Annotated in this window: 50 protein-coding genes and 1 tRNA gene (2 of these 51 only partly in view); 19 read left to right on the forward strand and 32 right to left on the reverse strand. The window is 51.5% G+C overall.

What is annotated here, in order from left to right:
* On the forward strand, window positions 1-212 hold the final stretch of the coding sequence (locus ACYVBJ_RS08210; protein ID WP_460981806.1) for a sulfite oxidase-like oxidoreductase. The gene continues 481 nt to the left of window position 1, outside the view; the window shows 212 of its 693 coding nt (coding positions 482-693); its start codon lies beyond the left edge, outside the window; its stop codon occupies window positions 210-212.
* A 69-nt stretch (window positions 213-281) separates the two neighbouring features.
* Here ACYVBJ_RS08210 and ACYVBJ_RS08215 read toward each other — a convergent pair whose 3' ends face one another.
* From ACYVBJ_RS08215 to ACYVBJ_RS08230, 4 genes are all read right to left on the reverse strand, one after another.
* Complete coding sequence (locus tag ACYVBJ_RS08215; RefSeq protein WP_460981807.1) at window positions 282-839, reverse strand: D-sedoheptulose-7-phosphate isomerase; 558 nt, start codon at window positions 837-839, stop codon at window positions 282-284.
* A gap of 39 nt (window positions 840-878) precedes the next feature.
* A complete protein-coding gene (locus tag ACYVBJ_RS08220) occupies window positions 879-1,811 on the reverse strand; it encodes an ROK family protein (protein WP_460981808.1) in 933 nt (310 codons plus the stop codon).
* Between the two features lie 46 nt (window positions 1,812-1,857).
* On the reverse strand, window positions 1,858-3,462 hold the full coding sequence (locus tag ACYVBJ_RS08225; protein ID WP_460981809.1) for a hypothetical protein: 1,605 nt from the start codon (window positions 3,460-3,462) through the stop codon (window positions 1,858-1,860).
* A gap of 90 nt (window positions 3,463-3,552) precedes the next feature.
* A complete protein-coding gene (locus ACYVBJ_RS08230; RefSeq protein WP_460981810.1) occupies window positions 3,553-4,425 on the reverse strand; it encodes a carbon-nitrogen hydrolase in 873 nt (290 codons plus the stop codon).
* A 171-nt stretch (window positions 4,426-4,596) separates the two neighbouring features.
* Here ACYVBJ_RS08230 and ACYVBJ_RS08235 point away from each other — a divergent pair, with 171 nt between their 5' ends.
* The 5 genes from ACYVBJ_RS08235 to ACYVBJ_RS08255 all read left to right on the forward strand — a co-directional run bounded on the left by ACYVBJ_RS08235 (window position 4,597) and on the right by ACYVBJ_RS08255 (window position 9,453).
* Window positions 4,597-5,691 carry a Gfo/Idh/MocA family protein gene (locus ACYVBJ_RS08235; protein ID WP_460981811.1) on the forward strand — a complete coding sequence of 365 codons (1,095 nt, stop codon included), beginning with the start codon at window positions 4,597-4,599 and terminating at the stop codon, window positions 5,689-5,691.
* Between the two features lie 179 nt (window positions 5,692-5,870).
* A complete protein-coding gene (locus tag ACYVBJ_RS08240; protein ID WP_460981812.1) occupies window positions 5,871-6,101 on the forward strand; it encodes a hypothetical protein in 231 nt (76 codons plus the stop codon).
* 199 nt (window positions 6,102-6,300) lie between these two features.
* Window positions 6,301-6,492, forward strand: coding sequence for a cold-shock protein (locus ACYVBJ_RS08245; protein WP_012925283.1), 192 nt, complete (start codon window positions 6,301-6,303; stop codon window positions 6,490-6,492).
* A 111-nt stretch (window positions 6,493-6,603) separates the two neighbouring features.
* Window positions 6,604-8,760, forward strand: coding sequence for a Tex family protein (locus ACYVBJ_RS08250; RefSeq protein ID WP_460981813.1), 2,157 nt, complete (start codon window positions 6,604-6,606; stop codon window positions 8,758-8,760).
* Between the two features lie 72 nt (window positions 8,761-8,832).
* Complete coding sequence (locus ACYVBJ_RS08255) at window positions 8,833-9,453, forward strand: C40 family peptidase (protein WP_460981814.1); 621 nt, start codon at window positions 8,833-8,835, stop codon at window positions 9,451-9,453.
* A 38-nt stretch (window positions 9,454-9,491) separates the two neighbouring features.
* Here the strand turns inward: ACYVBJ_RS08255 and ACYVBJ_RS08260 are convergent, their stop codons facing one another.
* A complete protein-coding gene (locus ACYVBJ_RS08260) occupies window positions 9,492-9,746 on the reverse strand; it encodes a GIY-YIG nuclease family protein (RefSeq protein WP_460981815.1) in 255 nt (84 codons plus the stop codon).
* 167 nt (window positions 9,747-9,913) lie between these two features.
* Here ACYVBJ_RS08260 and ACYVBJ_RS08265 point away from each other — a divergent pair.
* Window positions 9,914-9,987 (forward strand) — tRNA-Ala (locus ACYVBJ_RS08265).
* A 72-nt stretch (window positions 9,988-10,059) separates the two neighbouring features.
* Here the strand turns inward: ACYVBJ_RS08265 and ACYVBJ_RS08270 are convergent.
* On the reverse strand, window positions 10,060-10,230 hold the full coding sequence (locus ACYVBJ_RS08270) for a hypothetical protein (protein WP_460981816.1): 171 nt from the start codon (window positions 10,228-10,230) through the stop codon (window positions 10,060-10,062).
* Between the two features lie 115 nt (window positions 10,231-10,345).
* On the opposite strand from ACYVBJ_RS08270, the gene ACYVBJ_RS08275 reads away from it, so the two are divergent.
* The 3 genes from ACYVBJ_RS08275 (at window position 10,346) to ACYVBJ_RS08285 (ending at window position 13,883) form a co-directional block, all read left to right on the forward strand.
* Entirely contained in the window at window positions 10,346-10,885 is a 540-nt protein-coding gene (locus ACYVBJ_RS08275) for a Rad52/Rad22 family DNA repair protein (RefSeq protein ID WP_460981817.1), read from the forward strand.
* Window positions 10,886-11,567: 682 nt separating this feature from the next.
* On the forward strand, window positions 11,568-11,819 hold the full coding sequence (locus tag ACYVBJ_RS08280) for a hypothetical protein (protein ID WP_460981818.1): 252 nt from the start codon (window positions 11,568-11,570) through the stop codon (window positions 11,817-11,819).
* Window positions 11,820-12,020: 201 nt separating this feature from the next.
* Window positions 12,021-13,883 (forward strand): hypothetical protein, encoded by a 1,863-nt coding sequence (locus tag ACYVBJ_RS08285; protein ID WP_460981819.1) that lies wholly within the window; start codon window positions 12,021-12,023, stop codon window positions 13,881-13,883.
* 638 nt (window positions 13,884-14,521) lie between these two features.
* Here the strand turns inward: ACYVBJ_RS08285 and ACYVBJ_RS08290 are convergent.
* The 3 genes from ACYVBJ_RS08290 to ACYVBJ_RS08300 form a co-directional block, all read right to left on the reverse strand.
* A complete protein-coding gene (locus ACYVBJ_RS08290) occupies window positions 14,522-14,962 on the reverse strand; it encodes a hypothetical protein (protein ID WP_460981820.1) in 441 nt (146 codons plus the stop codon).
* Between the two features lie 559 nt (window positions 14,963-15,521).
* Window positions 15,522-16,136 (reverse strand): hypothetical protein, encoded by a 615-nt coding sequence (locus ACYVBJ_RS08295; protein WP_460981821.1) that lies wholly within the window; start codon window positions 16,134-16,136, stop codon window positions 15,522-15,524.
* Window positions 16,137-16,281: 145 nt separating this feature from the next.
* Window positions 16,282-16,776: a DUF3299 domain-containing protein gene (locus tag ACYVBJ_RS08300; protein WP_460981822.1), complete on the reverse strand. Its 495-nt coding sequence runs from the start codon at window positions 16,774-16,776 to the stop codon at window positions 16,282-16,284.
* Window positions 16,777-16,864: 88 nt separating this feature from the next.
* Here ACYVBJ_RS08300 and ACYVBJ_RS08305 point away from each other — a divergent pair, with 88 nt between their 5' ends.
* From ACYVBJ_RS08305 to ACYVBJ_RS08320, 4 genes are all read left to right on the forward strand, one after another.
* On the forward strand, window positions 16,865-18,463 hold the full coding sequence (locus ACYVBJ_RS08305; RefSeq protein WP_460981823.1) for a sensor histidine kinase: 1,599 nt from the start codon (window positions 16,865-16,867) through the stop codon (window positions 18,461-18,463).
* A gap of 4 nt (window positions 18,464-18,467) precedes the next feature.
* Window positions 18,468-19,121: a response regulator transcription factor gene (locus ACYVBJ_RS08310; protein ID WP_460978756.1), complete on the forward strand. Its 654-nt coding sequence runs from the start codon at window positions 18,468-18,470 to the stop codon at window positions 19,119-19,121.
* A 113-nt stretch (window positions 19,122-19,234) separates the two neighbouring features.
* Window positions 19,235-19,870, forward strand: coding sequence for a peroxiredoxin (locus ACYVBJ_RS08315; protein ID WP_460981824.1), 636 nt, complete (start codon window positions 19,235-19,237; stop codon window positions 19,868-19,870).
* 95 nt (window positions 19,871-19,965) lie between these two features.
* The gene (locus ACYVBJ_RS08320; RefSeq protein ID WP_460981825.1) at window positions 19,966-20,208 is read left to right on the forward strand and encodes a hypothetical protein; all 243 of its coding nucleotides are present in this window, start codon (window positions 19,966-19,968) and stop codon (window positions 20,206-20,208) included.
* 122 nt (window positions 20,209-20,330) lie between these two features.
* Here ACYVBJ_RS08320 and ACYVBJ_RS08325 read toward each other — a convergent pair whose 3' ends face one another.
* Window positions 20,331-21,125, reverse strand: a complete 795-nt coding sequence (locus ACYVBJ_RS08325) for a DUF2490 domain-containing protein (protein ID WP_460981826.1) — start codon at window positions 21,123-21,125, stop codon at window positions 20,331-20,333.
* Between the two features lie 180 nt (window positions 21,126-21,305).
* Window positions 21,306-22,175 carry a mechanosensitive ion channel family protein gene (locus ACYVBJ_RS08330; RefSeq protein ID WP_460981827.1) on the reverse strand — a complete coding sequence of 290 codons (870 nt, stop codon included), beginning with the start codon at window positions 22,173-22,175 and terminating at the stop codon, window positions 21,306-21,308.
* Window positions 22,176-22,320: 145 nt separating this feature from the next.
* Here ACYVBJ_RS08330 and ACYVBJ_RS08335 point away from each other — a divergent pair, with 145 nt between their 5' ends.
* Window positions 22,321-23,484: a cysteine desulfurase family protein gene (locus ACYVBJ_RS08335; protein ID WP_460981828.1), complete on the forward strand. Its 1,164-nt coding sequence runs from the start codon at window positions 22,321-22,323 to the stop codon at window positions 23,482-23,484.
* A gap of 26 nt (window positions 23,485-23,510) precedes the next feature.
* On the opposite strand, the gene ACYVBJ_RS08340 is transcribed toward ACYVBJ_RS08335, so the two are convergent.
* The 9 genes from ACYVBJ_RS08340 to ACYVBJ_RS08380 form a co-directional block, all read right to left on the reverse strand.
* Window positions 23,511-23,822, reverse strand: coding sequence for an AtuA-related protein (locus tag ACYVBJ_RS08340; RefSeq protein ID WP_460981829.1), 312 nt, complete (start codon window positions 23,820-23,822; stop codon window positions 23,511-23,513).
* Entirely contained in the window at window positions 23,819-25,147 is a 1,329-nt protein-coding gene (locus ACYVBJ_RS08345) for an acyclic terpene utilization AtuA family protein (RefSeq protein ID WP_460981830.1), read from the reverse strand. Before ACYVBJ_RS08345 ends, ACYVBJ_RS08340 begins: the two co-directional genes overlap by 4 nt.
* Before the next feature lie 55 nt (window positions 25,148-25,202).
* On the reverse strand, window positions 25,203-26,543 hold the full coding sequence (locus ACYVBJ_RS08350) for a CitMHS family transporter (RefSeq protein ID WP_460982129.1): 1,341 nt from the start codon (window positions 26,541-26,543) through the stop codon (window positions 25,203-25,205).
* A 29-nt stretch (window positions 26,544-26,572) separates the two neighbouring features.
* Window positions 26,573-29,995 (reverse strand): HEAT repeat domain-containing protein, encoded by a 3,423-nt coding sequence (locus ACYVBJ_RS08355; protein ID WP_460981831.1) that lies wholly within the window; start codon window positions 29,993-29,995, stop codon window positions 26,573-26,575.
* A gap of 168 nt (window positions 29,996-30,163) precedes the next feature.
* Window positions 30,164-31,804 (reverse strand): carboxylesterase/lipase family protein, encoded by a 1,641-nt coding sequence (locus tag ACYVBJ_RS08360; protein ID WP_460981832.1) that lies wholly within the window; start codon window positions 31,802-31,804, stop codon window positions 30,164-30,166.
* A gap of 44 nt (window positions 31,805-31,848) precedes the next feature.
* On the reverse strand, window positions 31,849-33,441 hold the full coding sequence (locus tag ACYVBJ_RS08365; RefSeq protein ID WP_460981833.1) for a carboxylesterase/lipase family protein: 1,593 nt from the start codon (window positions 33,439-33,441) through the stop codon (window positions 31,849-31,851).
* Between the two features lie 54 nt (window positions 33,442-33,495).
* Window positions 33,496-34,386, reverse strand: coding sequence for an alpha/beta hydrolase (locus ACYVBJ_RS08370; RefSeq protein ID WP_460981834.1), 891 nt, complete (start codon window positions 34,384-34,386; stop codon window positions 33,496-33,498).
* Between the two features lie 5 nt (window positions 34,387-34,391).
* A complete protein-coding gene (locus ACYVBJ_RS08375) occupies window positions 34,392-35,258 on the reverse strand; it encodes an alpha/beta hydrolase (protein ID WP_460981835.1) in 867 nt (288 codons plus the stop codon).
* A gap of 18 nt (window positions 35,259-35,276) precedes the next feature.
* Complete coding sequence (locus ACYVBJ_RS08380) at window positions 35,277-36,155, reverse strand: alpha/beta hydrolase (RefSeq protein WP_460981836.1); 879 nt, start codon at window positions 36,153-36,155, stop codon at window positions 35,277-35,279.
* A gap of 126 nt (window positions 36,156-36,281) precedes the next feature.
* On the opposite strand from ACYVBJ_RS08380, the gene ACYVBJ_RS08385 reads away from it, so the two are divergent.
* Window positions 36,282-37,016, forward strand: coding sequence for an NUDIX hydrolase (locus tag ACYVBJ_RS08385; RefSeq protein WP_460981837.1), 735 nt, complete (start codon window positions 36,282-36,284; stop codon window positions 37,014-37,016).
* 102 nt (window positions 37,017-37,118) lie between these two features.
* On the opposite strand, the gene ACYVBJ_RS08390 is transcribed toward ACYVBJ_RS08385, so the two are convergent.
* The 6 genes from ACYVBJ_RS08390 to ACYVBJ_RS08415 form a co-directional block, all read right to left on the reverse strand.
* A complete protein-coding gene (locus ACYVBJ_RS08390) occupies window positions 37,119-38,090 on the reverse strand; it encodes a phytanoyl-CoA dioxygenase family protein (RefSeq protein WP_460981838.1) in 972 nt (323 codons plus the stop codon).
* A gap of 905 nt (window positions 38,091-38,995) precedes the next feature.
* On the reverse strand, window positions 38,996-40,861 hold the full coding sequence (locus ACYVBJ_RS08395; RefSeq protein WP_460981839.1) for a cytochrome c oxidase subunit I: 1,866 nt from the start codon (window positions 40,859-40,861) through the stop codon (window positions 38,996-38,998).
* Between the two features lie 134 nt (window positions 40,862-40,995).
* Window positions 40,996-41,865, reverse strand: a complete 870-nt coding sequence (locus tag ACYVBJ_RS08400) for a helix-turn-helix transcriptional regulator (protein ID WP_460981840.1) — start codon at window positions 41,863-41,865, stop codon at window positions 40,996-40,998.
* 930 nt (window positions 41,866-42,795) lie between these two features.
* Window positions 42,796-43,035 carry a helix-turn-helix domain-containing protein gene (locus ACYVBJ_RS08405; protein ID WP_460982130.1) on the reverse strand — a complete coding sequence of 80 codons (240 nt, stop codon included), beginning with the start codon at window positions 43,033-43,035 and terminating at the stop codon, window positions 42,796-42,798.
* A 776-nt stretch (window positions 43,036-43,811) separates the two neighbouring features.
* A complete protein-coding gene (locus ACYVBJ_RS08410) occupies window positions 43,812-47,333 on the reverse strand; it encodes a ThuA domain-containing protein (protein ID WP_460981841.1) in 3,522 nt (1,173 codons plus the stop codon).
* 330 nt (window positions 47,334-47,663) lie between these two features.
* A complete protein-coding gene (locus ACYVBJ_RS08415; protein ID WP_460981842.1) occupies window positions 47,664-48,263 on the reverse strand; it encodes an NAD(P)H-dependent oxidoreductase in 600 nt (199 codons plus the stop codon).
* A 139-nt stretch (window positions 48,264-48,402) separates the two neighbouring features.
* Here ACYVBJ_RS08415 and ACYVBJ_RS08420 point away from each other — a divergent pair, with 139 nt between their 5' ends.
* The gene (locus tag ACYVBJ_RS08420; protein WP_460981843.1) at window positions 48,403-48,729 is read left to right on the forward strand and encodes a hypothetical protein; all 327 of its coding nucleotides are present in this window, start codon (window positions 48,403-48,405) and stop codon (window positions 48,727-48,729) included.
* Between the two features lie 2 nt (window positions 48,730-48,731).
* Here ACYVBJ_RS08420 and ACYVBJ_RS08425 read toward each other — a convergent pair whose 3' ends face one another.
* The 3 genes from ACYVBJ_RS08425 to ACYVBJ_RS08435 form a co-directional block, all read right to left on the reverse strand.
* On the reverse strand, window positions 48,732-49,853 hold the full coding sequence (locus ACYVBJ_RS08425) for a trans-sulfuration enzyme family protein (protein ID WP_460981844.1): 1,122 nt from the start codon (window positions 49,851-49,853) through the stop codon (window positions 48,732-48,734).
* A 174-nt stretch (window positions 49,854-50,027) separates the two neighbouring features.
* A complete protein-coding gene (locus ACYVBJ_RS08430; RefSeq protein WP_460981845.1) occupies window positions 50,028-52,661 on the reverse strand; it encodes an ABC transporter permease in 2,634 nt (877 codons plus the stop codon).
* Window positions 52,658-52,993, reverse strand: coding sequence for a PadR family transcriptional regulator (locus ACYVBJ_RS08435; RefSeq protein WP_460981846.1), 336 nt, complete (start codon window positions 52,991-52,993; stop codon window positions 52,658-52,660). The genes ACYVBJ_RS08430 and ACYVBJ_RS08435 overlap by 4 nt, the downstream gene beginning before the upstream one ends.
* A 200-nt stretch (window positions 52,994-53,193) precedes the next feature.
* Here ACYVBJ_RS08435 and ACYVBJ_RS08440 point away from each other — a divergent pair, with 200 nt between their 5' ends.
* Together ACYVBJ_RS08440 and ACYVBJ_RS08445 are read left to right on the forward strand one after the other, a co-directional pair.
* Complete coding sequence (locus ACYVBJ_RS08440; RefSeq protein WP_460981847.1) at window positions 53,194-54,033, forward strand: crotonase/enoyl-CoA hydratase family protein; 840 nt, start codon at window positions 53,194-53,196, stop codon at window positions 54,031-54,033.
* A gap of 19 nt (window positions 54,034-54,052) precedes the next feature.
* On the forward strand, window positions 54,053-54,949 hold the full coding sequence (locus ACYVBJ_RS08445) for an SDR family oxidoreductase (RefSeq protein ID WP_460981848.1): 897 nt from the start codon (window positions 54,053-54,055) through the stop codon (window positions 54,947-54,949).
* Window positions 54,950-55,013: 64 nt separating this feature from the next.
* Here the strand turns inward: ACYVBJ_RS08445 and ACYVBJ_RS08450 are convergent, their stop codons facing one another.
* The 3 genes from ACYVBJ_RS08450 to ACYVBJ_RS08460 form a co-directional block, all read right to left on the reverse strand.
* Window positions 55,014-55,514 (reverse strand): GNAT family N-acetyltransferase, encoded by a 501-nt coding sequence (locus tag ACYVBJ_RS08450; protein WP_460981849.1) that lies wholly within the window; start codon window positions 55,512-55,514, stop codon window positions 55,014-55,016.
* A 117-nt stretch (window positions 55,515-55,631) separates the two neighbouring features.
* Window positions 55,632-57,443 (reverse strand): PQQ-dependent sugar dehydrogenase, encoded by a 1,812-nt coding sequence (locus tag ACYVBJ_RS08455; RefSeq protein ID WP_460981850.1) that lies wholly within the window; start codon window positions 57,441-57,443, stop codon window positions 55,632-55,634.
* Between the two features lie 85 nt (window positions 57,444-57,528).
* A protein-coding gene (locus ACYVBJ_RS08460; RefSeq protein ID WP_460981851.1) for a TlpA family protein disulfide reductase crosses the window boundary here: on the reverse strand, window positions 57,529-57,671 show its final stretch. The gene runs 1,756 nt beyond the window's last position; only the last 143 of its 1,899 coding nucleotides appear in the window; its start codon lies off the right edge, out of view — the gene reads right to left on this strand; the stop codon is at window positions 57,529-57,531.

Here is a 57,671-nt window from a genome sequence, read left to right on the forward strand (position 1 = left end):
CCGACGTTCTGCTGGTGCACACCGCCGACGGTCAGCCGCTGGCTAAAGAACATGGCGGACCGCTACGAATGATTACGCCCCAATTATACGCCTGGAAGGGAGCGAAATGGATAAAGCGTATCGAGTTTCTGGCTAAAAATCAATTGGGCTTCTGGGAAGAACGCGGCTACTCGAATACGGCGTACCCGTGGCGTAACGACCGGTATTCCTGAAAGGGAAGAAGGGAGGAAAGGAACAAAGGAGAAGTCTTTGCTTCCCTGCTTGTCTCTCTTCTCGTTCCCTTAGCTTTCTATAAACCCGTAACAAAGCATGTGACAGATGGTCATCTGGGCGTCTTCAACCCGTCCGTAATGCTCATCCTGGATAACGATGGATTCGTGGGCAAGATCTGCCAGCCTGCCCCGCTTACCTCCAACCAGGGCGATGGTAGTCAGGCCATGGTTGTTCGCCCACTCGACCGCTTTAACCAGATTTGGGGAATTGCCGCTTACGCTGAGTGTTAGCACCAGGTCGCCGGGCCGGGCGTAATTCTGAAGTTGCTGAGCGTATACATCTTCATACGAGTAATCATTACCCAGGGCGGTAATCCACGATAGATTCTCGTTGAGTGACAGGCAGTGAAAACGTTTGCCCATCTTGTCGGATGCACTTTTGCCAAGATCCGTAATGAAGTGGGATACGTTCGATGCGCTGCCACCGTTGCCAAACGCGAACAACTGCCGATCATCTTGCCAGCACTGTTTGATGAGCGAACTAAGGTGTTCTACGCGGTCCAGCGGAATGGCATCGTAAGCCGCTTTCTGGCGATCAATATAAGCCTGGAAGTAATCGGTATTCATTTCCTATACGTAGCATTTGGTTCAAACAGAAGACTGCGTTTAGCGAACTAACGACAAGGCACCGGTCGGTACTGCATCTTCCCGCAGTTTCGCAAGGAGCACAATGGGAGTAGGTTGAAAAGCGCTCATTACGAATCGGGGTAAGGCGTGGCGAACCGCAGTCCGCAGTGGCTCGCCAAGCAACGAAAGCCCACCGCCCAGGACAATCGCGTCGGGATGGAACAGGTGGACGACATGCGATAAGCCTAGCGCCAGTACCGAACCGATCTGCTCGATAAGCATTCGGGCCACGGGGTCACTGGCTTCGTAAGCCGGGTGCAGGAACCGGGCTTCTTTACCTATGTCCCCGGCAGCATGGGCGTCGAAAACAAGTCGTTTCAACGGAGAATCGTCAGGAAGCTGCGGAAGCAACTCCCGAATCTGTTTATCGACCGCCCAGCCCGATACGGTTTGTTCAATCGTCTGACCCGGCGTGGATTCGCCCGGCGGAACGAGCCATAGATGGCCGATCTCGGCTTCGCCGGGCGTGGCTCCGTGGTAAATCTGTTTGTCAATCACCATGCCCCCGCCGACTCCGCTGCCTAACGTACTGTAAAATACGTGACGAAAACCGGTGGCAACCCCGTGTCGGGCTTCAGCCAGGGCGGCTACGTTGGCATCATTCTCAACCCGTACGGTTACGCCCGGAATCCGCTCCTGGAGCCAGCCCGTCATATCGAACCCTGACCAGCCGCCAACCTGATGCGACGTCGCGATACGTCCACTTGTCCAGTCGACCGGTCCGCCAAAGCCAACGCCAATGGCGCGGGGGGCTTCTGGTAGCTGTTGTAATACGTCCGAAATATGGGTTAAAATCCCATCCGCGCCCTTTGCCGGGTCAACCTCAAAGCGGAATCGTTGAACAAGCTGACCCTGCTCGTTGTCGGTTACCAATTGCAGCTTCGTGCCGCCTATTTCAATGCCAAGATTCATAGCTGATCAGATTGGTACTGCCCGTTGTGGTAGCACCAACCGCAATTTATTTCCGACGGCTCATTGTAGCACGACCCAGATAAATTTCGTCGCCTTTCAGGGAAATCTTTGTATAAAAGTTGTAGCCATTTTGAATATACCGTAGCATCACCTGCGTAGTCTGTGTTGGCTGCGCGTAGGCTTTCGTAGCGGCTACCAGAATTTGATCGCCGTTGACAATGGCGCGCACGAAAGGCAAATCCCGTGTTTTGATCTGATTGGCGTTATACTTAATCCAGGTTTTTCCACCGTCGTACGAACAGTCCGTATTTTCGTTCAGGTACGTTTCCCGGCCATTGAACATATTGCCGTGGTGCTTGAAAAGCCGCCAGAGGCCGTGGATATAATGTTCGTAACACGCATAGTTCCGATCGTTGGCCAACCCCTTTAACGCAGGGTCAGTGGGAGAGGGCTGATCGGGGGTAAGATCTTTTTGGTCGTCCCAGAATAGAACACCGTACGCGCCGGTGAACCAGTAAAAGGTGGCCATACCTTCGGCAACGGCTGGCGGAGCCGGGTGCTCGGCCTTACCGCTGTTGGGGAACTCACTGTTTTGGGTATTAAAGACCCAATGCCAGGCAATCCGTTTTTTGGGAGACAGCTTGCGATTCACTTCCTGTTCACCCAGTAGGGCCCCCAACCAGTGGCGGTCGGCATCGTTGGTATGGCGGGCCGTATAGTCAAATTCGGGGTATAAATAGTACGTACCGGGCATTTGAAAATCGGCGTAATCGGCAAACGTTTTCCCGATAAGGTTGTCTGGCATACCACGCTGTCGGCTGGTGGTGGTGTGTTGAGCGGGGGTGCTCCATAGCCAATCTGCCGCCGCCGTGTAGTCTTCAGCCCGCGAGTAACCGTAGCTATTATGCGGCACCGGAGCGATGGAGCCAATCTCGGTCTGCGGACTTACGTTTTCCTTCAGCGTTTTCATCATGAAGGTATAGAGGTTCACCTGCTCCTGCTGATTTTCCCGGCTGGCTCCTTCGTTCTCAATATCCAGAAATATCTTGCTGAAACTGCTTTTCATGCCTCCCGGTGGACAGTCTCCGAAGCCCACGCAGCCGCCCTGCAATTCCATTGATGCCTGATAAAGCGTGTTGCGGGTGGCGCGGGCACCCGGTGCGCTCTTGTAAAGAACATCCTTGGCGTATTGGCTATTACGTGCCCAGCCCAGCCCGAACGAGTTGGCGAAATAATCCTGATACAGGATCAGCGCTCGCTGGCTCTGCTTGAGACTGCTTCTCCAGTCTTTCGCCGGAAAGCCGTCAGTCCAGATTTCTACGCGGGGAATCATCCGAGTTTGCTCGACGGACGAAAAGCCGCGCCGGAAGAGTTTGCCGGGGTCCTGCTGGAGGTGTAGGTTACGGCCCGCTCCGCAGAAAGTGACGGTCTTTGTCACTGGCAGGCTGAAGTCGCTAACCACATCAATATTATAATACCCTTTACGGGTCGTGGGGGCGAACCGGGCGCGGGGTGTTGGAGTAAGTGCGGTAGGCGCAGGTAATGGCTCCTGCAGTTGTACGCCTTCCGGAACGGGCGGACCAGCCTGGCGGGTGAACCAGAACCCTAGACCAGCCAGACCAGCTACCAGCGAGGATACGATTACTTTCATTAAACGAGTTAAGTTACTTGCCGAATAAAGGGTATAAGAAAACCATTAGCCAGCAAGTTTCAACGGCTGACGAACGACTAAAACATTACGTTATTCATCAATATACCGTTTCGTAATCGGCTGATACGAGTCGATACGTCGATCACGGAAATATGGCCAGGTAGTCCGGTATTTCTCCGACAAGCCCAGATCAACTTCCTGCACATGCACCAACTCTTGGTCGTGCGGAGCCAGATACAATAAGGAACCAAACGGATTGGCCACGAACGAGCCACCCCAGAACTGCTGGTCAGCCTCTCGTCCAACCCGGTTAACTGCTACGACGTGTACGCCGTTCGCGATGGCGTGGCTGCGCTGAATGGTCTGCCAGGCGTTGTATTGCTCCTCATTTTGTTTCGGATCGGGCTCGTTGGTATCCCAGCCAATAGCCGTCGGGTAAAAGAGAATTTCAGCCCCCATCAGCGACGTAATGCGGGCCGCTTCGGGATACCATTGGTCCCAGCAGATAAGCACCCCAATCCGGGCGAATTTGGTGTCAAACACCTTGTAACCCAAATCGCCGGGAGTGAAATAGAATTTTTCGTAATAACCCGGATCATCCGGAATGTGCATTTTGCGGTACTTCCCCAGATACGTACCGTCCGCGTCCAGCACAGCGGTTGTATTGTGATAAAGCCCCTGCGCCCGTTTCTCGAATAGCGACGCAATAATAACGACGCCCAGTTCGCCCGCTACCTGCCCTAGCCGTTCGGTAGTTGGCCCCGGAATGGCTTCGGCTAAGCTGAAATTATGATGATCTTCGACATCGCAGAAGTACAGCGATGTGAACAGTTCCTGCAAACAAACAATCTGAGCTCCTTTCTGAGCGGCTTCACGGATACCAGTTATAGCTTTCTGGATGTTCGACTCGACATCGGCCGAGCAACTCATCTGCACTAAACCAATCGATACGTTCTTAGACATGCGACAAAAATAGGCCGTTCTATACTGACAATGCCTATTCTCAACAAAAGTCTTAGTAGCTGGGTTCGACCGAGGCTTTTTTGTGCTTAGATTGTAGGCGCAGGTGTTCGTTTGTATTCCGAATCCCTATTCTTGATAAACTTGCGCCTTAGACGACAAACCCGAAATCCTATGACCTCTCGCAGAACTTTCCTGCACACAGCCGCTCTGACGAGTGCGGCCGCTACGTTATCGCCGAATGTATTACTAGCCGCTACACGTCCGGCTAAAGACCGCTTGGGGGTAGCCCTGGTTGGACTGGGTTACTACAGTACCGATCTATTAGCGCCTGCGCTTCAGAAAACCAAGAATTGCTACCTGGCCGGCCTTGTAACGGGCACGCCTGCTAAAGCCGAGAAATGGAAAAAGCAGTACAACATTCCTGATAAAAACATCTACTCGTACCAGACGTTCGATCAGATCGCCAACAACCCCGACATTGACGTCGTATACGTAGTGCTGCCACCCTCCATGCATGAAGAGTATGTCATCAGGGCCGCCAAAGCGGGTAAGCACGTCTGGGTAGAGAAACCGATGGCCGTTACGGCGAAAGAATGTCAGAACATGATTGATGCCTGCGCCAAAAACAAGCGCTCTCTGGCGGTTGGCTACCGGCTGCACCATGATCCTAATACACAGGAATACGTTAAAGTGCTGCGCGACGGACAAATCGGAAAGATTCAGATGGTGAGTTGTGCCGCTGGCTACTACGACGCCCGAACCGATCACTGGAAACAAAAAAAAGAAATGGGCGGGGGCGTCATGTACGATATGGGCGTCTACGTATTACAGGGGGCGCGGTTAGCAACCGGCGAAGAACCCATTGCCGTTACGGCCCAGCAATACACATCGCGGCCCGATGTGTATAAAAATGGTCTGGACGAAACGTCAATGGTGCAGCTTGTTTTTCCGAGCGGAGCCCGCGCTTCGGTAGAGTCGAGTTACGGAATGAACATGAACTACCTGCACGTAACGGGCAGCAAAGGGACGTTGCACATGGAGCCTTACTCGGCCTACAACGGTGTAAAAGGCCAATGGAACGGTAATCTGATTAATCATCCCTACGAAATGCCCTGGCAGCAAGCTAAGCAAATGGATGACGATGCGGAGTCCATCATGAAAAACAAGCCGATGCTCGTACCGGGTGAAGAGGGTCTGCGTGATATAAAAATAGTAGAAGCGATCTACCAGGCCGCCCGGAGCGGACGCGAGGTGAAAATTGCCTGAGAAGCGGTTCGAGGGAGCCCCTTGATAGAGAGTCATAAGTTGTCTGGTCTGTAAGGTATTACCATGGATAATGTTTTAGTTGTACGATACGACTGTTTTTAGTCTGGTATATAAAGTTGAGGTTGGAGTTTGGCCGGGCCCTTCGATTTGATTTATTTCGCCTGACAACTCAGGCCATTATGCAACCCGCCGACTTTACGCAACTACCCGCCCAACAGCAACTCGACACGCTTTACTTTGCCGGCGATATTTTGGCAAACCGGTACGAAGGTGATACCATCTTTCTGTTGTACAACCTGCGTGACTTTTACGTAGAACTTTGCTACGACGCATATAACAGTCAGCTCAATCAGGTAACGGCTTTTCGCGATACAGACAAACTAAACCCGTATCTGCCGTATCTGGCCTGATCCCTGCCAACGTAGTGTATAAGGATACTGTATATAGATAATCGCCCCGACCTGCGCAGGTCGGGGCGATTTGTGTATACCTAAATTTGGCCTGTTTGGGCCTATTTAGAAGGATATTATGAGTTAAATGCGGAAATTTTCGTCTGATATTTGGAAATCATATTTATTGTGACGTCCTTCGCTTAAATTTAAACATACAATGCAAACAGGAACAGTAAAATTCTTTAATGAAACCAAAGGGTTTGGGTTCATTAAACCAGATGACGGTGGCGAAGACATTTTTGTACATGCTTCCGGTCTCATCGATCAAATCCGTGAAAACGACAAAGTTAAGTTCAATGTCGAGCGCGGTAAGAAAGGCTTAAATGCCGTGAACGTCGAAATGGCTTAATCGTAAGATATACCGAAGACAACCGTTGTAAAAAACATGCCAGCTGGCATGTTTTTTTTTGCTCTATCGGTTCCTAGGCCCATTTTTGCGCTTTATTATCTTACTTAGTACATGTCCCAATCTTCGGAACTGCGTCGGCTTCCAGAACGTACGGCAAGCCAGCTTGGGCTGCCTGTTCGCTCTGTAACCGCAGCCATTGACCTATTGAACGGAGGAGCTACCGTTCCTTTCATAGCTCGCTATCGCAAAGAAGCAACCGCAGCTACAGACCGTGGCCCCTTGGATGAAGTCGAGATCCAGGCGATCAAAGACACGTATCAGAAACTTCAGGATTTGGACAAGCGCCGGGAGGCCATTCTAAAATCAATCGACGAACAGGGCAAGCTCACGCCTGATCTGCGTCGTAAACTGGAAACCACCGATTCCTTAACCGACCTCGAAGATTTATATCTGCCCTACAAGCAGAAACGGAAAACGCGGGCCTCGGTTGCGATCGAGCGCGGGCTGGAACCTCTGGCCAATGTAATTGTGATGCAACGGGAATCTGACCTTGAGCGAATTGCCCAACGTTACGTTACGGAAGCTGTACCGACCCTGGCGGATGCGCTGCAAGGGGCTCGTGACATAGTAGCTGAGCGGATCAGCGAGGATGCCGATGCCCGTCAGCGGATTCGAAACCTGTTCGAACAAGAGGCTATTATCCGCTCTATTGTCAAAAAAGGCAAAGAAGCGGAAGGCGTAAAGTATAAAGATTACTTCGATTTTGCCGAGCCGCTCCGGCGTGTTCCGTCGCACCGGCTGCTAGCGTTGCGAAGGGGAGAGGCCGAAGGATTTTTGAATGTTAGTATCAACCCGGATGAAGAGGTCGCCATTGAACGACTCGAACGGCAGTTTATCAGTAAAAACTCGTCGTCTCGAAGCTGTAGAGAGCAGCTTACACTTGCCATTCGCGATGGGTATAAGCGCTTGTTGAAACCGTCGCTGGAGACCGAGTTCGATAACCGGTCCAAGACCAAAGCGGATGCCGAAGCCATTCAAATTTTCGCCGATAACTTACGCCAATTGCTATTAAGCCCTCCTCTGGGTCAGCAACGGGTGCTGGCTATTGATCCGGGTTATCGAACGGGCTGCAAAACCGTATGTCTGGACGCCCAGGGCAATCTGCTGGCCGATACGGTTCTGTACCTTGTTCAGTCGGAATCCCAGAAACAGCAGGCCGCGCAGAACGTACAAAAGCTCGTTGCTCAATACCGCATTGATGCGATAGCGATCGGTAATGGGACCGCAGGCCGCGAAACCGAAATGTTTATTCGGAATCTGGAACTCGGCAAGCCCATTTTTATGGTGAGCGAACAGGGCGCATCGGTGTATTCGGCTTCCGAGGTGGCCCGCGACGAATTTCCGAACCATGACGTAACCGTACGCGGAGCTGTAAGTATAGGCCGACGGCTCATGGATCCATTGGCTGAACTGGTTAAGATTGACCCGAAGTCGATTGGCGTGGGACAGTATCAGCATGACGTTGATCAAACGGATTTAAAGAGCAGCCTGGATACAGTTGTTGAAAGTTGCGTAAACCAGGTAGGAGTGTCGCTTAACACGGCCAGCGCCTATCTGCTGCGTTACGTGTCTGGATTAGGGCCGCAGCTAGCCGGTAATATCGTTGCGTACCGGGCCGAACATGGCGCGTTTACATCGCGTGAGCAGCTCAAAAAAGTACCGAGGTTAGGACCAAAAGCCTTTGAGCAGTGTGCAGGTTTTCTGCGCATCGAAGGCGCTGAAAACCCGCTCGACAACAGTGCCGTTCATCCGGAACGCTACGCCGTTGTCGAACGGATGGCGGGCGATACGGGCAGCTCAGTTGTAGATCTGGTCAAGAAGCCGGACTTGCGAAAGCAGATACGTCCGGAGCGTTACGTATCAGCAACGATAGGCTTGCCGACGTTACGAGACATTCTGGCTGAACTGGAAAAGCCGGGCCGCGATCCGCGCGAACAACTGTCGGTCTTCGAGTACGACGAACGTATAAAGTCGGTCGAGGATTTGCACGAAGGTATGGTGCTGCCAGGCGTGGTAACAAACATCACAGCCTTTGGCGCATTCGTCGACATCGGCGTGAAGCAGGACGGACTCGTACATGTGTCTCAACTGGCTCATCACTACGTTTCCGACCCGAAAACGGTTGTGAACGTGTACCAGAAAGTAAAAGTTAAGGTTCTGGAAATAGATACCAGCCGGAAACGGATTGCGTTATCTATGAAAATTTAATAGGTTGCACTTATCGCTTAGGCTACGGATTCCATCAGTCGGTAGCTTAAGCCTGACCCTAATCCCATCCGTATGCAACAACGCTGGTTCCGGGGCGTTTATTCCGTTCTGCTAAGTGCTTGCCTGCTTTCAGTACTCACCGCGTGTGAGGCTCTTCGTTCTTCCGGACCGTCCGTCAGTCGTCGCTCAGCAGCTACGCGACCGGTGGCCCGTCGTACACCCACCGGCCGAACACCGGCTCGTCCGCCAGCCGTTCCGACTAAACCCACCGGCAAAGTTGTCGATTCAAGGACCTACGAAAGTCAGTACGTGCCCGAAGTTGTTAAGATCGCTCGTACGTATACAGGGACGCCGTACCGGTCTGGCGGCAATACTTCCCAGGGGATCGATTGTTCAGGGCTGGTATACGCTGTGTTTAATACGGTAGGCTTACGAATGCCCCGAATCTCCTGGCAACAGTCGGAGGTGGGCCGTGAAGTGGAGGTTAAGGAAATATTACCGGGCGATCTGATTTTCTTTGTGCCCGATAAAGGACAGGCTGGGTACGTTTCCCATACCGGTATTGTGACGGAGGTGAAAGGCACTCAGGACATTCGCTTTATTCATGCCTCGTCGTCGAGAGGAGTTCGTGAAGATAATCTGTACACAGATTATTTCAAAGGGCGTTTTGTGAAGGCATTACGTCCATTCTGAAGAAAAACAAAGGCCGCTTCGAAGCGGCCTTTGTTTTGCTATGCTGTCAACTGGGAGTTGTTGATCAATTCTTCCCAGTAGATTCGGTCTTTGTTTTTCAGTTTCATTTCCAAGCTAAGCGCTTCATTCCGGGTGGCGAACTGCTGGGTAAACTTCACCTCCCACGGTTTACCATTAGCGGTAGACGGATTGGTTTTGGCATTATGCTGCCACAGGCTGATTCGTAAATCTTTGGTCTGACCGATAAAGTACTGGTCAGTTGTAGGGCTATAGATGATATAGACGGTATGCATACATGTCTGGACTGTTACCAAAGCTACGCATTTGTTTGTATAAAACAAACACCGTCCGGGCAACAATTATGCAACTCTGGTTACCGAAAAAAAATGGTGTCTGCATTTGGGACACGTTGAATTTTTGCTCATATTTGCCCCACGAAACCACGTAACGCGGTTTTTATGGGGGATTAGCTCAGTTGGCTAGAGCGCTACAATGGCATTGTAGAGGCCATCGGTTCGAATCCGATATTCTCCACAGACGTTGCCGATAAATTACTGTTTTTCAGTAATTTATCGGCATTTTTGTTTTCGGTTGCAACGTCGGCCTTTATTTGAGCGCTTTCTCGATGATATAGGGCGATACCTCTTTGCCTGCTTGCGCTGCTTTTCTGATAATCTCGCTCCATTCTGAATCGGTCGCATAAACCTGATGAGGTTTCTTTTTTACCGTTTCAGGCTTTTTCTTCCTACCTCTGGTTTTGGGTTCATTTTCTTCCATGTATCAAATGTAGATAAACATTTTTGTAAATGGTAATTAAAAAGCTTTTCAAAACATTGTAAAATAGGAGTGAATTGGTTATATTTGATCTGGAAATCAACCAACAACAAGAACAATGAACAACCAGCAAACCGTCGAATCCGATAAGCCCAGCACAACCCTCAGTATGCTTTTGTCTCCTATTCGTCCCGAGGAAATTGAGTGGCGTGTGCAGAACCAGACTAAGGACGGTCAGAAGTTGATCGTTGTGCCTTATATCACCAATCGCTGTGTTATGGAGCGCTTCGATGCGCAGTTTGGCTGGAGTAACTGGGAGAACAGTTTTGAGGAGGTTGGCGACGGCTTTATCTGTACAATAACGGTGACACTGCCTGATGGACGCCGGGTAAGCAAAGCCGATGCGGCCAGTCGGACCAACGTGGAACCGCTAAAGGGTGGCATTAGTGATGCCATGAAGCGGTGTGCGGTGCAGTTTGGCTTAGGTCGTGACCTGTACCGTTATCCGAAGGTAATGCTGCAAACCGGGGACAAGTTTATTCCCAACTGGGCTGAACGCCTACTGGATGCGCTAGTGATCAAGATTAACAAGGGCAATTCAGTCAATGATATTATTGTCTTAAAAGAAGAACATACTCGAAGTCTGCAGCCTGCTTAATGAAACCAATGTCTGTAAATGGCCCCGTCTTGGCCGCTCAGTTGCTCCAACAAGCCATTGAGCACTATGAACGCAATCCCAATCTTCGGCGACAGTCTGGTATTGATCTAAAGATGCTAGCTGAGGCCACTAAGGTTCGTCGGAGGCTGCTTCGCCAACGGCCCCGATAACTATCTACAAATTAGATGCCCTAATAACTGGCACCCTTATCCACCTCTCAACCAAGCTGGAACGTTCAGGTCCGGCTGCTGGTGGGTAGGGTGCCGGGACGGGACTACTTTACTTTTCCGATGCCCACCGAGTGGCCAGCAACAAGCAGCCATCCATCTGCACAAGCTGGATCTTTTAAACGTCGGCTTAATGTGAAACTGAAGCCTGACCGAGTGTGATCAACGGGCTCAATGAGCGATCCGGATGGATAGAGACTCATAAACTTACAAAGTCCTAAGCCCTTATTTTCTATTACCATACCTTATACAGAAACCCTTACCCGTCTTTATCGCTGGCCTGCTCTGCACGCTGGCTATTCAATCTATCAGGAGCTCAGTTACGTATCTACGGGCGTGGCTGGCTTCTGTATTGGCATGACGCTACTATTCACGCGCTGGATAATCCGTAAATATTCAGCATAAAATTTATTTAAAATCACCCATTGCCCAGCTACGTTTAGCTGGGCTTTTTATTGGCGCTGGCAAACGTCAGTGGTTTTGGCGGCTTCGGCAAAGACATCATTCGGAATGTAGCTCAACCGACGATCATCCGTCTGAACGAGCACTACGCCGGCATCAACCAAACGGGGTATGTCAGCTTCATGCGTACCGATGGTAAGCTGTTAAACGCGGGTGCTGTGAAGCTTTCCAAGCACGCAGATAACACCGATGTTGACTACGTGAGAAAAGCTTACGGAATCCGAAGAAGAGAAGGGGCTGGTTAAACAGTCGGCGGCTGAGCCTGTCAAATCCACTCCTGATGTCGTCGAGCCAGCGCCTGACGTAATGAATGGGGAGTGGAAACCCAATGGCGATCTGGTAGCGGTGCCGATCCAGCCCGAACCGGCCATAAACACCGGCCGAAACCGATGACGAAGGAAATCTGGTTAATAACGAACCGAAACCCGTTCTGACTGACAACTAAGATGAAACAGATCCTGATCTTTCTGCTTTTGCTGAGCCAGATCGTAACCGCTCAGACGTATCAAACCAAGCTACGCCCGGAGGGGAACGATTATTCCTTTAGCCCACAGACAGCGAAGGCTGTCGTTAGCTGGAAGCGCTTTCCTCGCTTCTCGCTCAGCACAACCGAATGGTTGTACTGGGGGCCTCGGTTTCGTCAGCGTTCGGACTGGGACGACGATTTTATGGGTCACGGTTTTCGCGTGGCCATCCCGCAGCGAAATTATACGGACACCGGCCTTGAGGAGAACGCGATTGATCTGAAGCTACCGGCCGAGCAGCTGATGGGTTTCATCCTGATGCCTGGTGATCCGGGGCAGATGCCGGATTACTTAAAGGCGAATTATAATGCCCTGCCTGACTCAGATTCGCGCAAAGCCCAGATTACACAATACGTAAACCGGCTGATTCCAGTCACTGACGAAGCAGCCGCCCGGCTTATGGGTCGATGGATGGGTGCTGTGATCAAACAGCAGTGTGGAGGCAAGAATCCTAAATACGTTACGATCGATGAGGAATCTGCGCACTATTGGGAGCATCCTATGGGAGAGAGTTCGCTTCGTGTGTTTGTAGGTTATCTGTATTTAGGGATTCAGGAAGTCTGTCAGGGCTCGAAGGTATACACCTACGGGCCCAAAATTGTCACAGCTCCCTGGTATTATGGCTATGCGGATAAAGGAAGGCATATTAATAAGTACCATTTCACGGAACACCCACTTTATGCCCCCAATTTTTGGTGGAAGAAAAATAGCACTACTGATCCGATCGATGTTGATGGCCCACTCGCTCAGGCGCTCAAAGCAAACGGGGGCGGGGTTGCGGCCGGTGATCATTACTGGAGAAGTACGATCGGCACGGGTACCATCTATCAGAAGGATGCAGCTGGTAAGTACATCTATTCGAACGGTCGTCGGGTGCTACGTACCGACAATAGCACCGTTACGTTGTTTGGGCAGACGGTCAAGATCTACGGGAACGATCAGACTTTCCATGGTAACAATGAGTACGACTTCTGGACAAGCTGGCTGTATGAGGATGTCGCGTCGGAGGAGGCTAACCGCTATTGGATGAACGGTCAGAAGTACGCCCTTCGTCGTAACGATCGTAGTGCCGACTTCGCAGGCGTTCACTATGGCGACTGGTACCGAACCAATACAGAGGAGGCCAACGCGCCTGGTCAGGGTGATTCGCGGCCATTGAATCCACAATCGCTGGAAATGAGTGCCATCTTTCGCTCAGTCATGTTTGATGTGAATTTCCTCTGGCATGGAGAGTATCTGCAAAGAGGACCAACGACGCACGCCAATGGAGCCATACAGTTCCCGGGTGTGCAGGGCGGCCAGGGTGGCTATAAAACGAACCTCGGCCAGTACGAATACATCGTCAAGGGCCTGCACAGGGTAAGCGAGCTTGACGGCCGCAACTGGGGCAATTGGTATTGGATACGGGCGCAACGGGGTATTGGAATTACTGCCGACAAATGGAAGGAGCCGGTCATACGTGGCAGGATTTCCGAGACAGGCAACAACGTTTTAATTGCTGCCGCCTGGCCAATGCTCGATCCGGAAGACAACGTTCGGGTTGATGTATGGGTAGATACCGGTGCGTGGAAAAGTGGTTCGACCTATTTTACAATTACCGGCCGCACTACGTATCTCGACGCATGGCAGATCCCTGCTGTACCGGCTGGTGTGCAGATCCTACCGCAACACCTAAGATTCCGCTTTACGACCCCCTTGTTGCAAACACCGCAGACGGTGACCTGGACGGGGGACTATCGGTTTACCGCGTCTAATTCTGAAGCCTTACCCACTGCAATTCCATAACGTATGAAAATCGCTAATCTTCCCGCTAGGATACCCATCGAACAGAACGGGCCGCGCACCAATTTGGCAAAGAAGCTCAATACCAAAACGTAACACTTATCTCTTCCTGATCATCAGGTCAAGGTCAACGTACCGAGCCAGGACGCCCTCGACCTGACGATCAGCAACCGAGATTATCGAACGGGAGATTACCGTCGAAGCGGATCATATTTATCTGCCGGTCGGGGGTGGAGCCGCCTACGAGCTACCCATTGACAGCATGATCGACGTGTTTGTCACACTGTACGATCACCAGTTGCCTCACGTGCGGAGATTATGTGCTGTTGGCCGTACTATCCATAACTTACCAATACTAGGTAGTTAATCAACCAGTTCGTTTTGCTGGTGCTTAAAAAATGAGCCGTATCAAGCCACAGGCCAGTAAACCGGCAATCAGCAGCACAGTAAACCAGGTAATCAAATTGAGCCAGTTAATCCGTCGGCGTCGGCGCACAAGAGTATAGGTGTATAGCATACCCGATATACGTAATTCATCCCCGTGCGGATTTTGATGTAACCGTTTTGGGGTTAATAGTAATCGAATACGGGCTTGTCTAGTCTATAAATTCTTTTTTGGCTACGTTCAGATCGTGCCTGATCTATTCACCCCAGGCTTGAGTAGGCTTATAAATAAGTTGATGAAATTCCTGTTCATGAACCGTATAACACAGCAAACAACTCAGACTAAGGCCGCCCGGTAATTGTATTACGTCAGCCACCCCGCCGTCAATCACTTTGTGCCAGGTTGTATCACCATTGATCGGCGAGCCGTCCATAGACTTTACCGCGTCCGCGTCCAGACTGTCGGGACTGCGGTAGCCGGGGCGAAGTACGTAAGCGTACAAGTGGTTGTTTGAACTGGAGATAACCCAAAGGGGCTTGCCCGAACGGTTGCTAACGTGCCCATTGACATGAATGCCAAGTCCGTGCGCCCGATCCCGGATGCCCCGCATGGTCAGCGGACCAAGCCAAAGCGACACCACTATAATCAGGCCAAACGCCAGACCAGACAGTGACAGCCAAAATAACACTCTGCGCATAAGCTAAAGAAAGCAAGCACAAAGGTAAGCGGGAACGCAAACAAATTGCCCAATACTCACCGGCTCGACGGCGGCCCTAAAGAGTTAATCAGCACTCACCGTACTACCGCAAATGGAAGAAATCAGTAATGTCGTTTGCGTAGATACGTTTGTAGTGCCGAGACAGCCAGGGGCTGAATAAGGGAGATGATCAGGTTAATTTTGGACCGAAAAGAAAACGGATCAACGGGGACCTGAATGGATTAGACGATTGGAGAAATTTGCTGACAAGCAGTAAGAAGATTTTTTAGGTAGACAACCGGCATAACAAAGCACCCGACCGGTGCTTGCTGACCGGGTGTTTTATTTATTAATAAATGGAATCTACGTTATCTAAACAGTAAGCTGCATTGCGTGTCCGCTTGGGTGTTACCTAAACTCACGTACCTGTAAGCTCAAAAACACGCAATGAACAAGTACAAAAACAAGCACTCTTGGCTAGTAATTCATAGTAGCGCATACCTCAAACTTATCATCAAACTATCTTCACCTACTTGTTGAAACATAACTACACTTGTGTTTACTGGACAGGTTTTGGAACTTCGTAGGTGACGGTAACATCGTCGAAATACACGGTACCTGTTGTGCCCGGTAAGTAAGCCAGGATCACCGCTAAATAATCGGTGTTACCGCCGTAACCATCTCGGCTGGCAAAATACTCTTTGAAATCTGCGGTGCCATTGATCGTAACTACACCATCGGTGCTGGTATAAAAGACAGGGTTGCCTTTCCCGTTAACAATTTTGTCGCCCCGCAATGTAATCGAAACCCCTCTGCCTTTCAGGTTAACGGTTCTGATCTTCGCTTTCAGCGTAATCGTACTACTGGCGGGAATTTGGCTAGACGCGAAGCTTTGGTAAATGAAACAACTGGCCGATGAGTCCCGGATGGCTTTGCAGCTTAGTTTCAATGAGTGCGTACCTGAAGTGGCCGCTTCGGTTGAATGTTCATACAGGTACCCATTCGGGTTGCGGTTATCTCCGTTGTGATAATTAAATACCCATTCCTGTCCCGGTGTTTTCTCAATGTCACTATTGACAACAAATTGCGGTTGATTGGAGGTTTCTTTGGTCGTGCAGCCCAGTAACGAGGCTATGAGCAGGGCAACGGTGGTAACTTTTACTAAAGTCCCCATAGAGAAGAAGTAAGACAGGTAGTGAATGGAAAATCGTTCTGATTGAACAGGTAAAAGAAGTGGACTCAATAAGCCGCTTTTGCATGAAAAAGCCCAAGTATCGTCGTAAAAATCACTTGGGCTTTTTTATAAATATGTTCGCTGATTATTGCTCAACCATCTCAGCATCAGCTATGATGTAGTTTAGCTCATAGATATTGTCGGCGTTTAGTTTAAGCGTTCCCCGAAACGTACGGCGCTCGTCCGTTTTGAATTTCTTCCCTGGTTTTTTGAATTTAAGCGACACAACCGATTCCGGACCGGCACCCCCGCAGAAGAAACACGCACTGTACGGAAAGGCCGAAAGCACGTATAGGTTTGACTCCAGGTCAACAGGCAGTACGTAGCCCGTCAATTCAACCGCTTTGCCATTTAACTTCTGGATACCCTGGCCAAACGTTGGGTAAAGCATATAAACCGATTCCTCGGCGTACCATTTCTTCTTGAAGGTTACGTCGCGCAGAACCTCCCACGAAAGTTTAACGGGTTCAGCCGCAGCCGGTACGCTAGCCGGCCCAGTGGTGCTGGCTAGGGGAGTGGCCGACTTAAATGCCGGAGCAATGAGTGAGACAAGCAGCAAGACAATCAGTAAACGGGCCATGGCGTTGGTACTTATAAGGGAGAAACAAGGGTAAAATTACAAAAAAGATTACTTTTACTAAACCAATTTGTTTCGACCACGCTTGACGGTGTCCGATACGCTTAACGATAACGCAGAAGACGGCTTTGCAATTCCCGTACGGTTCACCCGGCTGTACATGACATTGCTTATTATCTTAACTGCTCTGCTGACAGCAGGGCAGGTTCTTACCCAGTGGCGGCTGCGCGCTTTCCAGGATGAGTTATGGATTATTCGGGTTACGGCCTTACAACGCCATCAGAGCCAGCAGATCGTGAAGCAGGCGCTGCAACTCACGGACGTGAACGAACAGGCCAAGTTTGAAGAAAATATCGGTGAATTACGGCAGGTTTTTCCGCTCTTCGAACGCTACCACTTGCAGGGTAAGGAAGGAAAAGTGTATGATCGGAATATCTATATATCGAATTCCGATACAGTCCTGCAGCTCTATAAAGGCATTCGACCCGAGTTTGAAGCGTTTCGGCAGGCCGCCCGCCGACTCATGCGTTTGCAGCATTATGAAGAAGTAAACCAGCCCGATGTTCAGGCTAGTTTACAGTTGCTGTTACAGAACGAGAAACCGTTTCTGGAGGAAATAGACGCTATTGTGCGCGAGTACACGACCGAACTCAGGGCAAAAATCAGCTTACTGCAAACAATTGAGTTTTACCTGTATCTGGTTATCATCCTGGTGCTGGTGGGCATTGGCCTGCTGATCTTCCAGCCGGCAGCCCGGAAACTGAAGCAGACCATTGCGCAACTGGTGGAAGCGGAAAGCCGGACAACAGCCGCGAACAAGAAACTGTTGAGCGCCAACAAATCGCTGCGGGAAACGCGGCAGAAGTTGTTCGAAGCAACCAAACAGCAATATCAGCAGCAGATTGATGAGCAGAAGCTGCGCACCTCTTACCTAATCGCCGGGCAGGAAGAAGAACGGAAACGACTGTCGCGGGAGCTGCATGATGGGTTGGGGCAGATGCTTACGGCTATAAAACTACAGATCGAAGGGTTAGAAGCTAATCTCGCAAAAGTAAACGGGTCTAACGGGACTGGGCAGGTCGGCAGTGCAACGCAGACAAAAACTCTGAAAACCCTCAAAACGCTCATCACCCAGACCATTCAGGAAACCCGTACGATTTCAAACAATTTAATGCCGAGCGTTTTAAGTGATTTTGGCGTAGTCCCCGCCATAAAAATGCTGGCTGAGCACGATCGTAACGAGAAGATTGACGTTACGTTCGAAACCAACCTGACCTCCGATACGCCCCGACTCGATAAGAACATCGAAATTATGCTTTATCGGGTAACCCAGGAGGCTGTCAGCAACGCGGTTCGACACGCCAATCCTTCCCACATCCATATTGAGCTGGTTGAGCGAACCAATGCGCTTCATCTGATCGTTACCGATGATGGACGTGGGTTTCGCATCCCACGTAACGAGTCGGCAGATGCGCCTGCTTCGGATGCTGGTGCCCTCAACAGATACGAAGAAACAGGCGGGAAACAAGATGTTCAGGTTCACACCTCTTCGCAGGGCATTCACAACATGCAGGAGCGCGCTAAGCTGCTCAATGGTAAATTTAAACTTTATTCTACATTAGGAAAGGGGACCAGGGTGCAGGTTAGCATCCCTTACCAAACGTATCCCGCTCATTATGACACCTACTAAAATAATGCTTGTGGACGATCATTCGATCGTTCGGGACGGTATCCGGCTGTTGCTGGAACAAGCCGATGGCTTAGACATTGTTGACGAAGCCAATGACGGCGAGGAAGCCCTCGATAAACTGAAAGCCATGCCATCCGACGCTGATCGGCCGGATCTGATTCTGATGGATATTTCGCTGCCGGGCATGTCGGGTATACAAACTACCCAGATCGTGAGCCGATTGTACAAGAACGTTCGCGTGTTGATGTTGTCCATGCATAACAACGAAGACTATATTCTTAAATCCGTTGAAGCCGGGGCTTATGGCTACATCCTGAAGGACTCCTCGTCGGATGAAATGATTAAGGCGATCCGGACCATTGCTTCCGGAGAAAAGTACTATAGCTCGCCGGTCGCTTCCATCATCCTGAGCGGCTATATGCAGCAATTGAAGCGGGGCGATAAACACGGACGTACCGAACGGCAGTCCAAGCTGTCTAACAAGGAAAAAGAGATTCTTCAGTTTCTGGTCGATGGCATGAGCAGTCGGGAAATTGCGGAAAAGCTTCAACTTAGCGTCCGGACCGTCGACAACCACCGGGCGAATATGATGCGACGGTTGCAGGTACGTAACGCGGCTGAACTGGTACGCATGGCGGTGGAAGATAAATTGATTTGAAACTTTGTTAACTCTTCTATACGTTTGTCAAGGAAACCGGCCATCGCCGGTTTTTCCATTTTTTATTTACTACATTAACTAGATAGAATTAATTAACTAAAACGCGTAAACTTATGTCACTTCGCTTAGGAGACATTGCCCCTGATTTTGAGGCTGATACCACGCAGGGCCACATTCGGTTTCACGAATGGCTGGGTAATTCCTGGGGAATGCTATTCTCGCACCCAGCTGATTTCACGCCTGTATGCACCACCGAGTTAGGCAGAACGGCTTTGCTGAAGGATGAGTTTGGCAAACGGAACGTAAAGGTTATTGCCGTGTCGGTCGACGATCTTGATTCGCACAACCGCTGGACGCCCGATATTAAGGACGTAACGGGTTCGGAAGTGAACTTTCCGATCATTGCCGACGCTGACCGTACCGTTGCTACGTTGTATGATATGATTCACCCCAACGCCAGCGAAAAAGCAACCGTTCGCTCGGTATTTGTGATCGGACCCGATAAGAAAATCAAGCTGACATTGACCTATCCGGCGTCTACGGGACGTAACTTCAATGAGCTGCTTCGGGTAATTGACTCGCTTCAGCTAACGGCCGATTACCAGGTGGCAACGCCCGCCGACTGGCAGCAGGGCGACGATGTGATTGTAATGCCCGCCGTATCGAACGACCAATTGGAATCTAAATTCCCGAAAGGCGTTACGTTTGTGAAACCTTACCTGCGCACAACGCCCCAGCCGAACCAATAACGTTGCCTTTCCCTAATTGCCCGGTCCGGCCCATTAAACATTGTTTCGGGTTTTAAGTTGTCTCATTGTTCATTAATCATTTATTGACCAACGTTATGGCAAAGAAAAATTTGAATCCGACGCATGATGAGGGGCCAGTTGCCGAGGCAATTGAACAGCAAACCGCTAAACTACCATCCGACCTGTTTTTGTGGGGTGGTTTGGGCTCACTCGCAGCAGCAGCCATCTGCTTTGCACAAGGCAAACGCCACGAAGCGCTTTTAATAGGCCAATGGGCAGCTCCCATTCTTATATTGGGCCTGTACAACAAAGTAGTGAAACTGGAAGGCAGTGATTAGGCTGTATTCTAGGTATAACTTATCAGAAAAGCTCCTTATCGATATAGGGAGCTTTTTTTTGTATCATCGACAAGAGGATGTATAGACCACTGAGCAGTGGTCTATACAGAATAAATTTCGCCTTACTCGGGCCCTGAATCAGAGCCAGCTTTCGAATCGCGGTTATTTTCCAGATAAACATAGATCTGAATCGCGTGATTGAAGCGGAAGGTGCGTAAGGAGGTTGCAGGGCTATGTTGAACCGAGAATTGGTTGAGATAGCCTAGTTCTATCCGTATGTTGTCCCGAAGTTTTCGGCCTAAACCTATGTAAGTTCGGTTCTGATCGAAGCGGACGCCCGATTTCGATAGCACTGCCATCGGCTCTACGCTGAGATGCGTATACCAGGGAGATGAATTGATTTGCTGGGGGAAAATAGGATTGATCCAGCGGGCCATGGTCCGGAGCCGGATGTTGAATTGGTCGGCCAGCACCTCCTGAGGTTCACCATCGGATAAAAACACGTAGGCATTTGCCAGCGTATCTGTTTGAGAGGACCAGCGTAGTTCGGTGCGGATGCGCTTAATGAGTTCGCCATCGCCTAACTTACTGGTGATTTGTAGCTGCGGAATAATCCGGACTTCCTGAAAAAAAGTAACGGGCTGGTACTCGCTGACACGCCCCCAGTTCCACCACAGGCCAATCGGCGAGAGCGACAAGCGGACCGGCCTGGAAACCTGATAGCTGATCCAGGGACGAAAGACCTGCAGGAGCGGGTAGCGAAACAGGTTCAGATCGCGGCCGTTGTTATCCTCCGCCTGCCGTCGGTACTGACTATCGAGCTGAAAACTCCACCTACCCGCCGTTTTGTACACCAGATTAACCTCCGACCAGAACACGGCCCGGTGGCGCACCTCGTCGTGGTAGGTTTGTGCCATACTGGTAAGTGGAAGTAGACAGACGGATACCAGAGTAAACCGATTGAGCATAGTTTGAGTGGCCGAAGTAGTGAGGGGCTAACTTGTCTGAATAACGGAATGTTCGGGTAAAAACCAGGTCGGTTCTGGCGACGGTAATTAATCGTATTCGGTCTTAACCAAGAGCGTATAGATAACCCGTTATGAATTGTCGGCCCCCTCAAACCTTCGCTTTTTCAAATCGAACGTATGCGGAGGAAACATCATGAGAATGCTGTGTTGGTCAAACGCTGTTTTCAGAGCTTTGATAGCTTCGCTCATCGCCAGTGAGGTATCTGCCTTCGACTGATCGATCCAGAACCAGATGAAACCCTGAACATTATCAATCGTGAAACTGCGGTAATACATCTCAACGGGTTTGTCGATGCGCACGAAGGGTAAGTCCAGAATAGCTGCGCGGGCCACCTGCTGCGCTTTCGCTAAATCGCCGAGGTAGGAAATGCCGTATGCCAATTCGAGCCGCCGTTGCCCGGTGCGCGAATAATTCATGATGGGCTTCTGAAATACGTCTTTGCTCGGAATTTCGATAGTCTGGCCCTTGAAGTTGTCGAGCAGAATAGAACGCAGCTTAATGTCCAGTACCTTGCCGGTATACCCATTCGTTTCCACAACGTCGCCAACCTGCACTGGCCGGGCAATGGCGATCATGGTGCCGGATATGAAATTCGTGGTCAGATCCTGAAAGGCAAAGCCAACCGCCAGGGCGATCACACCGGCACCCGCCAGTAATGAAGTGACGGTTTTGTCTAACCCCAATACGCCCAGGGCTACAAACAGACCAATAGCCATAACGGCTACCCGAGCCACCGCTCCGGACAGATTGATGAGTGAATAGTTGTTACTAAACCGGTCGAATCCACGTATCAGCCATTGGCTCACCCATCGGGATAGAAAGGTAAACACGACCAGAATCAGGATGGCAATGGCTATTTTGGGGATGTATCGAATGGCCGTGTGAATCCAGGCGGAAAGTTCGGCGTAAATTAGGCCTGCGGCTTGTGGTAGGTTCATTGGCGTACGGTTGGTGGTGCTAAGAGAACGTCTCAGGTTTGGATAGTGTTTGCTATAAACTAGACTTGGCAGGCCAGAAGTTGGGCAGAAAAAGACTTCGCCGTACCTTTGCCAGGGCTAACAAGGCCAATCCAATCCGCTGACAATGAAATCTGTTGCTCCCGTTTACCTCGATAATGCCGCTACGACCCGGCTCGATCCTGAAGTTTTGGACGCTATGCTGCCCCTTATGACTGAGCAGTTTGGCAATCCATCGTCGATTCATAGCCACGGTCGGGCGGTGCGGGCGGCCATCGAAAAGGCGCGTAAAACGGTAGCTTCTCTGCTGAATACCTCGCCGGCCGAAATCTTCTTTACGTCGGGTGGAACAGAAGCCGATAACACAGCCATTCGGAGCAGCATCGAAACCTACGGCCTCACCCACGCCATTACGTCGCCGTTGGAACACCATGCCGTGCTGCATACGCTGGAGCATGTACAGAAGCAGGGACATGTACAGTTAAGTTTGGTTGACGTCGACGCAAATGGATGTATCGATCTGGCGCAGCTTGACGAGTTATTGCAAAGGTCGCCCCGTTCGCTGGTTTCACTGATGCATGGAAATAACGAAATCGGTAATCTTCTAGACCTGAACCGGGTAGGGGAGATCTGCCGCGCTCACGACGCGATTTTTCATTCCGATACGGTACAGACGATGGGTCACTTCCGGCATGACCTGCAACAACTGCCCGTTGATTTTATCGTTGGGGCGGGCCACAAATTTCACGGCCCCAAGGGAGTCGGATTTCTGTACGTCAATTCCGAACGGGCCAAGATTCACCCGTTCCTGTACGGTGGCGCGCAGGAACGGAACATGCGTGGGGGCACCGAGAATGTGTATGGTATTGTTGGCCTGGCCAAAGCCCTGGAGATTGCCTATCGGGACATGGATGCTCATCGCCAGCATATCACTACGTTAAAATGCCGGATGATCGACCAGCTTCGGGCCAAACTGCCGGAGGTTCAGTTCAACGGCGATTCGGCGGACCTGGACGCCAGTCTGTACACAGTACTGAACGTTAGCTTACCGGCCTCGGAATTAAGCGATATGCTGCTGTTCAATCTCGATATTGCCCGCATATCGGCTTCGGGTGGTTCGGCCTGTTCGAGCGGATCGAATATTGGTTCGCACGTACTGACGGCCTTGCCCGGCCTGGATCAGGAGCGGGGCTACGTGCGGTTTTCGTTTGGCAAATACAACACGCCCGACGAAATTGATTACGCTGTCGATACGCTCGTTGGCTTGTATCAGAAAGAGCAGGTTCTGTAAATAACCATGAACAAGCACCGGAAAGGCTAGACGTCTATGTCCATTTCCAGCAAAGCATAGCTCAGCGTTTTGCCGTGCGTATCCATCGCCAGGGACGTAGTAACTCCGCCCATCAGCGCCTGCTGACACACAAACTGCAGAGCCGGCAGGTTAGGCAGTTCATACCGGGTAATCTCTCCGGCTACGATACCCGTTAGGTGGTTCTTTACAGCCTCGGCGGTTACGACCGCGCAGAGCCGTTGATAATCTTCCGCTTGGTACGGAATCAGCGAGAGCGTTAATGTATTGCCTTTGTCACCCGCCCGGCTGTGGGCGAGTTCGTAGAGTTTTACTTTCATGGGTGAAAGACGGTTACGTTGGTCTTGACCTGCGTTCGGTCGATAAGCGTTGAGACAATACCCACTACGTCGTGAATATACTTTCGGGCACCACCGCCCCCGGCCGGTCCGTTCGTGTACAGGGCTTCCACCTCTTCGCCCACTAACGCGGCCTGGTTGGCGGTAGTAGCTCTCCCCGCAACGCGCAGCCGAATCTCGTACGGATCGGGGTAGTTGCCAGGTGCCGTTCGGTGGACCGACGTGCTGCCAATGTAATCAATTCTGAGGTCCGCAAAGTGGTCCCGGAGCCGCTCCTGAATGATTGCTCCGGCGAGTTTAGCGCGCCCAAGGGCATTGGGCCCGGCATACGAGATTTCGCCTTCGCCAGTGTATCCGGCGTCGTAGCCTACGCTAACTTTTAACGTATCGGGCCGAGTCTGGCCGCACCCTCCGGTGGCTCTAACCTGGTCTGTGCCCACTTGTTCTAGGCGGACCTGCGTAAAATCAGCGATTACATCAGGCGTAACGTAACGGCCGGGGTCCATAACTTCGTACAACAGCTGCTCTTTCGCCGTCGCTACGTTCAGGGCTCCGCCAGTGCCCGCGACTTTGCCGAATAGGGCCGTGCCATCGGCGAAAACATCGGCAAATGGATGACCTAGGTAGGCCATATCCGGAACGTCTTTTTCGGCCCGGCCGGGGTCGGCAAAATATCCGCCCGTCAGCTGACCGGCGCACTCCAGCAAGTGCCCGATGACCGTTCCCTGACCAATCAGCTTCGCGTCATCGAGCGACCACCCGAATTCATGAACAAGTGGGGCAACGAACAGCGAAGGGTCAGCCACGCGCCCCGTAATGATAATGTCGGCTCCGGTAGCCAGTGCGGGTAGAATCGCGTCCGTTCCGAGATAGGCGTTTGCCGATAGTAGAGGACCCGATCCGTTTAAGGGTTTTTCCGTTTCCAGCGCCGGTTCGTCGCCCGAGAGCTGATCGAATACGTCGTCGCCGGTAACGACGGCGACGGTTACGGATAAGTTTAATCGAATTGCAATCTGACCAATTTTCTCGGCCGCTGCCAATGGGTTAGCCGCGCCCATATTCGTGATTAATCTGACCTTGTTAGCCAGCAAATGGGGCAACAGACTTTCGATACGCCGTTCCAGCAGTGGATCGTACCCAAGCGCGGGGTCCTGACGTCTGCGCTTCTGGGCCAGCGCAATGGTTCGTTCGGCCAGACATTCGAGCACGAGGTAGTCTAACTGGCCCTCTTTTACCAGAATCATGGCTGGTTCGAGCCGGTCACCGGAGAATCCGGCCCCGCAGCCGATGCGAATTGTTGATTTCATCAAACAAAAAAGGAGTAGGTGAAAGAGCAAACGAGTCGCCCTATTCTGGTCCTGACTAAATACTAATTGAGCCCGTTAACAGAGCGGTTAACGTCATAATGACCGTTGTGCCAAACGCCCATTTCAGAATAAATCGCTGGTGATCACCCAGGTCGACCTCGGCCAGTCCAACCAGCAGAAAGGTCGACGCCGTTAAGGGACTAACCGGAAAGCCAACCGTCATCTGGCCGAGCAGAGCCGCCCGGCCAATCTCCAGGGGATCGATGCCGAATTGGGTAGCCGTATTGCTGAGTATGGGAACCACGCCGAAGTAGTACGCATCCGGCGTAAATAGCAGGCTGGCGGGCATACTGGTCAGGGCCGTGAGGGTGGGGAGCCAGGCCGCGTGCTGTTCCGGAATCAGCGATACCAGCGACGTCGCCATTGCGTCAATCATCTTGGAACCCGTCAGGATACCCGAAAATACGCCCGCTGCGAAGATCATGCTCGACACCATGAAAATGTTGTTCCCGTGGCTCCGTAGCACTTTCTGCTGATCAGGCAGTTTCGGGTAATTGATCACCAGCGCCACCGCAGCTGCCACCACAAACAGGGCAGGGGCCGGAAACCAGCCTTTCATAAGCGTTATGATGAGTGCCACCGTCAGGATTGCATTGATCCAGAAAAGTTTAGGCCGCCGGAGTTGACGCTGCTCATCGGTTAAGCTTTCGTCATGTACGTAGCGTAAATCGGCTACGCCTAGCCGTTTTCGTTCCTTTAGTCCGAACCAGTATGCTACAGCCAGCACCCAGCCAATGCCCGCCAGAATGGCCAGGATATTTGGGTTAAAGAGCTGAGTCGCATCCGTTTTAAGCGTCGATATGGCCCGGGCGGAAGTACCCGACCAGGGTACCAAATGCAGAGGCCCAACACTCAGCGCTACAATACCCGGCAAAATGAGCTTATTGATACGTAGCTGTCGGTAAATTGGCAGAAAGGCCGACATGACAATCATAAACGTAGCGGTCCCGTCGCCGTCGAGGTGGACGACCATTGTCAGGATGGCCGTACCAAGAATAACCTTCAACGGATCGCCCTTTACGTACCGGAGGATGGCACCAATAACCGGGTCGAACAAACCGGCGTCAAGCATCGTCGCGAAATACAGAACGGCAAACATGAGCAGGATGCCCGTTGGAGCCACTTGCTTAAGCCCGGCCAGAATCATTTCGCCCAGCTCCTTTGGGTTGAATCCGGCCAGCAACCCCATGACCAATGGCACCAGTACCAGTGCCGTAATGACGGATAGCCGTTTGGTAATGATCAGGATAAGGAACAGAATAATGGTAGCAAAACCGAAGAAGGAGAGCATTAAAGAGGTGAAGGCAGATAGTAAAAAAAGTCCCGCGATAGAGATAACGCGGGACGACTCGTAGCTTACATTAATTAGTCAGATTTCAACGTGGATAAGAAACTGACCACATCCCGAATCTCGCGTTTGGTGAGCAGGTACTTCATATCGGGCATACTCGACGGCGCGTAGGTCGTTTTGGCGATCTGATCCTTCCGAATTTTGGCGTCCGGTTCATCCCCGCTTTTCAGCACCAGTTCCGAATCGGTTTCTTTCTGAACAATGCCGCTAAGCGTCTTGCCATCTTTTAGTTCAATTGTTGCCGTCCCAAATCCGGGAGCCAGTCGGGCACTTGGATTGACTACCGCTTCGAGCAGCTGTTCACGCGTCAGGCGGTTGGCTATGCCATTGAGCCGGGGCCCGGCATTCCCACCCAGGTCATCGTAGGAGTGGCAGCGAATACACTGAGCCGTCTGGTGGCGGAAGAAGATACGACGTCCTTTGTCGGGCTCGCCCCCAAACAGCGCGACCTGATACGAGGCCAGAACCGCATCGGGCGACTGTTTGGCTAAGATTGCCTTGTGCTGGTTGATCAGCGCAGCAGAACGCGTTTCGGCAATGGCTTCCTCCAGTTCCAGACTAATGGCGACGGGGACTTTATTGGCCGACAGATCGGTCAGCAACTGGTCGAAGACGGGTTTGGTATCCGCAATCGGAAGTTTACCTAAGGTCAGCAGGGCGGCCTGTTTTTCTTCGGTTGAATGAGTTTTCAGTACCTCCGATAGCTGAGCAACCATCTGTGCTTTAGGCATACTGGTTTTGCCGATCAGATCCAGTGCGGCTACCCGTACCCGTTTGTCGTCATCAGCAAGGGCGGTCTCAATGGCTTTCCCGATCTGCTTGTCGTTCAGGGCGGCCAATGCCCGTAACGCTTCTACCCGGATCTCGGCATCCTTGTCGGTTTTGAGCCGATCCAGCAACACCGGGCTGGCCGTCGTTATCGACAGCTTACTGATGGCCCGGATCGCACTGCGCCGAATCGAAACTTCGGCGTTTGTAGCCAGTGTCGTGTATACCCCCGCCGATTTTGTTTTCACCACCGCCGGGTCGCGCGTTACCGGACCCCGGTACCGACCGTCCACCCGGTCAAGCACCGACGGTTTGGCCCAGGTGCTTAAGGCATCCATCGCTTCCGCCCGTAAGGCGGCCGGGTTGCCGGTACCTTCGGCATACTGGATCAGGTTCTGCATCGCTTCGGGCGTTCCCACGCGCAGGTTTGCGTTGATGGCCCGCCGAATGAGAGGTTCGTTGGTGAATTTAGAACCGACCAGTACCCTGCCCAGCGCCGGTAACGCCTGTGGAATCGACAAGTCATCATTGATGCCGCGAGCCGCTTCGGTGACGATAAACTCATCACTGTCGTTCAGGAACGTAGCAATACCGGGGTTACTCATCCGGCGCAGCGCTACGACAGCCGCAATACGTACCGCCCGCGATGGGTGATTGGCTAATGCAACGATCGGTTCCGCTTTTCCAATACGGGCCAGGGCGATACTGCCAGCCTGCCGGATATACGTGTCTTCGTCTTTGTTTGCTTCGAGCAGGGCAACCAACGGTTGAATGGCCGGCGCATAGGCGATACGTCCGAGCGCTTCGGCGGCAAAGAAACGAGTCCGAATGTTCTCATCCTTGAGCATGGGTACCAGGGCCGATCCAGCCGCTGTGTAGCGGATGTCGCCTAGCCAGCGAGCCGCCTGGGCTCTGATTTCAGGGTCACTGTCCTTGAGCAGCGGCATCAGGCGCTGGGCGTATTTCGCATCTTTGCGGGCCAGTTGACTCAAGCCCCAGATGCTGTGAACGCGAGCCAATTGGCTATCGGTTTGCTGAAGCATCTGGCCGAAAGCTGCTGCGCCCGCTTCGCCCCGTTTTGCCAGCTCGAACTGAGCTTTCTGCCGCACCCGCATGTCGGCATTTTTGAGGTAACTGCTCAAGTCGGTCACCGACGTTTTCGCGAAGCTTTGACCGAGTAATTTCTTAGTCAACGCCCGTTCGGCCCAGTTTGCGCCGTCCTTGTCGTCGAGCTTCCAGATGCGACCGTAATCTTTCGTATCCCAGCCGTTGATCCAGTCCGCTACGTACATGGACCCATCGGGACCAAAATCGAGTCCGGTAGCCAGCACCCCGCCCAGAATCTTCTTGGACTTATCGAGCTGAAACGAAGCACCCTTTGGCTTCAGCGTAAAGGCATGAACACCCGACTGTGCCGGGTTGCCTACGAACTCGGCAATGAAAAAGGTGTTCTTGTACTTTGGACTCAGGGCCGTACCGGGGTTATAAAGCATACCAGCCGGACCACTAACGAAGTTAGCCAGGGGCGGCAGGAAGTAAGCGGCCTGCCCCTCAAAGCGCGGTTTGAACATCTGCTCGTCCATCCAGACCTTATACGTATTGTTGAGTGGGTCGCGGTATTTGCCGTACTGCCAGTTGCTGCGCCAACCCGTATCTGAGCCGTTGATGATGTACACCAGCCGCTCTTTCTCGCCGGGATGGTCACCGTCGTTGTCTTCACTGATCAGATTGCCATACTCGTCAAAGACGAACTCGTGCGTGTTACGGACTCCGTACGCAAATACTTCAAAGTCGCTGCCGTCGGGGTTCGACCGGACAATGACCCCGCTGTTTGGGTGCTCCCATTTTTTGCCGTCGGAACCTTTTCCGTTAAACCCAATGTCGCCAATCTGCCAGTAGATACGTCCGTCTGGTCCCATCTCTACGCCCGAAAGGCCGTGTCCGCTAAAGCCAATATGAACGCCGTAGCCGTGCGAAAGTGATTTCTTCTCGTCGGCAATGCCGTCACCGTTTTTGTCACGTAACCGCCAGAGGTCCGGCGCAACGGTGACGTATAGATCATTTCCGTCGGACAAAACACCACCCATTACGTCGGTCGTTTCGTCGTTGAAGTCTTCGACGGCCAGTTTAGATAAATCGGCTACGCCATCGCCGTTGGTATCTTCCAGCCGGAAAACCTGCTCTTTTTCCACGGTCATGTCGCGCCAGTCGTGCGAACCGTCACCGTTTACGTCTTTGAGCCACTCATTTTTCTTGCTGTTGGCGGGCGAAAGCACGCGGTGCAGAAACGCCCGTTTGTCTTCAACGGTCTGGAGCCGGTTCGATTCAATTTCCCAATCCTGATGGCCGCGGATGTCGAACTCCGAATTTTTCTGGCGATTCGTGCGGGTATAATACAGACGGCCAAGATCGTCGATGTCAATCCCGATCGGATCGGACACCAGCGAATCGACCCCCCATAGATTCAGGGTAAGTCCTTCGGCGAGTTGTGGTTTAACCAGAGCTTCGACGGCCTTCGCCATTTCGGCGGCTTTCTCGGGAGCCAGCTTTTTAATGCGCTTGCTGATCGGGTCGTCCATGAAGCTGGTAAGACCCACCCAGGTGGTTAGGCCAAGAGCCGCCAGGGGAATAACGGTTTGTCGAAGTGAAAATCGAGTTATCTTTTTCATGAAACGAATCGGTTGCCAGGCAAATTGACTAGTACAGTGTTGAAATTCTTGCAACCTACTACTAAAGTGACTCCCGGAATTGATTTACTGCCAAAATTTCTCCGCCAACGATTGGCTGATCTGATATAGTTCAGCTAACCGTTGGCGGGGAAGTATGAGAAGTTAAACTTATTTGGCCGCAGCTATGATGGGCTTGCCAGTTACAATCTCGATCAGTTCCTTGTCGTGGTGATTCTTCACCTGGCAGGTGTTATCGAAAATCATATTGGCTCCGTTCTGGGCCGTGTAAGCAGGCCAGGTCGGTAAACTTTTGTGGTTTGGGTTGCCGGTATGCGCGAAGGCAATCCAGGCCCGGCTCATCTTATCAGCGAGGGTGTGTGCATCTTTTCCGCCCCCCGTCATTTCCTCACAGCGGCTGATGTTGTCGAACACAAATGGCAGTTCCATGCAGTGCATCGACTTATAAATGCCATCGTTTACCGGCGAATTCCAGGTGAACAGGTACATATATACCGGGGCGGCTCCCGCAACGGCTTTCTCACTAGCCTGCTGAATAGCGCCCGCCCGGAAATTAATGTCGATGTTTATGTAATCGGACGGCTGAGTGGTTTCGGGATACGCTTTTTTCACCGCGGCCAAATACGCATCTGTTTTGTCGCCAATTCGTTTTTGCATACTGGCTTTGGCCGCTTCCATATCAGCTGCGCGGTTCGCCGGGTTGAACGGGCCAAACTCGGTTTTCGTCGAGCCGACCAGCAGCGGAATGCTTTTCGAAAGGGCCATTGCCGCGGCTTCTGAAGGTTGATAGGGGAGGAAGCTGCCATCGTGGACAGGGCCCCAGCCTAAGCCGAACGCAGGGCGATTTTCGGCTTTCAAACTCTCGCCTACTTTACGTAATGCTTTTTTGCCAGCCGCGTTCAGCCGTTCGTACGAGATCGACTGAAGCGAATCAACCTGATTGGGCTGCAATTTTAATTCGTCAAGCAGGGCGGTGCCAATTTTTTGGGATAATTCCTTTTCGGTGAAGCTCGTTACGTAGCTTCCGCTCTGAATAATGGCTTTGTGAAATAGACCTTTGGCCGAAGGCGCATTCATCAGGCTGGTCACTTTGCCGCCACCACCCGACTGCCCGAAAATCGTTACGTTGCTGGGGTCGCCACCAAACTGCGCAATGTTCTGCTTCACCCATTCCAGCGAGGCTACCAAATCCATCAGGCCCGCGTTGGCCGAATTCCTGTATTTCTCGCCGTAAGCTGACAAATCCAGGAAGCCCAGTATGTTCAGGCGGTGATTGATGGTGACGACCACTACGTCGCCTTTCTTCGCCAGGTTTTCGCCATCGTACGAAGGCAGCTCAACCGACGAACCGGCGGTGAAGCCACCGCCGTGAAACCAGACCATGACGGGCCGTTTCTTAGCCGATGTTACTTGTGGAGACCATACATTCAGGCTTAGGCAGTTCTCGTTGGTATAGCCCCAGTTATGCTGAAACGGAAACTCAATTTCATCGTAGACCGTCGTGGTCAGGTCCATCGGGCAAACGGGGCCGTACGTCATCGAGCTGCGCACGCCCGTCCAGGAACTAGGCTTCGTGGGGGCCATGAACCGATCGGCTTTCGCGTACGGAATGCCCTTGAACGTAAACGTACCATTGTGAACGTAACCGCGTACTTTACCCGACTCGGTCGGCACAACGGCAACATCTTTGCCAGCTACAACGGGCGATGAACTAACCTTGGCGGCTTGCCCTACAGCGAGTAACGGTAGCGTAAGTACAGCAAGGGACAATAAAATAGGGCTGAATTTCATAGAGTTTTATTAATACAAATTGAATGTTAGGCTGAGATTACGATTTAGTTGGTTCGGGTTGCCTGGGGCTTGTTCAGTAAACTGACCAGCAGATCCAGCGAAGGAGCGTCGGCAAGTGGTTGAGCCTGATTCTTGTCGCCCAACAGCATAACCTGCTTATTTTTTGTTGAGTAAGTGGGCCACTTGGCTAAGCCGTTACCGTTTGGGTTCCCGGTCTTTATAAAGTTTGCCCAGTACGTCGATATCTGGTGGGCCAGTTTCGTATCAGTGGGGTCGAGTGGCCGGAGGGTATGGTCGATAAACTTCAGATTGTCATACGCATAGGCTACTTCGCCAGTGTGAAAAGCACCATAGGTGGCGTACTGACCGGTGGCTGGCAGTTTGCGCGTAAACCGGTAGACGTATACGGTTTTGCCTTGTTTGCTGGCGACATTGGCCCAGGTATAGTTTTGAGCGCCGAAGGCCATATCGCGCGACAGGTAATTCTGCGATTGGGCCGCTTCCGCATCCGTACCGGCGGGGTAGTATTGCAGCAGTTGCTGCGCGTCGGCTCCGTACTGCTGTTCGAGTTGCTTCCGAAATTCGTCCGCGTTTTTGGGTTTACCAAAGGCCATGCCTTCATCCTGATTCCAGCCGGTAAGCAGCGTTACGTCGTTTTGCTTGCCAGCCGCAAACATATCGGCGATGGGTTGAGGTAAAACATAGCCATCAATGACCGGCCCGCGCCCCTGCACTTTCTTCAGAATTTCGTCGGCGGGTTTGCTACGCAGCTCCGCCAGCGATGCGGCTCCCAACGTTTGCATGGCTTTAAGACCACTCTCCTCGGCCTGTGGCAGCGATGCGTAGCGCCTTGAAAAACCGGCTCCGCTTTCGGCAATGGCTTTGTTGAACAGGTTTTTGGCGAGGGGAGACGCCACCAGGGCATTAACACTCATCGACCCGGCCGACTGACCCGCGATCGTTACGTTGTTGGGGTCGCCCCCAAACTGCGCAATATTCTGTTTCACCCACTGCAAGGCTGCAATCTGGTCCAGCAGTCCGTAATTGCCCGACGCGTTATGGCCCGACTCTTTCGTCAGTTCGGGATGGGACAGAAAGCCAAACGGCCCAACCCGGTAATTCGCGCTGACAAAAATGACGCCTTTCTTAGCCGTTGCCTCACCGTCGTAAATGGCGCAGCCAGTGCCTCCGCTGTTGAAGCCTCCACCGTAAATCCAGACGAGTACCGGCAAGCGTTTTGCTTTGGCCGCCTTAGCACCCGTCGGGCGTGCCCCGGTCCACACGTTCAGGTACAGGCAATCTTCGCTGATGGGCTCTTTGGGAATGAGGAACTCCGCGCTCCAGGGCCCAAACGGCGACGGCGAACCCTGCATAGGACTCGGCCCGAACTGATCGCAGGTCCGAACGCCCGACCAGGGTTTAACCGGCTGTGGCGCTTTCCAGCGCAGGTCGCCAACTGGCGGAGCCGCGAACGGAATACCTTTGAAGCTCCGCACGTCACCGTCTTTATTAACGACTCCTGATATCAGTCCCCCGGTAACGTTTACTGCATCCAGTTCAGCCGTTACGGGCGCGAAGGCCATGAAGCCAACGAGCCCGATTGCCGCCAGGCTCATGGACAGACTTATTTTTTTCATTAGCTTAGGGATTGTAGCTGGTCATTGACGCGTTAAATTCAGGGATTATAACCACTAGTTAAAGGGGACCGCCACCTGATTTGCTTTCAGGATTTTACTGAAAAACAGCATTTGGTAAGGAAGGGCGTTCTCCCAGTATTCCCAGGTATGAGCCCCCGGCCGTTCCGTGTAATCGTGCGGGGTCTTGTTGTCCATCAACTGGCGGTGTAAGTCGCGGTTGCCGTTGATGAGAAAATCGTCTACGCCAATATCGAAGATCAGCGGGAGGCCGTTTGCTTTAAGCCGGTCGGCCAGGGTGACCATCGTGTAGCCTGGGTAAGGCGCATCGCCTTCTTTAGCTGGCCCCAGCAGTTTGGTGAAATTCTCGGCGCGAGATTTGGAAAAGTCAGCAGGCACCTTCCACGTAGCGGTGTTAATGTTCATGACGCCACTCATGCTCCCGGCAGCCGCGTAGAGGTCGGGGTGCCGCGATGAAATAAACATAGCACCGTGTCCACCCATCGACAATCCCGCAATGATCCGCCCTTTCTTATCCCGAACCGTACGATACGTATTGTCAATTTTGTCGATTAATTCTTTTGCGATAAATGTCTCAAACTGGCTGGTTTTAACCAGGGGACTGTCGAAATAATAGCTGGTCGGGTCGCCATCGGGCGTAACAATAATCAGATTATACTGATCCGCCATCCGGTGCAGAAGTGTTTTGTCGGGCACTTTCGTAAGCCAGTCGCGAAAACTGCCCGTTCCGCCGTGGAGCAGATACAGCACTGGATAAGCCTGTTTTTTCGCTTTGCGGTACGTTTCGGGAAGCACCACTGCAGCCCGTAGGGTACGGTTCATACTGGCGCTGGGTACGTCTAACGTATCAACCTTGGCCGCGAATGTACTCAGCGACAGGAGACAGGCGAGAAAAACGAGTGAAGTTTGTACGGTCGTTTTAACCATTATTTTTATTGAGCGAGGGCTCCGTTCGCTTTCAAAACATTACTGAAAAATAAGACATGATTCGGCAGGGAGTTCTGCCAATACTCCCATGAATGCCCGCCGGGCCGTTCCGAATAGTCATGGGGCATCTGGTTGAATACTAACCTGCGGTGCAGCTCCCGGTTGGGCTCAATCAGGAAATCGTCAACACCGCAGTCAAAGACCAGCTTGAGGCTATTTGCCTTCATCTTGTCAGCCATACCAACGACGGAGTAAGCTGCCCACCCATCGGGCGATTGGTCGAAGGAGCCTAGAATCTTTTCAAACTCCGCTTTTATGTGTTTAGCCGCGTCCGGTGGGAGTTTCCACGTATTCATATCCGGATTAAGCGCCCCGCTCATGCTGCCAGCCGCACAGTACAGGTCGGGATGACGAGTGGCCAGGTACAGCGCACCGTAACCGCCCATCGAAAGACCCGTGATGACACGGCCTTTTTGGTCGCGTATGGTTCGATACGTCTTGTCAATTTTCTCAGTAACGTCCCTGGTCAGATAGCTCTCAAACTGACTGTCTTTGAGAACCGGGCTATCCAGATAATAGCTGAAAACTTCGCCCTCCGGCATGACGATGATAATATTGTATTGATTGGCCAGACGGTGCAGCAATGATTTATCGGGCGTTTTGGTGATCCAGTCGTTAAAGTGCCCATAGCCACCGTGGAGCAGATAAAGTACCGGATAGGCCGTTTTGCTTTTAGCATACGATTCGGGGAGCACAATAGCCGCTCGCATAGTCTTTTTCATTACGATGCTCGGCACATCTAACGTATCGACTTTGGCCGCCAGGGTATTCAGCGATAGCAGGCAGGCAAGCGCCAAAAGAAAATTGTTCATCGGAAATCTAAGCATCATTTACTGGGAAACAGAACCGTTCGCTTTCAGCACTTTCTGGAAAAACAACAGGTGATAGGGCAGTGAATTCTGCCAGTACTCCCAGGTATGGCCCCCGGGATGTTCGGTATAATCATGCTCCACTTTGCCATATACCAGCCGACGGTGCAGTTCCCGATTCGGCTCGATCAGAAAATCGTCGACACCACAGTCGAATATCAGGGGCAGGCCGCTGGCTTTAATCTTATCGACCATATTCACCACCGAATTGGCTGCGTACAGATCCGGCGTTTCACCCATTGGCCCGAGGATGCGGGCGAACCCCGGCTCAATCTGCCTGGCAAACTCGGGAGCAATGCGCCAGTTGGTCGCATTCAGATCAACCGCTCCGCTCATGCTGCCAGCCGCGCAATACAGATCTGGATGGCGGGTGGCCAGGTACAAAGCCCCGTGCCCACCCATAGAAAGGCCCGTGATAACGCGCCCTTTGCGGTCGCGGATTGTGCGGTACGTATTGTCGATTTTCTCGACCACCTCTTTCGTAAGATACGTCTCGAAGAGATTGTCTTTTTGAACCGGACTATCCAGATACCCGCTGAGCCGGTCCCCTTCGGGCATCACAACGATGAGGTTGTACTGGTCGGCCAGTTTATGAACCAGCATCTTGTCGGGCGTTTGCTTGAGCCAGTCACTGAACTGTCCACCGCCACCGTGCAACAGATACAGCACCGGGTACGCGGTTTTGCTTTTGCTATAGGACTCGGGTAGGACAACAGCCGCGCGCATTTTGCGATTCATAGCAGCACTGGGTACATCGAGCGTATCAGCCTTGGCGCAAAAACCAGCCAGAGGCAGGGTGGCTAAGCTTAACGTAAAAAGAGATCGGGTAAACAGGTTCATAGACAAGAAAGACAGTGGGTAGATAGGCTAAATCAGGACTTACATTTTGTAACTACTATCTTTACGTCAAAACTACGTAAAGATTCATTACGTTAAAAATACATAAAGCGATACTTGTACCATTTTATGATCGATTATAACCATCCGGGGGTTCAGTATTTTCGGCAGGTATCAGAGCAATGCATTCATTACCTGTCGATTGACGGGGTGATTTTTGGCTTTCACGAAAACCAGTTGAAAATTCTGCTGCTGCGCTGGAAGGGAACGAACGAGTGGAGTTTGCCTGGTGGATTTATTTATAAAACTGAGTCCGTTGATGCAGCCGCAGAGCGGGTCGTTCGGGAACGAACCGGTCTGGATAAGCTGTATCTGCACCAGTTTCATGTCTTTGGGGAAGCGAATCGGTATGACCAGGCCGATACCTGGCGTCGGACTGGAGTGCCATCGGGAGATATTCAATGGTCGGAACGAACCATCTCTATTGGCTACTACGCCCTCGTCGACTACTCAAAGGTGACGCCCACGCCGGATCTGCTCACGGATGAGTGCCGCTGGTGGACTCTGGACGAGATACCGCCATTGCTTTTTGATCACAATCATATTATCAACGTAGCGTTGACCGCACTGCGCAGGCAACTCAGCGACCAGCCAATCAGCCATCTGTTACCAGAGCCATTCACTATACCCGAATTGCAACGGCTGCATGAAACGATACTGGGCGGTTCGCTGGATGCTCGTAATTTTTATAAAAAAGTAATGGCTTCCGACCATCTGGAGCGCCTGGCAGAACGACGAGCGGGAACCCCTCATAAAGCGCCTTATCTGTACCGGTTTAAGCCTCGGACGGAAAACTTCACATAGTTTGATTACGGCATAAAGGCCGATACGCGCCCCCCGCCACAGGGGGCGCGTATCGGCAGATCACGGCTTGTCGATCAAATCGAACTGATCATCAGTTAAAAGTCAAGCCGTTTCCCAACGGTCGAGCCCCAGTAATTTCTTGCCTAGCGGAGACAGTTCCGCAACGGGGTACTTCGTTTTCTCCCAACCGCGTGGGTCGCCGGGGAACGCGTAACCCTGGGGAGCCTGCCGGTCGCGCCAGGAGGTGATTCGCCATTGCCGAAGTGCTTCGTTATCCTCCTGAGCGGGCATCATCGAAATGTATTGAGCAATACGTACTTTATCGGTCGATAAGTTGGGCCGGATACCGTGAGCCAGTGTACTGTTAAAGATCAATAGATCTCCTGCTTCGAGCTTTACCTTCACGAGTTCGAAACCAGTAATGTCGGGCTTAAAATGGTTCCGGTCTTCGGGCTGCGTCAATTTCCACATATCATATGTACGGTAAAGTTCCGGCACGCACTGGAAGCCTCCCATATTTTCGTCGGTCTGGTCGGCCAGAGCCAGTACGCCCTGTACGTTCTGCGGTTTGGTTTCCGGGTCGTAATCCCAGTGGATGAAGCCTTTGAACTCAAAACCAGGCCGAACCGGAAAGTTCAGATTGGCACGGTCGATTGTCACCCAGAGCCTTTCCGTGCCCCAAACGTCAACGAAGGCATCATAAACACGCGGGTATTGACGGTTTGCCCACATCAGCGGATGGTTGTAGATTTCAACCATGCCACTGTTGGTCAGTTCCTTCATTTTCATTTCGGCCCGTGGCGGGGCGTACCAGGTCGTCGGATCGTTCGGGTCTTTCTCGTCAAACTCCCACAGCGTAGTCGCCAGCGTTTCGGCCTGCTCGCGCGGAACCGCTTGTCTAATGATTACGTATCCGTTGTCAATCCAGAATTGCCAGTCTTCCTCCGACAGCACCCGCAGCGGCTTCCCGCTCGAGCGGTCGTTGAGCCTAAGGTGACTACTAGTCGGAGTAGACGGATTGCCAGGGATGTCCGTATGCGCATTGTCTGGAATCATGGTGACAGGCTGATCCATTGGAGTTAGGGTTGGGGTTTGAGCTTGCATTACGAACTGTAAGCAGTTTTAGAGCTTGATTTGGCTAAATGCAAAAAGGGCCGCAAGTTGGAAATCCCCATTTCATATCCTACGACCCGTGAGCATTGAAGCGGTTCTCAAGCCAATATTGGCTAAACTTTTCAAACTGGACAAGCATTAGCCCGCTTTTCTAACTGAACTCTACGCTGTTTTATTAAGCCGACCGGGAGGTGCTACGTTTAAACATCTGGCCCCCCTATTTTCCATCTACTGAGCTTGCTTTTCGCCGACACTTTGCAACTTGGTTCAATTGGTAAACCTTTTTTAGGGCCTGTATCGACTTCACTCAAGGTTCCTTTTACTGGGGGCGTTACTTACAATTTCATCGCCATCGCTGCCACCTGAAGACGACATTGAGCGCGGTGAATGTTACTCGTTGATTGCAGGTACCTGATGCTTCATTACTCAAGTCTACGAACCTTTGGTCCGACGGGAAACCAACCATTGGACGTGGAAACCGATTTCCATCAACTCAGTTCGGATAGCTCAGTTGATGGAAATCGGCTTGACACCTTGAATTACCAGTTCTGGCAGCGCAGAGCTGCCCAGGCTTACCTATAATCAGCTTTAGTTCGACCATTATCCAGCAGTTGGGGCAGAGAGTCCTTCATTCGAATAAGTGAACCGATTCAGAAAAAAGGCCGGGCTGATCAAGAGCAAACTTCGGAAGATGTGCTTCTAAATATCCGGAAAGAGCCTTCTGCATCTGGCAAAAGGAGACTTAGCTGTGGAGGTAATCTTGAGCAGTTTCGGCGAACTTAAACTTACCATCAATCAGCTATTTTGCTTTTCAATCTTCACATAACCCGTAAGCTAAAACTTTGTACCACAATTCAAGAGTCTCTTCAGATCGACTGCCTGAACTGATCGTTTAGATTCTGCGCATTTATTGCTTTTTCAACGGCAATCTGCTCAGTCTCATGGGGAAGGTTGGATTCAGGCGTTTGCGAATAAGGCACGTTTTGAGGGATAAAATCTTCACTAGCTCCTGGCTTGCTATAATCGTATGACCAGCGATAGACCGCCGGAATTTCGCCCGGCCAGTTGCCATGGCCAGGAATGATGGGCGTAGTCCATTCCAGGGTGTTGGATTGCCAGGGGTTCTGGGTGGCTGGGCGACCTTTAAACATGCTATAGAAAAAATTCCAGACGAAAACCCACTGTGCGGTAAACGTAATAATGGCTGCTACGGTAATAAAACTGTTCATGTCGGAGAAGGTGTTCTTCAGGTAATCATAACTGGTAAAGGAATAATACCGGCGTGGAAAACCGGCAATGCCCAGATAATGCATCGGAAAGAAAATGAGGTACACTCCGATGAACGTAAACCAGAAATGAATGTAGCCCAGTTTTTCGTCCATTAACCGCCCAAACATTTTTGGAAACCAGTGATAGACGCCTGTCAAAAGCCCAAAAGCCGAAGCCGCTCCCATAACCAAGTGAAAGTGGGCAACGATAAAATACGTATCGTGCAGCTGGATGTCTAAGGCGGAGTTTCCCATAATAATACCCGTAAGGCCGCCGGAAATAAAAACAGACACAAACCCGATGGCAAACAGCATGGCCGGTGTAAACCGAATGTTACCCTGCCAGAGCGTCGTGAGGTAATTAAAGGATTTAACGGCAGAAGGAACGGCAATAATTAGCGTCAGGAACATGAAAACCGAGCCCAGAAATGGGTTCATGCCCGATACAAACATATGGTGCGCCCAAACCACGAACGAGAGGAACGCAATGCCCATCAGAGAGACAACCATGGCCCGGTAACCAAAAATAGGTTTACGGGCATTGGTCGCCATTACCTCCGAAACGATTCCAAAGGCGGGCAGGATAACAATATACACTTCCGGATGGCCCAGGAACCAGAACAAATGCTGAAACAGAATGGGGCTTCCTCCAACGTTGGGCAGGGCTTCTCCCTGGATGTAAATTTCGGACAAAAAGAAACTGGTGCCAAAGCTCCGGTCAAAAACCAGCAGCAGCACCGCAGCAAACAAAACGGGAAAGGAAATCAGGCCCAGTACCGCCGTCAGAAAAAATCCCCAGATGGTGAGGGGTAATTTATTGAACGACATGCCACGGGTCCGTAAGTTGATAACCGTTGTGATGTAGTTGATACCCCCCAGCAACTGAGAAATGATAAATAGGGCCATGCTGATGAGCCAGAGAGTCATGCCTAGTTCAGACCCTTTATGCGACTGCGGCAGAGCACTAAGCGGAGGGTAAATAACCCAGCCCCCGGCAGCCGGGCCCGTCTGAATAAACAACGAAGAAAACATGATGACACTGGAAACAAAAAAAAACCAGTACGAAAGCATGTTCAGAAATCCTGATGCCATATCGCGGGCACCAATCTGGAGTGGTATCAGAAAGTTGGAAAACGTACCGCTTAAGCCCGCCGTCAGCACAAAAAAGACCATAATCGTGCCGTGCATTGTGACTAAGGCTAAGTAAAAATCAGGATCAATCTTGCCTGATTCCGTTATCCAGGTTCCCAGTATGGGGCGCAGGAAATCGAGTTTTATAGCCGGAAAGCCTAACTGAAGCCGGAACATGACCGACAAAGCTACCCCGATGATTGACCAGACAATCCCTGTAATTAGATACTGTTTGGCGATCACTTTGTGGTCGGTACTGAACACATAACGGAACCAGAATGAGGGGGGCTCGTGATCGTGCATAACGGGTAATGGTATCGCAGTTTCATTCATGATAGACAGAGAAATGGCCGGACTGCTACAGAGGCTGCCGGTACAGGAGCACGCTATAGTGCGTTGAACGAGGGCAAAATTACCCCTGGCCTTCCTGGCCATCAATAGACAAAGCCCTCCCTAATCAGGACAAATCAACGATTATCGACCTGCTGTCTGAGTTGCTGCGGAGTTTGCCCCGTATGCTTGCCGACGAACCGGGAGAAATAAGCCGAATCCGAAAAACCAACGGCGTAACTGATTGCTTTAATGGGCAGGTCAGTATTGAGTAGCAGCCGCCTGATTTCTGCCAGCAGGCGGTCGTGGATGAGCTGACTGGCGGTTTTGCCGACCTGTTGGCGACAGCAGTGATTGAGGTGATTGGGGCTAATGCCCAACTGATCGGCGTAGCTAGCGCAGGTTTTCTGCTGAACAAACTGCGAGTCAAGTAATTCGATAAAGCGGCTTACCAGGCTAGTGTTGTAGTGTTCACAGACGGGAGTTGCCTGAGTATAGAGATGGTTTATTCGTTCGAGCAGCAGATGCAGCAATGAGGCAAATACCTCCGTTTGCTGGGTACCAGGCAGTGAAAATGCCTGATATGACCAATCAAAAAGGGTGGGTATCATCAGGGCATCCGTCGCAAGCGTAAGTAGGGAGGTGGTTCGATCAGCTCGAAAAAAGGTATAATCGAACAGTCGTTTCGGATAACGGGCCTGAAAAAAAGTGGCGTCGAAAAAAAGCAGATATCCTTCCGTATTATCGGTCAAGGACCAGCTATGAACCTGGCCCGGCGTCAGAAAGTATAGTTGTCGGGACGCAACCCCATACACATGACCATCAATCGAGTGCGTACCCGAACCTTCCCATATATATAACAGCACATGAAACGAATGCGCATGAGGCTGATCGATCGTTTCAATCTGTCGGATGAGGTCCCGGAGCCGGATCATGTAAAACTCATCCTGAGTTGTTGACTTGGGATATTCCTGGAGCTGATAAGTATGAAATGCCTGTTTTTTCATTGTAAAATATCGTGGGCCGACGCATATCGTTTAGGATTAGGATCATTGTGCATCAGGGTGGCTGGTTTGCGGCATCCCGCAGTTATCGGTCTGCCGGAGTAACTTTCGGCTTTTAGCTTGTTTAGCGTACGAAAGAATGGTTTGTAGGTCGTGGCCGCATAGACCGCCAAATCTGGCCGAGTCAGGATCACCGCGATCTGCCTTGTTTCGGCAGCGCCAGATTTGTTGTGTAGCCGAAACACTGTGTCAGCCCCCGGCCTTTCACGTCCATCAAAGCTAAATTACGCATGCGCTTTTTGGCCTCCTGGAGGGCATTGGCGTAAAAAAAGGGTAGTATCTCAGTTTGAATTTCTTTGCGCATACAAGCGATAAAAACCTCTCAGTGACCAAACCCCTTCTAAGATACCAAACCACCAGATACCGTCCAAAAAACCATAGAATGAAGCTAGTGTACAGGACACGGCAAACCCCAAGATTCACCACCTCGAGCGGTTTTGGAGAAAAGAGCAGATGACCGATATCCTGATGGTAATTAGACCAAAACCTGTTAATGCTTTCATGATCGTGCTATTTTGTAGGTAGCTTGAATTTAATCCGTTGGGTCAACTATCTGCCGGATACTCATAGGACGGGTCGCCAATTACGCTTCAAGCGTTAAAATTCAAATGGAGACACCAACAACCGAATTGATTCTGCCGAGAAGTAAACCAGAGTAATTGGGTCGTTGGCCCTTATCCACTTCAATATGCAGAAATTCGTTTTTGAACTGCCAACCATAAGGGACATCCCCTTTTTCGCTCACGCTGAATTCATCATTGTAGAACGGGGCAGTTGCAGCGGCTCGACTCTGTGTTCCCAACAAGGTAAGAGCTTCCTGACGAACCCGATCCAGGTCTCAACCGGATGCGTCGGTAGTAGCCGTCAGGTTTTTTAAAATCGGTGTAATGTCTTCAGGCTCATAGAACGGTCCGTTTGAGCTTTAATCTGAGCGTTGGCCTGGTTAAGCCGCTGCCGTTCGTTCTGAACGACTTGCCGTGCCAAACCGGCGTCGATTTCTTTGTTGAGCAACGGTTTTCTACCCCGACCAGGTTTGGTTTGTAAACCACTAAATCCCTCTTGTTCATAGCGAGTTCGCCAAGTATTGACCGAGACGGGGTGTAGTTTACCGATCCTGGCTACTTATCTGGAGGAGCGTCTTTCGCTTTTGAGCAGCATGATCTGGTAACGTTGGCGCAAGGCGTGAAAAAAGTTAGTCCGAAAAGTGTCTTCGAGTGCTTGTCGGTCGACCAGTCACAACGCCCACCTTGTTAAACCAGCTAATCTTGACGCACTGACGCATCTTCCGGTTATATTTCCGTCAGTAACAAGCAACCCGACTAACGATGCTGATCGTGGTCGGGTTTGCTATATTGGTTTACGTGATGAGGGTTTCCGCACAGATCAACAGACTCTTTGGCTGAAAGTTTTTGCAAGCGGTTTTCCAGTGAGGCAACGGCCCAAAAAAGCCCGATTGCAAAAAGCAATCGGGCTGGTCGTTCCAAGACGGTAGGTTAACCTCATCACTTAAACTTGATTCATAATCTATAACTCTGGTAGTTTTGTGGATGTTTAGCCGCTGACTCAAAAAACAAACAATTTAAACAAACAAAACGTAGCCAACGGCTTTAGCTGCTCAGTCAATTATGCCGGTAACTGGCTTAGTTTCTGTTAAGTAATTTGTTGAATACAGTTATATCTTCTCATAAATCAGTTCTGAATCATCCTGTCAAATAAGGTTGTGGATAAAAGGCTGACGCTCGTCTCCATCATCACAGGGACGAGCGTCAGCAAATGCTCGCTAAAAGCTATAATCTAAACCGAGCTATTGTTTAAACAGAATGCAGCTGGGCTAATGAGTAGCTACTCGTTAGCCCAGCTGCATGTAAGATACTACGCTCTGGAACAGCTCACTGATTGAAAGTTATACTGTTCAACTGAATGATGTCGTTGTTGGGTTTGGTACGTTTCACCACTACCACATAAACATCGTGCTTGCCACTGATGGGTTTGTCGAGCGTCATTGTTACCTGCTTCGCCGTTTTCCATTCGCCAGTGGCGGTGTAAGGGGTTCGGCTGACAACGGGCCCGGCATAGGAGTCGAGCCGGAGTTCGATCTCGCCGTCTTTATCAACCGACGAATAGTCGTAGGTCAACGATTTGATTCCCGTCATGTCGATGGACTTTAACAGGACGTACGCCTTGTGACCACCTGCGCTCAAACGGTTACCCCAACGCGGAAAACCTACGTACGAGTCGGCATCGAGCGTCCTGACCTTCGCGTTACGTAGCGTGACTACGTCCGTACTCGTCAGGGGGCCAACCACCTTTCCGCCATTGTCCGTGTAGGTCGCCACCAACGTATACTGGCCACGGGGTTCCTCGGCTTTGTGCTCGTTTAAGGCCAGTTGACCTTGTATCGGAATGGTCTTTTGCTTTTGCTCGTCGGTTAGCGAGAAAATATATTTCACCATTTCCTGCGCATCCTGCACCGGAATCTGCGGGTGAGCGCTCATCAGGTGATCTTTGCTCCAGTTGCCGCCACCGCCTTCAATGATTTTCTTAGCGAGCCGCTCCGTGATACCGGGCTGCCCTTTGTAACGGCTGGCAACGGCCAGGAACGTTGGTCCTACCGAGGGTTTGTCGATTGTGTGACACGCTTTACAGTCGCTGTTCGCAACCAAGGTCTTACCCAGCGATCCATTGCCAATGGCGGCCAGGTCCTGGTGGCCCTGCTGAGGAGCGGCCACAGGTCGGCTGCCCGGCTGTCCACTATAGGCGTAGTACACCTTAATCCGCTTAGGGTCAATTTTAACGTCTTCTTTATCGGTTACTTTAACCGCGTAGGTAAAGGGCTTACCTTCCCAGAAGAACGATTTGTTGCCGGGTGTCGTGATCGCTACGTCGGGTTTGGCATTGCCAACTTTAACCACAATGGTATCCATGCCCACCAGACCGGTTTGATCCGACACTTTCAGAATGGCATTATAGACACCAGGTTTGGTGTATGTATAAGTCGTGTTTGGTTGTTTGGCACCTACTGTTTTTCCGTCGAACAGCCACTGATACGTCAGAACGTCGTCCTGATCGAGGTCGGTACCCCGACCGCTGAACTTAACGCGCAGGGGAGCCTGCCCGACGGCTTCCCGAATGACGGGCGCATTTCGCGTGTCGGAGGTCAGGAACGAGCGGGCGCTCAATTGCGCCATCGCCACTGAGTCAACCACCGCAGCGCGGGCAATCGGCGCGCGGTTGCCAGTGTTGTATTCAATCTTTACCAGACGGGCATCGTCGTTATCGGCACCGTAAACGGAACCATATTCCAGCATGTACATAACCCCGTCTTTGCCGAACACCAGATCAATCGGGCGTCGGAAATCGCCGTTGGTGGCCATAAAAGGTTCGTTACGTACGTAGTTTTCGTTCTGGTCGAAACGGGCGGCTACGACCCAGTTGCGCATCCAGTCGAAAAGGAACAGGGTACCGTCGTAATATTCCGGAAACTTGTTTTTCGACGGAGAACTCCGGTCATAGCTATAAAACGAGCCCGCCATAGCGCTTCGTCCGCCCTGGCCCAGTTCCGGAAACTCTTTCGAGGCTGCGTACGGGTACCAGATCATCGCTGAATTGGTGGGCGGCAGGTTTTTTAAACCGGTATTATTCGGCGAGCCGTTAACGGGGGCTTTCGGGTCAAATTTAGGGCCAGCCGTGTTGGTTGCATAGTCGAGATCGGGGTAAGGCTGGCTGTTGCCGATGAACAGGGGCCAGCCGTGGTTGCCGGGTTTCTTGGCCTGATTAAACTCATCGTACCCGCGTGGGCCAATCGTGCTGTCTTTCCCGGCATCCGGGCCGATTTCACCCCAGTACAAGACGGACGTTTTTGGGTTAACGGCAATCCGATAAGGGTTACGCAGGCCCATGGTATAAATCTCGGGGCGGGTTTGTGCCGTGCCCTTAGCAAACAGATTACCATCGGGAATGGTGTAGCTACCATCAGCCTGGGGACGGATACGTAACACTTTGCCGCGTAAGTCGTTGGTGTTTGCCGCCGAACGCTGCGCGTCGAGGGTCAGGTGATCAGGCCGTTCGTCGATCGGCGAGTATCCATTCGACGGGAATGGGTTGGTATTGTCTCCGGTCGATAGATACAGATTACCTTCTTTATCCCAGGCAAATGAACCACCGTGGTGGGCACTGGCTTCAAACTCGTGGGGAATCTTGAGCAGAACTTTTTCCGAGGCCAGATCCAGCGTATTGTCGTTATTAACCACAAAACGCGACAGGTGATAGGCCGGATTTGCGTCGACATTGGGCGAATAGTATATGTACAGAAAGTGATTGCTCACAAACTTCGGATCAAGCGTTACGCCCTGGACGCCGAAACCCTGTTTGGTGGTTACGCCAAACTTATGAACCAGCTTATGTGTGTTCGTTTTGGTGTCGTAGACCGAAAGGTTGCCGCTCCGCTCGGTGAAGAACACACGGCCATCGTCCGAAATCGCCAGCTCCATGGGCTCGTTGAGGTCATTGACGAGTACGGTTTTGATGAACCGGTTCTCTTCGGGCATCACCACAGCATACGACTTGCTGTAATCGAGGGGTTTGCCATTACCCATTACGTAGTTGAGCCCGCCCAGTAAATGCTTCACGAATAGGGGCTCACTAAAACTGGCGTCTTCGTGGCCACCACCCGTGTAATAAGCCCGGCCACCATCGAATTCGTGGTACCAGGCGATGGGGTGGTTGCTGCCGTTGATGCCTCCCTCATAGGTGTTCTCGTCGAGATTGGCCAGGACGTTGAGGTCGGTATAAAACGAACGGTAGTTGTACCATTCGTCGGTACGTTCCCAGTGGTCGGGCAAGTGGGCCGTCGACGGGTGATTCTTGTCCGTTACGTCGACCGTAGCTTTGCGAACGTTCGAGTTGCTGGGGTGACTGGCAAAATAGGCACCTACCAGTTTATTATACCACGGCCAGTCGTATTCGGTATCGGCAGCCGCGTGGATGCCCATGTAGCCGCCACCGGCCTGAATGTACCGCTCGAAAGCCGCCTGCTGAACTGGATTCAGGACGTTGCCCGTGGTACTCAGGAAGACAACGGCCTGGTAGTGTTTCAGACTATCGTCGTTGAAATAATCGGCGTTCTTGGTCGTGTCAACCCGGAAATTGTTTTCCTGCCCCAGTTTCTGAATAGCCGCAATGCCGAAGGGGATGGACGTGTGTTTCCAGCCTTTGGTCTTCGAAAAAACCAGTACGCGACGGGGAGATGCCTGAGCGGGCGGAACGGTTTCCGTTGTCTTACTCGCTGTTGTGCTGATTGATGGTTGGAAAACAGCCTGTTCTGAATTCAGGGTGGCAAACAGGCCAGCCGTTGCGCTTGCTGTCCCGAGCAGATAAATCCAGTGCTTAGCCAATGAGGATGACCAAATCATAATAGAGTACCAGTGTTCATGTATAGGTAAAATCATAGGCAGTTTTATGACGCGAAGTCGTATCACAAACTGATAAGGTAGTAAGCCGAATCAGTTCATAAACTACCCGTTTGTTTGCTTTGCGATAAGCATTGGCTGCCAGCGGCCTCATTACCTGGATATATGTATACTGAATTCAACTGTTTGCGCACTGCTGATACCGCTAAGGCGCCATGGGCGGTCGTTGCCCTTACGTCTTTTTAAGGGATGAAATCCAGTAGTCAGCCCCTCAAAAAGAAAACCGCTCAGCCGGTTACGTCTGAGCGGTTTTCATAACTGATTACGGATACGTCACTTTGTTTCGACCAGACTGGGCGTTACCCAGCGCTGGGCTACATTCAGCGTGTAATCCAGAAAGGCGCGGGACGTACGTTCGTAGATTTCATGGCCGACGAAGCGACCATTTTCGTCAAGGTTTTTATCCGTTTCGTGCGATTCATACAACTTCGGCGACACAATCGAGTAGCTGTTGGTAAAGCTGATAATCTTGCTCACTACCGTGGTCATGTCCAGGGCCGGTTGCCGACCACCGCGCCCGTTCGATATGCCAACCATAGCAAACACCTTGTTCTCAAACAAGTGCTTAAAGGCCGGGCCACCCAGTTGGTGAATCGTATTCGTTGCCTGCGGAGGAGCGGTCCAGTTATACTCCGGCATGGCAAAAATCACCAGATCAGCGGCTTCCCAGGTACCAATCAATTGTTGCTGGAAAGGGGTCAGGGCATCTTTCCTGACCGGGCTTTGGCCGGCAAAGGGTATATCGTATTGCTCGAAGTTGACAATCGATACGTCATGCTGACCGCTTTCGGCTACTATATGCTCTAGGTATCTGGCAAATCGAAGAGAGTTGCTGTTTTTACGTGAGGAAGTTGAAATTATGGCGATATTCATTGTATAGGCTGCATCAATCTGGATTACTAACTCTAAGGGTAAGCGTTTAGTTTCTTTGTTAATTTCAGCTCCCAAAGCAACGTTTTCAATGAACTCAGAGTCTGATAGATAGCCTATTGCCTAAACGGGTCTTTACGTCATGAAACAGTTCATTTGTCTTCTCCTGCTAAGCGAATATACCTACGCGCAGGTACCCGCAGCAGCCATCCGTCGCGACTCGGTACCAGCGGTGTTTCCGCCCGACCATATGCCCAACGTAGTGCCGAACGTATCGTTTTATCGGTACCCAACAGGCCCTGCCACGATTATGCAGGCCGACCTAGACAACATGCCGGTTAAACAGCCCGATTCGTCAATTACCTATGCGAAGAAATTACGGTCAATACAGCCGTACATAGCGCCTGAGCAGCCGCTGTTTCTAAAGCCACAACTGCAAGTGCTACCTAAGAATTGGCGTTGGAAATAACCCTAGCTGACCAGTGCCTGTGCCAGATCAGCAATGAGGTCTTCAGGGTGTTCCAGACCAATTGAGATACGTAACAGATTTTGCGGAGTTGCCGAAACCGGGCCTTCTACCGACGCCCGGTGCTCGATCAGGCTTTCCACCCCGCCCAGGCTGGTAGCTCGGGTAAATAGCTTAAGCTTACTGATGAAACGTAGTGCAGCGTCGGCTCCTCCGTTCACCTGTACCGATAGCATAGCACCCGGCCCGTTCATCTGCTGGCGAATCACATCCCGATCGGGGTGTTCCAATAAGCCGGGATAATGTACATGTTCGACCGCCGGATGTCCGTTCAGGAAGTCTGCTACTACCTGCGCCGTTGCCATTTGGGCTCTCACCCGAACGCCCAGCGTTTTAATCCCCCGACTAATCAGCCAGCAATCGAAGGGTGACGGAATTGCACCCGACAAACTCTGAAGTGCCCGAATCCGCTGCGTAAAGTCAGTATTATGTTTAAACACCAACGCACCGCTCAGAACGTCCGAGTGGCCGCTGAGGTACTTGCTCGTCGAGTGCATCACCACGTCGCAGTTAAGCTCAAGCGGGCGCTGCAGGACCGGAGTCGCCCAGGTGTTATCGCAAACGACAAGGGCACCGGCTTCATGAGCCAGACGTACGACCGAAAGCAGATCCGTAATCGCCAGCATGGGATTCGATGGCGTTTCGCACCAGACAATACGTGTGTTTTCGTGGATCGAGCTCTGCACGGCGTCCAGATCGCTCATATCCACGCGGGTGTAGGTCAGGCCCCACGGATGAAAAACCTGTTCGAGCAGGGCTGGGGTACCGTAGTACGCTTCGTTGGCCAGCAGAACATGGTCGCCCGGCCGCAGCGCCTGCAAAAGCGTCATGGTTGCCGCCTGGCCGGAACCGAAGGCCATAGCGACAGCACCCCCTTCCAGCGCAGCCAGCGCTTTTTCCAGCGCTTCGCGGGTGGGGTTGTTGGGCCTTGCATACGAATAATCGCCTGGCAACTCATTGGCTTCATTGCGGGCGAAGGTCGTGGACAGGTGAATAGGAGAGATCACCGCACCAGTGGTTGGGTCAATCTGGTGGGTAGCGCGAAGGGCGAGCGTGTCGAAATGCATGTGGGCGAGCGTTTGAAGACACCTGGCTTTTGAGGAGCAAGGACGATTCCGTAACGCAGTAAATGGGCATTTGATTCCGCGGGGTGCCGGACCTGGAAAGCGTCTGCCGAATGAGTACCCCTCCCGGCCTCCCCTTCGAGGGGAGGCCGGGAGGGGTATTGGCACTACAAAGCGTTATTCACTCTTTAAGACCTTGGCTGGGTTGCTGCGGGCGACGCGAATCGTTTGCGAGCCAATCAGCAGAAAAGCGATACCCATCACTATCAGCGCCCCGGTCAGCAGTTCCAGGCCAATGGGCAGATGGTAGGCAAAATTGGTCAGTATAACCTTGTCGAAAAAGAAATAGGTGGCTGGCAGGGCAACCAGCGCAGCCAGAACCAGCAAGCTCAGAAAACTTTTGCTTAGCAGATACACCAGCCCGCCTTCACTAGCCCCCATTACTTTCCGGATGCTGATTTCCTTCAGCCGGGTTTCGGTCGTAAACACCACCATGCCAAACAAGCCAATAGAAGCGATACAAATGGCCAGGAACGTAATGAAGCCGATAACTTCAATCATGACCGAAAACTGACGGTAGGCTTCTTCAATCTGATCGTCGTAAAATTTAGCTTCGATTGGATGCACATTGTCAATCGTCCGCCAGGCATGTTCAATACGTGCCATCGTTGCGGGCAGATCGGCGGAGGTGATTTTAACGTTCAGATAACCCCAGGGCTCATCGGCCGAATAGCGGAACATGACGGGTTCAATCTTCTTCTCAACTGTGCCGTAATGAAAATCTTTCAGTACGCCCACGATCGCCAGCTTCTTATTGTCAACGGTTATGAGTTCACCTATGGCTTTCTGGGGATTTCGTTTCGCGATGTTAAAGCGCTTCAGCGTCTGCTCATTGACGATAACCTCGCGTTCCTCTCCTTTCTTAGGATGTAAGGTGAAATTAGTCCCGGCCAGCAGCTTGTGCTCATGGATGGGCAAGTAATGTTCATCAACCTGGTTAAGCCAAACCATCGCCGAGTCCTGCGGATTTTTGTACTTCACGGACGTACCCTGGATGCTGCCCAGACTGGTAATCATCATAGATTTGGAAATAGCATTCACTTCGGGTAGCTGGGCGAGCTCTTTAGCCAGTACGTCGCCGTTTGTGCCCATCAGTTTGATATTCAGGATGTTTTCGGTAGTGAAGCCTAAATCAAAGCTGAGGAAGCCTTTGTATTGACGATACCCTATTATGGTCGTGGTAATAAAAACAAGTGAGAACGTATACTGGATCACAATCAAGGCTTTGCGCAGGTTAACATGCCGGAATACGGTTAAGGACGACGCATCTTTCAGGACCTGAACCGCTTTGAGTCGGGAAAAGAAGATGGCGGGGGCAAAGCCAGCCAGAATGCCCACCGTTACGGCCAGTAACAGAAAATACAGAATCAGCTTCGGCGAAAGCGCCAGCACCACCAGGTTGTTGAGTTGAGGAGCCAGGGACAGGAACTGGGTACGTAACACCAAAAAAAGAACGAATGAAAACAGCAGAGCTAACAGCGAAAGAATCACCGATTCGGTCAGGAACTGGCCGAGTACATGCCCTTTGAGCGCGCCGTTAATCTTCCGGATGCCGACCTCGCGCGAACGGCGCAGTGATCGGGCGATGGACAGGTTCGTGTAGTTGAAACAGGCCGATATAATGATTACCAACGCCAATCCGCCCAGTACCCATAGCACAGCAGGCATCATGCTGGGACCGATCTGGTTGTCGAGCCTGGGGCCCAGAGCAATCTGTTTGAGCGGTTGCAGGGATACGGCAATGGTTCGATTCGCCAAATGTCTTTTCTCCTCGGCGTTTATCTTGTCCAGCGAAGTTTGCACCGGTTGAGGAGTGCCATTTCTGGACAAAAGCACATACACGTAATTCTGCCAGATATTGTCCCAACCATAGAAGTTAGGGTCATTTTTGCCAAGCTGTGCTTCGGCCGTTGCAAACGAGACCAGGGCACCGAACTGTAGGTGAGATAGTCTCGGAACGTCTTTCATCAGACCCGTCACTTTGTAGGTCAGCGCATCGAATCGGACCGATTTGCCGAGCGGATCAACGTCGCCAAACAGCTTTTGGGCCGTTTTTTCGGTTAACACCAGCGAATAGGGCTCCTTTAAAGCCGTGGCCGGGTTGCCTTCCAGTAAGGGAAATGTAAAGACCTTGAAAAAGGACGTATCGGCATAAAGGCCGTCGAGGGGCAGGGTAGTTTCGCCGACCGTGGCATCGCCCTGGAAGCCATTCCGCATGATTGTTACCTGGTCCAGACCAGCTACAGATTCACGAATGTTCCTGCCTATTTTCACCGACGTAGATGCCAGGCCTTTTTTAGGCTGCTCTGGCGTTTCGTAGCTGCTGATAACCCGGTAAATACGGTCGCCGTTCTGATGAAAATCATCGTACGAGCGCAGATCGCTAACAAAGGCAATCACCAGTAAGCCAACCGACATGCTGACGGCTAAGCCGAAGACGTTGATGGCGGAAAATAACTTGTTGCGCACCAGGCTGCGCCGGGAGGTTTTAACGTAGCTGCCAATCATGATCCAGTGAATAAATAGGTTTATAAAATCGGGTTTGTGGACGGTATACAGCCGGAAAAACTTCAGTACGTCGAGTACGTAAATCAGGCGCGCCCGTTTAATGCCTTTGGTACGTAGGTTGCGGGCAAAGTATTCGTTCAGATCACCCTGAAGGTCCTCCAGTAAATCGGGGCGGCAATACCAGCGGAGTAATCGTATCGCCCAGCGAGGGGGCTCGGGAGCCGGTTTTTTGGAAGTTTTCATAGCGAGCCTTCGAGATTAAAGCCGGGAATAATGCGCCAGAGTCCCTCACGAACTTCTTTGGCTTTCAGCAAGGCCACCTTGCCGGCGTGCGTTACCTCGTAAAAGCGTTTGCGTTTACCTCCGCGTGTGCTGGTTGCTTCACCCAACTGACTTTTCACCAGGCCTTTTTCTTCCAGCCGATTCAAAACCGCATGAACAACACCCAGCTTGGCGGCCCGATCAGTGTGTTTTTCAAGTTCATCGCAAATGGCAACGCTGTAGGCGTCATTTACTAAGGCGGCAATGGTCAACAGCACCAGTTCTTCAAATTCACCCAGGTTTGTGCCTTTCATTAATCTCGTTCGTATAGACGTTATCAATTAAGTCCTTAAATGTATGTAAAATAGATTTATTAATTCATGCTTTGTATGTAAAATAATAAGTCTCAAACAACTCCTTGACTGATTTAGTCTACTACATGAGCACCAGGCTGGCATTGAATCCCAGAATACTACTACCTTTATGCCAGCCGTATGCAAGCATACTACAGGTTATGGAACAATCGTATCAGAGTTTATCATTTGAAGAGGCCAACGGCGTATTAACCGTTTCACTGCTGGGTCCGGGGAAAGGCAACGCCATGGGGCCGGAGTTTTGGGAAGAATTGCCCAGGGCAATGGACGAGATAAACCGCATGAGAGACGTGCGCTGTCTGGTTTTTCGGGGCAGTGGAGACCATTTTAGCTACGGGCTTAATGTGCAGCAGATGATGCCCAGACTGGCCAGCCTGACCACGGGAACGATGGTCGCTCACCAGCGCGCCGAATTGATGGAGCAGATTCGGCAGATGCAGTTAGGTTTTTTTAAGATGCACGAATCGCCGAAACCCGTTATTGCGGCTGTGCACGGCTGGTGCATTGGGGGTGGGGTCAACATGATTGCCGCTGCCGATATCCGGCTCTGCTCACGCGATGCCAGGTTCAGTCTACGCGAAACGAAACTGGCCATTACGCCCGATATTGGCGGTCTACAGTGGCTTCCGCCGATCATTGGTCAGGGCTTTACGCGCGAAATGGCCTTTACCGGGGGGGATTACGATGCCGCGTATGCCGAACGGATCGGCCTGGTCAACCACGTATACGATACGCCCGACGCGCTGTTCGAAGCGGTTGCTACGTTGGCCCGTCAGATTGCCGATAATCCGGCGACTGCGGTACAGGGCGCAAAACGAGTCTTAAATTACAGCATGAATAAGTCCATCGAGGATGGACTGCAATACGTTGCCGTCTGGAATTCAAGCCAACTGCAATCCGACGATTTCAGCGAAGCTATGCAGGCAACCGTCGAGAAACGTAAAGCCGAGTTCAACAAGAAAATTGAGCGAGGTTATTAATGAGTGAACGAGATAAAATATGACTACAGGAATGCTGCGCGACGACGCGTTTACGGGAAAAACGATTATTGTCACCGGCGGAGGTACCGGGCTGGGCAAATCCATTACGCGCTACCTGCTCCAGCTAGGGGCTAACGTCACGATTTGCAGTCGTCGGTTGGCAGTGCTGGAGCAAACGGCCGAAGAATTGATGCAGGAAACGGGCCGGTCGGGTCAGGTACTGCCTGTACAGTGCGACGTCCGTAACCCGATGGAAATTGAGGCTGTCATCAGCCAGACGATTGAGAAGTTTGGAAAGGTCGATGGCCTGCTCAATAACTCGGCCGGAAACTTCATCAGCCCCACGGAGCGCCTGTCATACAAAGCATTTGATACCATTGTCGACATTGTCTTGCGCGGTACGTACTATTTTACGCTGGCTGTAGGAAAGTACTGGATCGAGAACAAGATACCGGGCGTCGTGCTGAATATCTCGACGACCTATGCGACAACGGGTTCGGGCTACGTAGTACCAAGTGCCGTAGCCAAGGGTGGTGCCTTGATTATGACGAAGTCGCTGGCGGCTGAATGGGGTAAATACGGCATTCGGCTAAACGCCATTGCTCCTGGTCCATTCCCAACCAAAGGGGCCTGGGATCGGCTGTTCCCTGAGCCCCTGGCGAGTATGATGGACCCAACGAGCCGTATTCCCCTGAAACGCGTCGGTGAGCATGGCGAACTGGCTAATTTAGCCGCTTATCTGCTGTCCGATTATTCAGGCTACATCACCGGCGAAAGCATTACGATTGATGGGGGTGAGGTGTTGATGGCTGGTGAGTTTAGCCACCTCGAAAACGTTACGTCCGAACAATGGGACATGATTGGCGAAACGATCAAACAAGCCAACCGCGCCAGCAAGAAAGAAGGGCAGGGGTAAATAGAATGGCTAACGTTTGTGAAACGCAAAGGGTTAAGTCTCACAAACGTTAGCAAAAGTAGAATTACAGCTTCTTCTCGTACGCCAAAAAACGAAGGCCGGGCCGGAAGCTAAGCGTGATCTCGCCGGCATATGCATAACCCAGCTTTGGAAATAGCCGCTGAGTTACCTGGTTTTCCGAATTCGTGTCGATCCGTAAGAAGGCGATGTTGCGTTCCCGAGCAAGCTGCTCCGCCTGGGCCAGTAAGGCGGCAGCTACCCCACGGCCCTGAAACACTGGATCGACCGCCAGGCGGTGAGTAACAATAGCTTTCTGGCTCAGATCGAAGCCTACCTGTGCGTATTCGGGTTCCTGATCTTCGGTCAAAGCCGCAACTCCGGCAATCTGACCGTCTAGTTCAGCTACCCAAAGCTGTTGCTTGGCAATATCTTCGCTGAAAACAGCCTCGTTTGGGTAATAGTCATCCCACTGGAAGTTGCCGGCCTGGTGCATAAGCGGCACCACGCGATGAACCAGATTTAAAAGGGCGGGTAAATCAGCTGGAATGGCTAAGCGGATGCGCATGAAATAAGGGTAAGGGCCATTCAGTAATCATGTGTTGTCATTGTGGATACTCATCAATCGTTTTTCTACTGAATGCCTATCTAATGACACGCGGCAAATGACTACCAGATAAGCATGTTAGTACCGCGAGCAGTTTTTGATTCGGTAGATTCTGCCGTCGGCTTTTGTGTAGATGTAGAACGTATCGTTCAGGCCCAGACCAAACCGGAGGTCCGTTTTCTTACTGCCCGACAGCTCCTGGAACGTAGTGACTTTGCCGCCAACTTCAATCTGCATTTCTTCAATTGGCGCTTGTTTGCCGGGTTTCAGCTGATCGTTCTCCACAAAAAAGACACGCCCGTTAACGATGTCGCCGAAGATGTATTTACCTGTCAGTAAGGGAAGGTCGGTTCTCGAATAAACAAAGCCAGCCGAAAACGCATTGCCTTCGTCGTGGTCGTACATCGCCACGGGGTAGGTGTAATGCATAGCCTGATCGTTATCGGGAAGCGCGTAGACGTAATCCATTTTTGCCCGGTAATTTATAATAAATAAACCTTCCCGTTCGGGCCAGCCGTAGTCGGCTCCCGCTACGCCAATGTTTAACTCCTCAATATTGTGGTGACCAATGTCGGAAATCAGCATTTTACCATCGGGTGTCCAGCTAATTCGGTTTGGATTCCGGAACCCGCGACAAAACACTTCACCCAACGTATTGGGGTCATTATCCTGGGCGTAGGGATTGATGGCCGGAATACCGTAGCGTCCGTTTTTGCTGTTCTTTCCCCGTGGGTCGATACGTAGCACTGAACTCCAAACGTCCGACTTATCATTACAAATAAATGGGAAGCCATTTTCGGTAGCCCCACCGTCACCCACGCCGATATACAGTAAGCCGTAGTCCGGACTGCCGGTTTTGGCGTGCGGATTAAACGTGATTTCCTGCATACCGTGAATGGGCGATATCATGTTGATCCGCATCAGTTCCCGACCGGTACCGGCAAACGTATCACTCGTCGGATCGTTTACCTTCCATTCCGTCAGCACCCATTGTAAGGTAACTTTAATCGAGTCGGCATACGCAAAATCAGCGGGAGCGACATTCGCTTTTTCGGTGTGGGTAGTGTACAGAAGGCCGTTGCTGTAAAACTCCGGGTGAAACGCATAACTTCCGAATCCGGTGGCTAAACCCGGCGCATTGATGAAACCGGACCGTTCTTTGCCCATCTGCATGTACGGACGTAATTTATCGTCGACTAGCTCATACAGCGTACCCCGCAAATCTTCCAGAAATACCCGGTTTTTTTTGCCGGGCAGAACCTGCATTTTATTGATTCGGGCAAGCGGAACCTTGTCGGCACTAGCCGGAGCCGTAAGTACTTCTTCTAAACTTAACCGCAGGCCGGAGCTGGCGATTTTGGTCGGGACAGGATTGGTTAAGGCGGCACCTAAGTTAGCGGTCCCGGCAACGGATGATTCGCGCTTCTGATTGGCGTGGATGTACGACATAATCGCCTGCACATCCGCGTTGCTCAGCGTTGGAAACGCCGGCATCACCTGCTTGTACTCGTCAACCAGCCTGGCTGCCCGCTTATCGCCATGTCTGATGACATCGGGCGCATTGCGAATAAACTTACGGATCCAGTCGGGCGACACGTCCGCCGTTACTTCGGCCAGATTCGGGCCGATGCCTTTTTGCAGAAAGTTATGACAGGTAGAACAGTTATTCTGAAACAGTTGCTGTCCTTTAGTAAGGGTTTGTTTATCAGTCGAATACGAGCTTTTAGCTGAAGCTACTTCAACGGCTGGTTGTGCTTTCCTCGATGCGGTTGGCTGTTGAGCGCAGGCAGCGGCACTTACGCCGATACTGCTTCCGATCAACAGAGCCCAGAAACGATACGAGCGTAGAGATAAAGTAAGGGTTACGGATAAATCCTTTTGGGCAGGCATTGACGTAGTATAGTTGATCGACGGGAGCGTCAGTTGGATTCGCGTTTCTTATAGCTTACGAGTAAAAATAATGAAGACCGAAAATCTACTTTCCTTCTTTCAACATCTCCACCACCATCGTCAACTCGTCGACTGTAGCCTCCGGATTCCCATTGTAACCGACCGCCCGGTAACGAACCCGACCACTGGCGTCAATCACTACTTTGGTTGGAATCCCCTGCACCTTAT

The sequence above is a fragment of the Spirosoma fluminis genome (assembly GCF_054778895.1).

Bases quoted from the DNA above. Each gene is read 5' to 3' on its own strand.
- ACYVBJ_RS08355 (WP_460981831.1), bottom strand. From the start codon at position 29,995: ATGAAAAAGATAACTCGATTTTCACTTCGACAAACCGTTATTCCCCTG.
- ACYVBJ_RS08290 (WP_460981820.1), bottom strand. From the start codon at position 14,962: ATGCGCAGAGTGTTATTTTGGCTGTCACTGTCTGGTCTGGCGTTTGGC.
- ACYVBJ_RS08225 (WP_460981809.1), bottom strand. From the start codon at position 3,462: ATGAAAGTAATCGTATCCTCGCTGGTAGCTGGTCTGGCTGGTCTAGGG.
- ACYVBJ_RS08330 (WP_460981827.1), bottom strand. From the start codon at position 22,175: ATGAACCTACCACAAGCCGCAGGCCTAATTTACGCCGAACTTTCCGCC.
- ACYVBJ_RS08335 (WP_460981828.1), top strand. From the start codon at position 22,321: ATGAAATCTGTTGCTCCCGTTTACCTCGATAATGCCGCTACGACCCGG.
- ACYVBJ_RS08235 (WP_460981811.1), top strand. From the start codon at position 4,597: ATGACCTCTCGCAGAACTTTCCTGCACACAGCCGCTCTGACGAGTGCG.
- ACYVBJ_RS08300 (WP_460981822.1), bottom strand. From the start codon at position 16,776: ATGGCCCGTTTACTGATTGTCTTGCTGCTTGTCTCACTCATTGCTCCG.
- ACYVBJ_RS08380 (WP_460981836.1), bottom strand. From the start codon at position 36,155: ATGAACCTGTTTACCCGATCTCTTTTTACGTTAAGCTTAGCCACCCTG.
- ACYVBJ_RS08450 (WP_460981849.1), bottom strand. From the start codon at position 55,514: ATGCGCATCCGCTTAGCCATTCCAGCTGATTTACCCGCCCTTTTAAAT.
- ACYVBJ_RS08320 (WP_460981825.1), top strand. From the start codon at position 19,966: ATGGCAAAGAAAAATTTGAATCCGACGCATGATGAGGGGCCAGTTGCC.
- ACYVBJ_RS08430 (WP_460981845.1), bottom strand. From the start codon at position 52,661: ATGAAAACTTCCAAAAAACCGGCTCCCGAGCCCCCTCGCTGGGCGATA.
- ACYVBJ_RS08395 (WP_460981839.1), bottom strand. From the start codon at position 40,861: ATGAATGAAACTGCGATACCATTACCCGTTATGCACGATCACGAGCCC.
- ACYVBJ_RS08420 (WP_460981843.1), top strand. From the start codon at position 48,403: ATGAAACAGTTCATTTGTCTTCTCCTGCTAAGCGAATATACCTACGCG.
- ACYVBJ_RS08220 (WP_460981808.1), bottom strand. From the start codon at position 1,811: ATGAATCTTGGCATTGAAATAGGCGGCACGAAGCTGCAATTGGTAACC.
- ACYVBJ_RS08445 (WP_460981848.1), top strand. From the start codon at position 54,053: ATGACTACAGGAATGCTGCGCGACGACGCGTTTACGGGAAAAACGATT.
- ACYVBJ_RS08370 (WP_460981834.1), bottom strand. From the start codon at position 34,386: ATGGTTAAAACGACCGTACAAACTTCACTCGTTTTTCTCGCCTGTCTC.
- ACYVBJ_RS08250 (WP_460981813.1), top strand. From the start codon at position 6,604: ATGTCCCAATCTTCGGAACTGCGTCGGCTTCCAGAACGTACGGCAAGC.
- ACYVBJ_RS08245 (WP_012925283.1), top strand. From the start codon at position 6,301: ATGCAAACAGGAACAGTAAAATTCTTTAATGAAACCAAAGGGTTTGGG.
- ACYVBJ_RS08425 (WP_460981844.1), bottom strand. From the start codon at position 49,853: ATGCATTTCGACACGCTCGCCCTTCGCGCTACCCACCAGATTGACCCA.
- ACYVBJ_RS08310 (WP_460978756.1), top strand. From the start codon at position 18,468: ATGCTTGTGGACGATCATTCGATCGTTCGGGACGGTATCCGGCTGTTG.
- ACYVBJ_RS08345 (WP_460981830.1), bottom strand. From the start codon at position 25,147: ATGAAATCAACAATTCGCATCGGCTGCGGGGCCGGATTCTCCGGTGAC.
- ACYVBJ_RS08240 (WP_460981812.1), top strand. From the start codon at position 5,871: ATGCAACCCGCCGACTTTACGCAACTACCCGCCCAACAGCAACTCGAC.
- ACYVBJ_RS08295 (WP_460981821.1), bottom strand. From the start codon at position 16,136: ATGGGGACTTTAGTAAAAGTTACCACCGTTGCCCTGCTCATAGCCTCG.
- ACYVBJ_RS08435 (WP_460981846.1), bottom strand. From the start codon at position 52,993: ATGAAAGGCACAAACCTGGGTGAATTTGAAGAACTGGTGCTGTTGACC.
- ACYVBJ_RS08385 (WP_460981837.1), top strand. From the start codon at position 36,282: ATGATCGATTATAACCATCCGGGGGTTCAGTATTTTCGGCAGGTATCA.
- ACYVBJ_RS08215 (WP_460981807.1), bottom strand. From the start codon at position 839: ATGAATACCGATTACTTCCAGGCTTATATTGATCGCCAGAAAGCGGCT.
- ACYVBJ_RS08365 (WP_460981833.1), bottom strand. From the start codon at position 33,441: ATGAAAAAAATAAGTCTGTCCATGAGCCTGGCGGCAATCGGGCTCGTT.
- ACYVBJ_RS08400 (WP_460981840.1), bottom strand. From the start codon at position 41,865: ATGAAAAAACAGGCATTTCATACTTATCAGCTCCAGGAATATCCCAAG.
- ACYVBJ_RS08340 (WP_460981829.1), bottom strand. From the start codon at position 23,822: ATGAAAGTAAAACTCTACGAACTCGCCCACAGCCGGGCGGGTGACAAA.
- ACYVBJ_RS08415 (WP_460981842.1), bottom strand. From the start codon at position 48,263: ATGAATATCGCCATAATTTCAACTTCCTCACGTAAAAACAGCAACTCT.
- ACYVBJ_RS08230 (WP_460981810.1), bottom strand. From the start codon at position 4,425: ATGTCTAAGAACGTATCGATTGGTTTAGTGCAGATGAGTTGCTCGGCC.
- ACYVBJ_RS08410 (WP_460981841.1), bottom strand. From the start codon at position 47,333: ATGATTTGGTCATCCTCATTGGCTAAGCACTGGATTTATCTGCTCGGG.
- ACYVBJ_RS08285 (WP_460981819.1), top strand. From the start codon at position 12,021: ATGAAACAGATCCTGATCTTTCTGCTTTTGCTGAGCCAGATCGTAACC.
- ACYVBJ_RS08375 (WP_460981835.1), bottom strand. From the start codon at position 35,258: ATGAACAATTTTCTTTTGGCGCTTGCCTGCCTGCTATCGCTGAATACC.
- ACYVBJ_RS08260 (WP_460981815.1), bottom strand. From the start codon at position 9,746: ATGCATACCGTCTATATCATCTATAGCCCTACAACTGACCAGTACTTT.
- ACYVBJ_RS08390 (WP_460981838.1), bottom strand. From the start codon at position 38,090: ATGGATCAGCCTGTCACCATGATTCCAGACAATGCGCATACGGACATC.
- ACYVBJ_RS08440 (WP_460981847.1), top strand. From the start codon at position 53,194: ATGGAACAATCGTATCAGAGTTTATCATTTGAAGAGGCCAACGGCGTA.
- ACYVBJ_RS08360 (WP_460981832.1), bottom strand. From the start codon at position 31,804: ATGAAATTCAGCCCTATTTTATTGTCCCTTGCTGTACTTACGCTACCG.
- ACYVBJ_RS08275 (WP_460981817.1), top strand. From the start codon at position 10,346: ATGAACAACCAGCAAACCGTCGAATCCGATAAGCCCAGCACAACCCTC.
- ACYVBJ_RS08315 (WP_460981824.1), top strand. From the start codon at position 19,235: ATGTCACTTCGCTTAGGAGACATTGCCCCTGATTTTGAGGCTGATACC.
- ACYVBJ_RS08455 (WP_460981850.1), bottom strand. From the start codon at position 57,443: ATGCCTGCCCAAAAGGATTTATCCGTAACCCTTACTTTATCTCTACGC.
- ACYVBJ_RS08255 (WP_460981814.1), top strand. From the start codon at position 8,833: ATGCAACAACGCTGGTTCCGGGGCGTTTATTCCGTTCTGCTAAGTGCT.
- ACYVBJ_RS08270 (WP_460981816.1), bottom strand. From the start codon at position 10,230: ATGGAAGAAAATGAACCCAAAACCAGAGGTAGGAAGAAAAAGCCTGAA.
- ACYVBJ_RS08325 (WP_460981826.1), bottom strand. From the start codon at position 21,125: ATGGCACAAACCTACCACGACGAGGTGCGCCACCGGGCCGTGTTCTGG.